This is a genomic window from Bradyrhizobium sp. USDA 10063, assembly GCF_054063735.1.
Map to the genome: position 1 here is coordinate 7,162,656 of NZ_JBSSGP010000002.1, position 57,671 is coordinate 7,220,326.

Genomic DNA, 57,671 nt, shown 5'->3' on the forward strand with positions numbered 1-57,671 from the left:
CAGTGCGACATCGTCGCCGTCCTCGCCGAGCGGAAAGCAATAGCGCGCATCGGCGATCAGGTGGCTCGCAAACCCGCCATCGCGCGTGTAGCCGGTGAAGCGCGGATGATCGCAGAGATTCTCCTTGCCTTCGCGGCAATAGGGGCAGGTGCCGCAGGTGAAGCCGAGCCAGGGCACGCCGACGCGCATGCCGGGCGCGAGGCCGTGGGCACCTTCGCCGAGCGCATCGACGCGGCCAACGACCTCGTGACCGGGAATGATGGGATAGCGGATGTCGGGCAATTCGCCGTCGACGACATGCAGGTCGGTGCGGCAGACGCCGCAGGCGGAGACCTTGACCCGCACCTCGCCCGGTCCGGGCAATGGATCGGGACGCTGCTCACGCAGGAGTGGCGCGTTGGGCGCCTGCAGGACCATGGCATACATCAGGAATACCTCTCTGCGGCCACAATGGAAACTTGCTGATCTTTCTTGCGTTGGTTCCAGTCTGCCGGGCATGCGCCGGGCCCCGTTTGATTTTGCTCAACCTCCGTCCTTCGGCCGGGCCGTAAAGTTCCGGTGCCAGCTTGGCTTACATAGGAGGCAATCATGATCAAGCCTACGGTCCCCGTCACAACTGATCGCAATGTCGCCCGTCGCGAGGCCAATCCCTTCGCATTCCTGCAGCAGGAAATCGATCGCCTGTTCGACGGCTTCTCCCGCAACTTCCCGGCGTTCAGCGCGGCCGGCAGAAGCCTGCCGAGCATGGATGTGAGCGAGACCGACAAGACGATCGAGATCACGGCGGAACTGCCCGGTCTCGAGCAGAAAGACGTCGAACTCAATCTTGCCGACAACCTTCTCACCATTCGCGGCGAAAAGAAGAACGAGCGCGAGGAGAAGAACAAGGACTACCACCTGGTCGAGCGCAGCTTCGGTTCGTTCGCGCGCTCCGTCGAATTGCCGGTGGCGCGTAAAAGCAGAAGATATCTCTGCCGAGATTTCCAAGGGCGTCCTCAAGGTGATCGTGCGCAAGCCGGAGCCCAAGCAAAGCAAGCAGATCGAGATCAAGACGGGGGCGTGACGCGGAAGGTGAGGGCGACGGAGGTGATTGCGCGTCGTCAAATCACCTCCGTCAGTCAGGGGCGATGCGCAGCATCGAACCCGGAATGACAAGTTGCTGGAACTGCTGAACACTGCACGGTATCTTGCGGCGCGATGATCGATGGTGCAGGCGAAGTCACTATCCTTACCGGTCCGCCAGGATCGGGGAAGACGACCACGGCAAGAATCCTTGCCCGCGAGCCGGGGACGGCCAAGGTGCATCTTCACGCCGACGATTTCTGGCATTTCATCAAGAACGGCGCGGTCCCGCCCTATCTGCCGGAGGCGCACGAGCAGAATCGGAGCGTGGTTCGTATCCTCGCAAACGTGGCGGAGGGATACGCCGAGAGCGGCTATTTTGTTCTCCTGGATGGCATTGTCGGGCCGTGGTTCCTGGAGCACTTCCGCTCACTCAGGGTCGCTCTGCACTACATCGTTCTTAGGCCGCCGCTCGAGATCGCCATCCAACGCTGCCGCGCACGCGGAGGCGACACGCTGACTGATGCAGAGCAGATCGCGGCGATGCATCAACAATTCTGCTCGTTAGGAGATCTCGAACGGCATGTACTCCAAACCGAGGGTTATGACCCGGAGCTGACCGCGCGTGAGGTGAGCAGGCCGTGCAGAGCGGCGCGTTCCGATTGCCGAGATGATGGGACGGCGCGCGGAACTGGAATAATGAATGGCGGCCCCGCGGCACTCTTCAGCGTCCTTGGGCGTTGTACAGTCAGGGCTTGAGCAGCCCGACAAGAGCAGCGCGGAGGAAGGATGGCTGTCGAGACGGAACTGAAATTCCGCGTCGCCACGCGCAACCTCAGATATCTGACCGGCTGGCGCCTTCCCGGTGGAAAAATGGGTGAGCGATCGGACAGCGATCTTGTCTCGACCTATTTCGATACCGGGAAACACAAGCTGAGGCGCCACGGCCTGACGCTTCGCGTGCGGCAAAACGGCGACACGAACATCCAGACGATCAAGGCGGCGAACGGCGCGCAGCTTGGCCGAGGCGAATGGGAAGCCAAGATCAAGAACCGCACGCCGGACCTTCGTGAAGCCGATGGCAGTCCGCTCGAGCCGCTCGCCTCAAGGAAGCTGCGCCGCAAGCTCAAGCCCGTCTTCAAGACATCGGTTCACCGCACCACCGTTCCGGTCCGAACCAGAAGGAGCGAGATCGAACTCGCCGTCGATCGGGGCAGCATCGTCGCGGGACACCGCGCCAGCCCCATCGAGGAACTCGAACTCGAGCTGAAAAGCGGCAGGCTGGCCGATCTGTTCCGCGTTGCCAGAGTGGTCGAGCAACGGTCCGGAGCCGAGCTCGACTTGCGGTCAAAAGCGGAGCGTGGCTACGGCCTCGCGTGCGGTAGCGAGGAGCAGGTCGTTTTCGCCGAGCCGATCGAGTTGGAGGCCGGCATGACGGCGAGCGAGGCGTTCCGGGTCGTCGCCCGCGGGACGGTTCGTCATTTCTCCGGAAATGCGGATGCGGTCCGCAATCTTGACCCGGAAGGCGTTCACCAGATGCGAGTGGGACTTCGCCGGCTCCGCGCGGCGATCTCGCTGTTTTCGAAGGTGCTGCCGCACGCCGGGACCGGAGCCGTCGAGCGTGAGCTGAAGTGGCTCACGGGTGAGCTTGCGCCTGCGCGCGAAATCGACGTGTTTATCACGGAGCAGGTCGAGCCGATTACGCACGACCGCGCGCTGAGCCGCGGCGGCAAGGCGATCAAGGACGAGATCGATGGCAAGCGCGTCCGCGCCTTCGCGCGGGCGAGGAGGGCGGTGAACTCGGAGCGGTTCCGCGGGCTGCTGGTCGATACGCTGGAGTGGATCGAGTCGAAGCCGTCCCCGCTAACCGGGCACATGGACGTTCCGATCGAAAAATTTGCGGCCAATGTCTTGCACCGCCGTACCAGGAAGGCGCGCAAGCAAGGCCAGCATCTTGATCGCCTGTCTCCGCGGGCACGGCACAAGCTCCGGATCAGGATCAAGAAGATCAGGTATGCTGTGGATTTCTTCGAGGGGCTCTTTCCGGCCAGGCGCGAGCAAAAGAGGCTTAAGCGCCTGTCCAGCCATCTCAAGAAGATCCAGGATGCGCTCGGCGCGCTCAACGATTTTGTTGCGCACCGGAAGATGGCGCTCGCGGCGGCGCTGCAGGCGCCGCGCCGGAACGGGCGGGCCCGTGCACTCGCGGCCGGCGTAGTGGTTGGCCGGGAAGACAAGGCGGTCAGGCCGCTGATGAAGACCGCTCTCAAGGAGGCGCGACGGCTGCAAGTGGTGTGAAGCCGGCGGCGTCTACTTCGATTTGCCGACCATCACGCGAGCGCCGCCGGCAACATCCGCTTCCCATCCGAACACGGAGCGCCCGCCGAGCGCAGGCGATCGGTTGCGCTCTTGCGCGACGAACGCATCGAACGAGGGGCCGGTTGCGGTTCGCTCCAGCAGGCGCGCCTGATTGTCGAGGCGCTTCAACGCCTGCATCTCCTCGTCGCGGCCGAGGCTCGCCTGCTGCACGGCCGATTTCAACACGCGGATGGTCTCATCATAGACCTTGATCGGCACCGGATAGGGATGGCGGTCCTTGCCGCCATGGGCGAGCGAAAACCGCGCGGGATCCTTGAACCGGTAGGGCGCGCCGTGGACGACCTCGGCGACCATCGCGAGCGACTGCACGGTGCGCGCGCCGACGCCCGGCGTCAGCAGCAATTCCGGAAAATCGCGCGGGCCGCATTCGGCGGCCGCCGCCAGTGTGCCATGCAGGCGGCGCGTGAACACGTCGCTGGCGCGCACGTCGTGATGCGCGGGCATGATCAGGTGTGGCAGCTCCGGTTGCGGGTCCGGCTGCTTCGACAGCGCGGCATACTCGCGCGCGATGCCGTCGGGTCCGAGTGCGCAGAGGAGATCGAGCTGCGCCGAGCGCGACCGTTCGGCGCGGTGGTCGGTCAGGTTGATGATCTCGCCCTGCGCGGGACCATCGATGGCGCTGTGCGGCTCGTCGACGAAGCTCTTCAGGTTTTCGGAATGCCAGTGATAGCGGCGCGCCTGGCGCTTGTCGCCGTTAATGCCCTGCTGCACGACGGTCCACTTTCCGTCCTCGGTGACGAAGAAGCCATGCAAATAAAGCTCAAAACCGTCCTGGACGGCGGCGCTGTCGACCTTGGCCACCAGCCGACTGGCGCGCGTCAGCGCCGCGCCATCGAAGCCGGTGCGTTCGCCGAGCGCGGTCAATTCGTCTGGCGTGCGACGCGAATTGCTGCCACGGCCGCCGCAGACATAGATGCCGAGCTCGCCCTGCAGCGGCGCGAGCCCGCGCTTCAATGCGCCGATCACGGACGTGGTGATGCCCGAGGAATGCCAGTCCATCCCCATGACGGCACCGAAGGATTGGAACCAGAACGGATGGGCGAGCCGCTGCAGGAATTCCTCGCGGCCGTAATGGTGGACAATCGCCTGCGTGATGATCGAACCCAGCGTGGACATGCGCTGGCCCAGCCACGCGGGCACGCGCCCGCTATGGAGCGGAAGGTCGGCGCTGCCGGTTCGTCGTGCCATGGGGCTCCCGATGCTGAATCAGGCAGAGTGTAGCAGCTTACTTCACCTCTCCCATAGGGAGAGGTTGCGCCCAACGGGTCGCGCCAAAGGCGCGCCCGATGACAGGCTCCGGCGCGGGTGAGGGGATCTGCTCTATCGAGGGACCGGGACCCCTCACCCGGCGCCGCGCGCCGACCTCTCCCTATGGGAGAGGTAAAGTGCCGCTCAGTCGCGCATCGTGCGCAAGGTGATGGAGTAGCGCGGCGCTTCGACGGCTGGGATGCTGTGCTCCCAGACCTGCCGTGCGGCGCCGGAGAGCAGGTAGATCGAGCGAGGCTGCGCCTCCAACGTGAAACGCTCCCACTTGTCGCCGGCCGGGCGGCGGAAGCGGAACTTGCATGGTGATCCCAGCGACAGCCCGAAGATCCGGTCGAACTGCGGCTTGTCGCGGTGCCAGCCGATGCCGACGCCGGTGTCGTATTCGGTGCAGAGCACCTGGGCGACTTCGGTCTGTGGCCCGCCGAAGGCCTCGACCCGCTCGATCACGGGGCCAAGCCAGTCCGGGATGACATTGGCTTCGCGCAGCCGACGCTCCGTGTAATCATAGCGGAAGCCGAACGAGGCTACGCGCCGCTTGCCCTGATATTGCCCGAACTGGAACGGTTGCAGCGGAAGCGCCGCGATGCGCGCGATCAGTTCCTGCTCGACTTCAGGCAAAATGAAATCGGCGGCATAGCGCAATCCCTCCGGTGCGGCGGGCACGGAGGAATTGTCGGCAAACAAAGCAAGCTGCTCGGTCAAGCCGGCGGTCCTTATCTCGGCATAGCAGGGTCGGTCCTTGATATAGGGCGGAACAGCGCGGCGTGAAGGGGCCGCCGATCGCATCGCCGGACCAGGTGCGGCGGCCCTTCACGCGGGCGCGCGTCACTCCGCAGCCATTTCCTGCGCACCGCCGAGCAATTTGACATTGAGCCGGCCGCCGGCAAACAGCATGTCGTCGAGCGCCTCGTCGATGTCGGCTGATATCAGCGACATGCCGCCGTCGCGCGCGATGCTGGCCTGCGCGAGGCGCCGCATCAGCTCCTTGATGAAGGCGGCGCTGACGCCCTCCGTGCGTCGCACCGCTTCATCGACGATGCTTTCATCAAGCGGCAGGTTCCTGCCATAGAGCCGCACGAGCTTGCCGCGGCCGATCGCATCCGGCAGCGGCACCTCGATCGCCTGGTCGATGCGGCCGGGACGGCCGGCCAGCGCGCTTTCGAGCTCTTCCGGCCGGTTGGTGGTGAGCACGAACAGGATGTCGGCGTCCTCCTTCAACCCGTCCATCTCGTTGAGCAGCTTGTTGAGCAGCGATTCCTCGCACGGGCCCATCAGCTCGCGGTCGCTGGCGATCAGGTCGACGTCTTCGATCACGACCATCGTCGGCTGCAGCAGGCGTGCCAGATTCATATAGGATTCGAGCAGCCCGATCTGCTCGGCGGTGATGATCAGTGTCGTATGTCCCGGCAGGTTGGTGGCGAGATAGCGGATGGTGTGAGTCTTGCCGGTGCCCGGCGGCCCATAGAGCAAGATGCCCTTGCGCGTCGACTGGCCAAGCCGGCGCAGCGCGTCGCGGTTGCCAACAAAGTTCAGAACGTTGCGTTCAAGCAGTCTTAGCGTCGGTTCGGGCAGGATAACGGCCTCGCGATCGACCGGCGGTAACCGGTGCACCGTTACTCCCCTTGAACGTCCGCGATACTCGGCTCCGCCGTCGAGCGAAAGAATCTTGCCGCGATAGGACCGCGCTGCCTGCACCGCTTGCTCGAGCTCCGAAAAGCAGCTCTGGACGAAGGCGTCGCCGGCTGCGCCGGTCGGCACCGCGATCTCGATGCGGATCGCGTCCTCGTTACGGGACTCGCGATAAATGGACAGCAGCACCGCGTAGCGAAGCTCGCCGGCGCGGCACAGCCACAATCCGTTGTTAAGACATTTCACCGCCGCCGGCTCGCCGACATCGACTTCATAATATTGCGGCGGCGCGATCACCGGCGCATTGCGCCCGTCGTTCATCAATCCTGCAAAAGTCAGCGTCTCGTAGCGATATTCTTCGTGAACGCCGAAGAAGTGGATCGGTGAGGAGAGCAATCGATCCAGCGCGGCCTGAACGTCCGCACGCATATGACCTGGAAAGCCGCGCGCCCGCGTCACGAGCTGGTTGCGGGGAATGCCGGCAAAATGCCAATCAACGGCGACGTATGTGTATCTGAATTCCTCGCCCTGCAATTTTTCGGATGCATCCCTTGCCGCGAGCAGGCAGTCGCTGCAGAGACAGGCGATCTTGTCGTCGAGCTGCACTTCCTGCACCGGCGGGGGCGCGCCGCACAAATCGCAGGGTCCGGTGGTCCTCACCGCTTCGCTGGTAATCTGAAGACGATGACCGGCCGCATTGATGCGCTGTTGCGCGGTTTTCCATAGCGCGGCCGCGACGCGGGACGGATAGGGGCCGCAGGTAGCGCTACCCTGCTGGTCGATCTCGGCCGCGAACACGATCGCCTCCCGTTCCGACTTGCCGAACACGGCGCGCAAGAGTTCTCTGACGAACTCCCGGGGCGTCTCATCATCATTGTGGAAGACAAATTGAAACGATTCGGCGCCAGTATACCCGTCGTCCATGAAATGCCTCATTCGCGCAACTTAAGATCGAAAGAACAAAGAAAGAACATCATGAAACCAGATGCGCGTCAAGCCGGCCAAATCAAAAAATGCCGAGAGGCTTCGCCACGGACGTCAACAGGAAGTGCCGCGCAACGCTTTGCATTCGACACATCTTCGGCAGATTGACGGCGCACAGACTGCGGACACCGATTCGCTCGCGCGACTGTGCTTGTGAACTGCCTCTCGCCGCGGCTTGATCAGATCGGCGGGCATGGTCCATAAGCGGCGTCCTCGCGACCGGCGGTTCGGTTGCTTCGGAAGTGGTTCAGGGGAATTGCGTGGCAAAGATTCATCAGCAGATTGCGCAGGAGCTTGGCGTGCGCGAGCAGCAGGTCGAGGCGGCCGTCACGTTGCTCGACGGCGGCGCCACGGTGCCGTTCATTGCCCGCTACCGCAAGGAATTGACCGGCGCGCTCGATGACGCGCAGTTGCGCACGTTGGAAGAACGGCTGACCTATCTGCGCGAGCTGGAGGAGCGCCGCACCGCGATCCTCAATTCGATCCGCGAGCAGGGCAAGCTCGACGCCGCGCTCGAAGCGCAGATCATGGCCGCCGACAACAAGGCGCGCCTGGAGGACATCTATCTTCCCTACAAGCCGAAGCGCCGCACCAAGGCCGAAATCGCCAAGGAGGCCGGGCTCGAACCTCTGTCCGAGCTGTTGCTGACGCAGCCGCAGCATGATCCGAAGACCCAGGCGAAGACCTTCGTCGACGCCGAGAAGGGCGTGGTCGACACCGCCGCAGCGCTCGAAGGCGCGCGCGCGATCCTGGTCGAGCGCTTCGACGAGGATGCCGATCTGATCGGCGCGCTGCGCGAGGAGGTGTGGGCGAACGCGCGCATGGTCTCGGCCGTGCGCAAGGGCAAGAAGACCGAAGGCGAGAAGTTCAAGGACTATTTCGACTTCAGCGAGCCGCTGCACAAGCTGCCGTCGCACCGCATCCTGGCCCTGTTCCGCGGCGAGAAGGAGGAGATTCTCGACCTGCAGATGCAGCCGGAGGCGGAGCCGCCGGCGGCCGGCGTGCCCAGCGCCTATGAATTGAAGATCATGAAGCGTTTCGGCATTTCGGATCTCGGCCGCGCTGGCGACAAATGGCTGATCGAAACCGTGCGCTGGGCGTGGCGCACCAAGATCCAGGTGCATCTCAACATCGATCTGCGCATGCGGCTATGGACCGCGGCGGAGACCGAAGGCGTGCGGGTGTTCGCCTCCAACCTGCGCGATCTCTTGCTCGCGGCGCCGGCCGGCGCGCGTGTGACGATGGGGCTCGATCCCGGCTATCGCACCGGCGTCAAGGTCGCCGTCGTCGATGCGACTGGCAAGGTGCTGGCGACCACCGCGGTCTATCCGCACGAGCCGCAGCGGCAGTGGGACGAGGCGCTGGCGATCCTCGGCAAGCTCGCGATCCAGCATCGCGTCGACCTGATCGCGATCGGCAACGGCACCGCCTCGCGCGAGACCGATAAGCTCGCGACCGAACTGGTGAAGCGCCTGCCGGATCTGAAGATGACGAAGATCGTCGTCTCCGAGGCCGGCGCTTCCGTTTATTCGGCCTCGGCCTATGCGTCCGAGGAACTGCCCGGGCTAGACGTCACCATGCGCGGCGCGGTGTCGATCGCGCGGCGCCTGCAGGATCCGCTTGCCGAGCTCGTGAAGATCGATCCCAAGGCGATCGGCGTCGGCCAGTATCAGCACGATCTCGGCGAGAGCAAGCTCGCACGCTCGCTCGATGCCGTGGTCGAAGACTGCGTCAATGCCGTCGGCGTCGATGTCAACACCGCCTCCGTCCCGCTGTTGTCGCGGGTGTCGGGCATCGGGCCGGGGCTCGCGCAAAGCATCGTGCAGCATCGCGACTCGAACGGCCTGTTCAAGTCGCGCAAGGCGCTGAAGGAGGTGCCGCGGCTGGGGCCGAAGGCGTTCGAGCAATGCGCCGGCTTCCTGCGCATCAATGACGGCGAGGATCCGCTCGATGCCTCGGGCGTGCACCCGGAGGCCTATCCGGTGGTGCGCCGGATTCTCGCGGCGAGCAAGAGCGACATCAAGGCGCTGATCGGCAACAGCGAGATCGTGCGCCAGTTGAAGCCGCAGTCGTTCGTCGATGAGACCTTCGGTCTTCCGACGGTCACTGACATTCTGCGCGAACTGGAGAAGCCCGGCCGCGATCCCCGTCCGGCGTTCAAGGCCGCGGTGTTCAAGGAGGGCGTCGAGGAGATCAAGCACCTCAAGGTGGGCATGATCCTCGAGGGCACAGTCACCAATGTTGCCGCCTTCGGCGCCTTCGTCGATATCGGCGTGCACCAGGACGGGCTGGTGCATATCTCGGCGATGTCCAAGAACTTCATCAAGGATCCGCGCGAGGTCGTCAAACCCGGCGACATCGTCAAGGTCAAGGTGATGGAGGTCGAAGTCGCCCGCAAGCGCATCGGGCTGACGCTGCGGCTCGACGACGAGACCGGCAAGAAGGACTCGAAAGGCTCATCTCGTGACAGTTCTCGCGGGCCGATGACGTCGTCCGCTCCCCGCAAGCCCGGGGCGCAATCCGGCGGCGCCTTTGCCGACGCCTTCCGCCGCGCCAGCGAGAAGAACGGCAAGCCATTGCGGTAGTGCTTGATCCGGCTCCCGCGAGAGCGGGAGAGATTCCGTCGCTCGCCTTTATCAGGATCAGGCACGGAAACTAACTTCCGTGTCAGAATCTGTCACCTTTGTCAGTTGAAGTCGAAGGAGCGTTTAGCTCTCCTGATCCTCATCTTGTTGCGACGTGATGCGTCGCTGCAATTCAACCATGGAGGAATCGGATGAAGAGCAAGCTCGTCAATGGCCTCATCGCAGGTGCGCTCACGACCGCGCTTGCGCTGGCATCGCCGGCCTTCGCTCGCAGTGGCTTCGGGGGCGGTGGCTTTCACGGCGGCGGCGGCGGCATGGGCGGAGGCTTCCGCGGCGGTGGCTTCGGAGGCGGGATGCATGCCGTGGGTGGAGGAGCGCGTGTCGGCGGCATGGGCGGAGGGATGCGTGTCGGCGGCATGGGCGGAGGAGCGCGCTTCGGCGGGATGGGCGGGGGTCCGCGCTTCGGCGGGATGGGCGGGGGTCCGCGTTTCGGCGGAGTGGCCGCGGGTCCGCGTTTCGCCGCCATCGGCGGAGGTCCGCGTTTTGTGGGCGGGCGGTTTGCCGGTACACGGTTCGCGCATGCTGCATTCTCGCCGCGCTTCTCGGGCGCTGCCTTTCGAGGCGCCGCCTTTCGGCATGGCTTCCATCATCGCTTCGTCCGTCACCGCTTCAATCGCTTTGCGTTCATCGGCGTGCCCTTCGCCTACGCTTCCTACGGCGGCTACTACGACGACTGCTGGCGCCGGGTGTGGACGGGATATGGGCTGCAGTGGGTCAATGTCTGCGGTTACGACTACTAGCTGCCGAACTTCGGTGTGATGGTCGCGGCACGGCACCTTCCGGCGAAGCCACGCCGGGTCGGCCTTGGGCGACCGTCACATTCATGTGAGCCGCCCTGCGCAACCATCGGCGTACGATAGGCGTCTCTGACAAAGCCAGCTCCGCGACGTCCTGTTCCGCGGAACGTCGCGCGCTCTTGGCCAGTCATTCGGAAGAACACCATGACGGCAGGTCATCGCCGCATTCTGGTCGTCGAGGACGACCCGGAAACCGCCGGCCAGCTCGCCGAGCAGCTCACGAGCAGCGGCTATGAGGTGGATCTGGCCGCGAGCGGCGGCGAGGCCTTGCGCCGCGGCGCGTCTTGCGACCATGCCGTGATCACGATCGACCGCATGCTTCCCGACATCGACGGCATCACGGTCATGCGTCAGTTGCGCGACGGTGGCGTCGCTGCCCCCTTCCTGATCATCAGCGCGCTCGGCGAGGTCGATGACCGCGTGCGCGGCCTGCGCGCCGGCGGCGACGATTACCTGGTCAAGCCTTTCTCCTTTGTCGAATTGCTGGCGCGGCTGGAAGCGCTCGGCCGGCGTAGCGAGACCATCGCCAAGGACACCATCCTGCGGGTCGGCGATCTCGCGATCGACCTGATCTCGCGCACCGCCAACCGCCGCGGCAAGGACCTTCCGCTGCTTCCCAAGGAATTCCAGCTTCTGGAGTATCTGGTCCGCAACGAGGGCCGTGTCGTCTCCCGCGCGATGCTGCTGCAGCATGTGTGGGATCTTCACTTCGATCCCTCGACCAATATCATCGACGTCTATGTCGGACGCGTGCGTCGCAAGGTCGACGATCAGCAGGCCTATCCGCTGATCCATACGGTCCGCGGCATGGGATACTGTCTCCGTGCTCCTGGCTGATACACTGAGGTCAACGACCTTCAGGCTGGCGCTGATCGCGATCGCGACCTTTGGCGTGATCGCCTCCGCTATCTTCATCTATGTCTATCTGTCTACCGCCTCTTTCGTGCGCGGCCGATCGGATCAGGCCATCAGGGACGAATATTCCGATTTGCGCGGCGCCTACGAGCGATCGGGACGCGAGGGGCTGATCGAGCTGATCCGAAATCGGATAGCCGACAGCAGTTCTGCAGACGATGTCTATCTTCTCGTGGATTCTGCCTCGGCCGTTCTTGCCGGCAATCTCGACAAATGGCCTTCGGCGGCCACAGCCGCGCGCGAATGGACGGAATTTCGTGCGCCTCATCGGCCAGATGCGGCAAGCCAGTCCCTGTTTCGTGCCATGTCTTCAACCTTGCCGACCGGCGATCGTCTGCTGGTCGGCACTGACATCAGCGACCTCGACAGCTTTGCCGCAAAGATCAAGGCGGCCGTGATCGCGATCATCTTCCTGATGTTTGTGGTTGCGGTGGTGGCGAGCATCCTGGTCACGCAGCGGACGGTCGGGCGGATAGAATCGATCAACGCGATCAGCCGGGCCATCATGCAGAGCGGTCTCGACAAGCGCATCCCGCTGCGCGGCAGCCATGACGAATGGGATCGCGTGGCGGAGAACCTGAACTTGATGCTCGACCGCATCGAAGCCTTGATGGGAGACGTCAAGCAGGTGAGCGACAATGTCGCCCATGATCTGCGGACGCCGCTCACCCGGATGCGCGGGCGGCTGGAGAAGGCCTATCACGGCGAGCGTATCGGCGGGAACGATCAAGCGCTGATCGGCGACACGATCGCAGACCTCGATGCTGTCCTGGGGATGTTTGCGTCGATCACGCGGATTGCGCACATCGAGACCCAGGCGCGCAAGGGCGCGTTTCGCACCGTGAACCTGGTCGAGATCGCAAGCGAGGTCGTCGAGCTCTATGACGCTGCGGCGGAGCGCGACGGCACCGATCTCTCCATAACCGGCGAACGCGAGGTGCTGGTGACCGGCGACCGCGATCTGCTGTTCGATGCCATCGCCAACCTCGTGGACAACGCCATCAAGCACGGTCGCGCCGGCGGCAGGATCGTCGTTGCCTGCGAAAACGTCGATGACGGGGCCGCCATTGCGATCACCGATGACGGGCCCGGAATTCCTCCTTCCGAGCGCGACCATGTCTTCAAGCGGTTCTACCGGCTCGAGCAGAGCCGCTACACGCCTGGAAACGGCCTTGGACTGAGCCTCGTCGCCGCCGTGGCCCACCTTCATGGCGCCCGGATCGAGCTGCGCGATCATTCACCGGGTCTTCAGTTCAAGCTCTGGTTCTCGGCGCCGGCGCGTTAGAGCATGAGCCGATCAGATTGAGGTCAAGCCGCGATGAAGCTGCGCTCCCTCTCCCGCTTGCGGGAGAGGGTTGGGGTAGGGTTGGGGTGAGGGTGTTTCCACGATGGGACTATCCGTGCAGAGAGAGCCCCCACCCGGCGCTTCGCGCCGACCTCCCCCGCAAGCGGGAGAGGTGAAGCGAGGTCGCGGACAGGCCGATTCAACCAAGTGGCATCATGCGCTAACGGGGGGCCGAGCTCTCAGTCGACAACAGGCCCGTGAAGAGGGGACGCACGTAGAGCCGAACCGCGGTCTCCGAGGTGATGCCAGGCGCCCACCGCTCCAGCTCGGATGCTGCATTGACCATCGTCGAGACGAGCTGCGCGGCAATGGAGGCGTCGAGCAGGCGGACCTGGCCCTGCTCCATTCCTTCGACGATAAACCTGCCGAAACGTTCGGTGAGGCGGTTGAGCCCGGCCTGGGCATCCTTTCTCTGGCCGAGGGGTAGGGCGCCCCCAGGCGGTAATGCGCAGCAGGGGGCCCTGATCGGAAAGCTGAAAGCGGACCAGCTCGCGCGCGCTCGTGCAGAGGCGAGCCCAGCCGGAGGGGCTGCGCTCGATGGCGAGCGACTGCATCCTCCGGACCACGTCAAAGGTCCGCTCGAAACAGGCGATGATCAATTCGTCCTTGCTCGCGTAGTGATGATAGAACGATCCCTTGGTCAGGTTGAGGCTGCTCGCGATCCTTTCCAGCGATGCGCCGCGATAGCCCTGTTCGTTCACCATCATGGTGGCCGCGCGCAAAAACGCCTTCGGGACGACGTCCCGTGCGGTCGCAGCCCGCGGCCAGCCGAGCTCGGGCGCTCCGCCTTCCCGCCAGGATTTGGGGGACCGGGCCAGGCCGTCGATCAGGATCGCAGACATCCTTTCGGCCGCAGGGCGATAGTCGGACGGCTCATAGCGCGAGATCCACGCCCGCATCATGTTGACGAGCGACAGCAGGAGGTGGGTCCGGGCATTTCGCGACATGCGATCTTCCGCGGACTCGGTGGATGGAAGCAGCGAGCGCACGCTGCGGAACAGATCGTTGTAGGCGTCGAACACGCGACGCGCATGAGAGCCGGTCAATGCGCGGATATCGTTGAAGAACACCAGCTCGTCCCGCGCGCCGGTGGCGATTTCCGCCAGGAGATCGGCGTAGCCGCAGACGCAGCTGCGAATTCTGTCTTCCGGTCGGCTCTCCCGGGCCGCGTCGAGGACCACGTTCCTGGTTGTTTCTATCGCCGCGAGCAGGCATGCGGCCGCGAGGTCTTCCTTGCGGCGATAGTAGTAGGTGATGCTGTGGGTCAGCAGCCCGACATCCCCGGCGATCTCGGCCAAGGTCGCGCCCTTCAGGCCGTCGCGGTTGAACAGGCGCGCCGAGGTTCCGATGATCGCCTCGCGCCGCTTCAGGTATTTCTGCGTGTACGGAGCCGGATCGCTGCGCCGCGTCGACTTGCTGGGCGGCATTATGAAGCGGCCATGTCGTGGAGGTGGCAGGCGACGGCCCGGCCGGCACCGAGGTCGCGCAACGTCGGATCCTCGTGCCGACAGCGATCCATCGCAAGCGGACAGCGCGTGTGGAAGCGACAGCCGGACGGAGGATTCATCGCGCTCGGCACCTCGCCCGAGACCGGAACACGCTTGCGGGCGGCCTCGACGACGGGATCGGCGACCGGTACGGCCGCAAGCAGCGCCTGGGTGTAAGGATGGAGCGGCCTCCGATAGATCTCGTCCCGCGCCGCGATTTCGACGATCCGCCCGAGGTACATCACCGCGATGCGGTCACTGACGTGGCGGACCACGGCAAGGTCATGGGCGATGAACAGATAGGCTATTCCAAGCCGTTGCTGCAGCTCGACGAAGACGTTCACGACCTGCGCCTGGATCGAGACATCGAGCGCGGAGACCGGCTCATCGCAGATGATGAGCGCAGGCTCGAGGGCCAGCGCGCGCGCAATGCCGATCCGCTGTCGTTGGCCGCCGGAGAATTCGTGCGGGAAGCGGTCGGCCATGTCAGGCAGCAGGCCGACCGTCCGCATCAACTGGGCGATCCGTTGATCGAAGGCCTTCCTGTCACTGGCCAGGCCGTGAACCTCGAGCGGTTCGCCGATGATATCGCGAACCTTCATGCGCGGATTGAGCGATCCGAACGGATCCTGATAGACCATCTGCATGCGCCGGCGCAGCGGACGCAGACTGGACTTGTCAAAGTGGGTAATGTCCCGGCCTTCGAACTCGATGCGCCCCCCGGACGGCTCCAGCATCCGCAGGATCGCCAGGCCCGTCGTCGATTTTCCGCAGCCGCTCTCGCCGACAAGGCCAAGCGTTTCGCCGCGCTTCAACTGGAAGGAGACGCCGTCGACGGCCTTCACCGTCGCCACCTGCTTGCGGAACACCGCGCCCTTGTGCACGGGAAAGTGCACCTGCAGATCATCGACGCGGAGGAGGACATCGGCCTCAGACATGTGCAGGTGTCTCCAGCCAGCAGGCGGTTTGGTGTTGCGGTCCGATCTCGGCCAAAGCGGGCCGCTCACGATGGCAAAGCTCCGTGGCCTGCCTGCAGCGCGGCGCAAACGCGCACCCTGTTGGAAGCTTCGCGAGATTGGGCGGCTGTCCGTCGATCGGCACCAGACGCTTGCTGGTGTCGCCGTCGAGCCGCGGCACCGATGCCATCAGACCGCGCGTATAGGGGTGGCGGGGATTGGCGTAAAGCTCGCGCGCTGGCGCCTGTTCCACCACGCGCCCGGCATACATCACGACGACGCGGTCCGCATATCGCGCGACCACTCCGAGATCGTGCGTGATCAGGATCAGCGAGCAACGAGAACCTTGCGCGAGATCCTTCAACAGATCGAGGATCTGCGCCTGAACCGTTACGTCGAGCGCAGTCGTCGGTTCGTCCGCGATGATGAGCCGTGGCTCGCACGCCAGCGCCATCGCGATCATGGCGCGCTGGCGCATGCCACCCGAGAACTGGTGCGGATAGGCGCGCAGCCGCGATTCCGTATCCGACATCCGCACACGGCCGAGCAGTTGCTTCGCCGTGCCAAGCGCCGCATCCCAGGGCTTGCGCCGATGGACATTGATCGGCTCGGCAACCTGCAACCCCACCGTAAGCACCGGGTTAAGCGAGCTCATCGGCTCCTGGAAGATCATGGCAATGCGGTCGCCGCGTATCTCCATGATCTCGCGCTCGGAAAGCTTGGTGAGATCGGTGCCTTCGAAGAGGATCTCGCCGCTTTCGATCCGGCCCGGCGGCGAGGGAATCAGGCGGAGGATCGACAGCGCGGTCACGCTCTTGCCGGAGCCCGACTCGCCGACGATCGCCACCGTCTCTCCCACGCCGACATCGAACGAGACATCGTCGACGGCAGTCACCGCCCCCCGCCCGCGGCCGAACCGGGTCACGAGATTGCGCACGCTGAGGAGCGGTTTACCTGCCGTCGTCATTGCTGGGCTCTCTGCTCTAATAGCCAAGCTTCTTCTTCAAGTCCTGATCAATCCAGAGTCGAGCATGGATAGGGCCGGGTCGTTCGGAGCCGACACGCAGTTCGCCGCCATAGTTCTTCACCCACGGCCACCATGCCGTATAGAAGTAGCTGACCGGCAGCCAGATATACGGTGCCTTGTCCACGATCTCGCGCGTCAACCCCTTGATCATCTCCTGGCGCTTGGACTCGTCCCGCTCCAGGTAGACAGCATTCATCTTCTTGTCGAACTCGGGATCGGAGTACTGTGACGGATTCCAGGTCTGCTTGGTGACGAAGCTCTTGCGGATCGACGTCGTGGGATTGGTGTGGCCGTTGAGCATGAAATAGCCGGCGGCGTTGGTCTTGGTGGTCATGGCGGAGAGGAAGGCGCCGTATTCCATCGGCTGGATCTCCAGCTTGACGCCGACCTTCTCCAGATAGGCCGCAACCAGCGGCAGCAGATCCATGTGATCCGGCGAGCAGGAGCAGACCTGGACCTTGAACGAGAAGCCGTTGGGGTATCCGGCTTCCTTCAGCAAGGCCTTCGCCTTGTCCGGATTGTACGTGAAGAGCTCCTTCACGCTGTCGGGCATGCTTTCCAGCGGCTCGTAATAGCCGATGTAGTCCGGGTGCATGGGATAGGCGAACAATTCGGCATTGCCGTTATAGAAGGAAGTCACGATCTCCTTCTTGTTGACCGCCATGTTCAGCGCTCGCCGCACACGAATGTCATCGAACGGCTTGGTGTCGACGCGCATGGCGAGGAAGGTGCCGCCGGTGCCGAGCGAACGTGACCACTGCAATTGCGGTGCGCTCTTCTTCAATTCGTCGACGGCGCTCCACCTGATCGCTTCGAGAAGGTCGAGCTTGGCGGTACGGAGCGCGGTGAGGTAGGTGGCCTCGTCCTTGATGGTGCGATAGACGATCTTGTCGACGAATGGCAGCTTGTACTGCTGGCCGCCGATCTTTTCCTTGTCCCAGTAGACCGGATTCTTCGAAAACGTGACGGCGCTGCCCTGGACATAGTCGGTCAGCATGAACGGACCGGTGCCGTTGGCGTTCTTCCAGTTGCCGGCGCCGGCGTCGACCACCTCCTTCGGCACGATGCCGGAGTAGTAGCCCCAGCCGAAGCGGTAATCCCACTCGGCGTGATAGTTGTTGAAGGTAAAGACGACGGTGTGCGGGTCGGTCGCCTCGACCTTCTGCACATGGTCGAAATAGGTCGGGACTTTCTTCGGGCTCTTGTCCAGGCGGTAGTAGCTTTGCACGACGTCGTCGGCCACGAGCTCGCGCGAGGCCATCACGCCCGGCTTTTCCGGAAACATCACGCCCTTGCGGAGCTTGACCTCGACGCGGAGCGGATTTTCCTTCCACTCCCAGCTTTCCGCGAGTTCACCCCTGATGGCGTCGCTCGGCAGCCAGGCATCGGGCACGAAGCTGTATTTGCCGCCGTTGCGCTTTGCCTTGGAAAGATCGCCGGCAAAGAGCTGTTCATACATCAGCCCGGTGTCCTGCTGGAATTTCCAGGTCCAGTCGGCGGGATCCCACGACAGCGGCGACAGGGTCACGTAGACCATGCCGATGTTGAGCGTGCCGCCTACTTGCGGCTTTTCGTCCGCCAGGGCAGGTGCCTGCGACAGGCCAAGCGTGGTCGCGATTGCCAGGCTTCGCGCGAGCTTACCGAATCTTGTCTCCCGATCCATGTTTCACTCCCTCCTCTTTGTTTGTTCTTGTGTCGCCGCCGCGCTATCGCGATCCGCGCATACGCGGGTCGAGCAGATCGCGCAATGCATCGCCAAAGACGTTGGTGGCGTAAACCACGATGGTCAGGCAGAGGCCCGGCGCCAGCGCCAGCCATGGACCCTGGAACATGTAGGTTCGCCCGCTGCCCGACAGCAGTCCGCCCCAGGTCGGCGCCGGCGGCGGAACGCCAAGACCCAGGAACGACAGTCCGGACTCGACCAGGATCACGGCGCCGACGCGGGTCGTGAACAGCACGATGATGGGCGGCATGATGTTGGGCAGGATATGCCGCCAGAGGATGCGGCTGGTGGAGGCGCCGATCGACTGGCTGGCGTGCACATACATGTGCTCGCGCACGGAAACGACGGCGCCACGGATGATGCGCGAACCGGCGATGCCGAAGGCGAGGCTCAGGACGCCGATGATCTGCGGCATGCCCGGACCGACCACGGAGACGACGGCGATCAGGATCACCAGTTCGGGAAACGACATATAGGCATCGACGAACCGCTGCGTGACAAGATCGAAGCGGCCGCCGAGATAGCCCGTCAACGCGCCGATCAGCACCGAAATGACGGTGGCGAGAAACGCGGCCGAAAAGCCGATGATCACCGAAAGGCGGGCGCCATACAGACAGCGCGAGAACAAGTCCCGCCCGAGATTGTCGGTGCCGAACAGGTGCGCCCACGACGGCGGCTTCAGCCGCTGTATGGGGTTGATCTCGTTGAAGCCATAGGGCGCCAGCACATCCGCAAACACGCCGGCAAAGACGAAGATCAGAAAGAGGATTCCGGCCGCTGCGCCGAACGGCTTCTCTCGGAACAGGCGGCCCAGGAACTGCAGGGCCGGGTTGCGCCTGCTCTCCTGGGCGAGGGAGGGATTGGCCTGCTCGATCGTCGTCATCGGGTCCTCACGCGGGGATCGAGCAGGCCATAGCTGAGATCGACCATGAGGTTGATGAGCATCACCGCAAGTCCCACCGTCAGAAATACGCCGGTGATGATCGGGTAGTCGCGCTGATTCACCGCCTCAAGCAGGAGAAGTCCCATGCCGGGGATGACGAAGATCTGCTCGATGACGATGGCTCCGCCGATCAGCAGGGGGGCCTGGAGACCAACCAGCGTGATCACCGGAATGAGGGCGTTTCGCAACGCGTGGCGCATGATGACGAGCCCTTGATTGAGACCCTTGGCCCGCGCGGTGCGGATGTAGTCCTGGCGCAGGACCTCCAGCATCATGGTGCGCGTCATGCGCATCGTGACAGCCGACAGGCTCGCGCCAAGGACCATGGCCGGTATGATCATCTGCTTGAGGTTCTGGATCGGGTCGTCGCCGAACTTCACGTAGTTCACTTCGGGCGACCAGCCCCACCAGATCGATGGGAACACCATCACCATGGTGCCCATCCAGAAGCTCGGCACGGCCAGCAGGAGGATCGAAAAAGAGCGCGCCACGAAATCTCCCACGGTGTCCTGCCGGACGGCGGAGTAGACGCCGATCGGAAGCGCGATCACGAGACCCACCGCCAGCGCAATGACGCCGAGCTCAAAGGTGACAGGCAGGCGCTGCAGGACGAGCTCGAGGACGGGCGTCGATTGCCAGAGCGACCGGCCGAAATCGCCTTTCAAAATGCCGGCGATCCAGATCAGGTATTGTTCGGCCATCGGCTTGTCGAGACCGAGTGCATGAACGAGCTGTTCGCGGCTCAGTCTGTCGGCCGCCAGATCGTTCTGGCTCAGCATCATGTCGATCACATCGCCCGGAATCATCCGTACCGTGGCAAACACGATCAGACTTGCAAACAGGAGCGTTGGGATCAGCGCCAGCAGCCGGCGCACAATGTACCCGTACAAGGGCCTACCCGCTGACGGTAGCAGCCATCGAGCATGCCGGAAGTTCGAAACGAGCGTTCGTGGGCTTCACCTTGTAGTCCTCCCTCTTGCAATCGGTCTGTTGCCGATTTTTCGTGACGAGAAATTCGCCGCTCATCTTGCGTTGCAATGCGACAATTTCGGGCGTTTCCCTATTGTTGTTTGGATCGTAGCACCGGCGAGCGAGCTTGCAACAGCTTCGTAGATGAAGGCGACCGCTCCCAAGTTCATTGGCAGCTACCATACTCGCTTTTTGAAAATCGTGATGCGGCCCGTGGCCGCAGTGGCACATGATCCGTCACCCACGCGAGAGCCCGGCGGATGCGCCATTGGCGAGCGCGATGAGCGCGACCTCTCGCAGAGGTGGGACAGGTGCGTACTGAGACTTGAGCATCAGCCGATCAGGTTGAATCTTCACCTCTCCCGCTTGCGGGAGAGGTCGGCGCGAAGCGCCGGGTGAGGGCTCTCTCCACTCGGGGAGTCCCAATGCGGAGACACCCTCACCCCAACCCTCTCCCGCAAGCGGGAGAGGGAGCGCAGCCGCGGCTACTCCGCGGCTTCGGCGCCGCGTGGCTCGTCCTTCCGCTCGAGCGGCGACTGCAGCACGAGCATCGTCTGCGGCGGCCGGGCGATCTGGATGTTGAGCTCGTGGAAGCGCTTCTTCATGCGCCGGTAGAATTCGCGCTGCACCGGCCAGCGTCCGGAGTCCGTGCATTGGATCTGGCCGACGATGGTCGTCATGGTGGCATCGACCTTGTCGACGCCCCAGAGATCGAGGTCGCCGCGGATCATGTGCTGGAACGCCGGATCCTTGCGCAGGTCGGCGGCGATCTCCTTCAGCACGGCGCCGACTCGATCCGGATCTTCCTTGTAGTCCACGTTGACGCTGACCGAGGCATTACCGATGCCACGGTTGGTGTTGGTGACTGATGTCACCGAGCTGAAGGGTACGATGTGCACGGAGCCGTCACCGGCCCTGAGTCTGATGGTGCGGATCGAGAGATTCTCGACGACGCCGGACAGGCCCGACACCGTAACGGAGTCGCCGACCTGCATCGCGTTCTCGAGCAGCAGGAACAGCCCGGTGATGACGTCCTGCACCAGCTTCTGCGAGCCGAAGCCGATGGCGATACCGACGATGCCGGCGCCGGCGAGTAGCGGCGCGATGTTGACGCCGAGCTGGCTCAGCGCCGTCAGCGCGACGACGGTGAGGATGATCGACAGCAACGTCGTGCGCAGCATCGGCAGGAAGGTGCGCAGCCGCGCGGCGCGGGCATAGCGTCCCTCGCGCGAAAGCTGCAACAGATGCTGGTCGACCGCGGCGTTCACCGCTTCCCAGATCGCGAGCGCCACCACGCCGGCGATGGCGACGGTGATCAGGGCCGATAGCAGGCGTCCGCCGATATGGTCGCTGGAGAACCATTCCGCCGCATCCAGGCCCCAGACCTCGAGCAGCGCGATCACGGTGATGACACCGATCACGCCCGAGACGATGCTGCGCAACGCCGGGAAATACCGGTTGGCGCGTGCTTCGAGCCCCGGAAACTGGCGTGTGAATTCCGGGCTGATACGGAACACGCGGTCCAGCGCCGCCATCATCGCGATCGACGCCAGCCGCGCGATCAGGAGCACGGCGATGCTGGCGACGAAATAGCGGAACAGCAGCGCATAGCCGTTCTGCACCCGCAGCGCCCACACCGTCCATAGCGCCAGGTCGAGGACGATCGCGAGAATGTGCCAGACGTCGGCGAACCGGTTGCGCGCGACGACGAGCGGGCCGCGCGCGCCCTCCGGCGCCCGGATCCAGTCGGCGACGCTTCGGCGGCATTGCAGGATGATGACCACCACGAACAGGTGCACCACCAGCATCAACAGCCGCACCACGGCGTGATAGGCCGGCCGGTACAAGCCAAGCAGCAGCGCGATATTGGCAAAGGCGACGCCGAACACGGTGACGGCAACGATGCGCCGCCACCAGATGTCGAGATAGGCGGCGGCCTCATCGCGGATGATGAACAGGCTCGGCTGGCTGGAGGCCGGCGAGATCACCGCCGCGGTGACCGCGAGGATGCTGCGGTAGATCACGTAGGCATTGACCATCGCCAGGATGACGACGCGGGGCGTCGGCGCCCGGCCGATGTCGGTCGCAAGCAAAAGATTGCCGATCGCCGCGAAGCAGATCACGGGCAGCAGGTCCAGGAACAGCCGCGCCAATGCAAAGGGAAGCCGGATTGCGAGCTGCCAGGCATAGCTGAGTGTCGCGTGCCAGCGCCGGACCGGCTGCGTTTCCGTGGCTGCACTCGCATCCCGCGCGGTATCGGCATGCCGCGCGCGCGCCGGGATATAGCGGTCGATGGCGGCGAGCGGACGGCGGATGATGCGCCGGATGATCCATTCCGCCATGAAGGCGCAGGCGATGACGAGCACGAGCCGCCAGGCCGTGTCGAGCAGCATCTGCTGCATGTACGGATTGGTCGTGAGATTGACGCCCCAGCGCCAGATCATCGGGAAGTCGGACACTGTCCGCGCCGCGGTGGCGAGCTGATCCGACACGTCGCCGAACCAGTCCGAGACTTCGGCGAGAAGCTGCACGCCGAGATTGTCGGAGAATGCGGGCGACGAAGCCGAAGCCGCCGGCTGCGCCGGCCCGCCGGAGGGGGATGCTTTGGCGATGGTCTGCAGCGTCTGGATTAGCTGCGCCCGCTTCTGGTCGTCCTGCAGGATATCCAGCGTTGCTTGTGCCTGCGCCGCTGCTGTCGGCGGCGGGGGAGGCGGGGGCGACGTGTTCGGGATCATCATCTGCGATCGCGCAGGCGAAATCAGCAGCAGCAGATAGGTGAGCGCAATCGTGATGAATCGGAGATATTTGCTCGGCATGAAAACGCTGCGATCGTGAGGGGTGGCGGGAATCGCGTGTATTTAACGCCGGTACGGCCATAGTTTGGCATGCCTGTGACAGGCATCACCCTGCCGCCCAACGCATCAGCCGGAAAGACGTCCCAATACCCCTACGAAAATGCCGCCGTCGGAACCCCTGGCGCGTCAGGCTGTCCCGAGCGTGGTTCCGTAGACCACCCCTTTTTCCTTCAGCCAGCGCCGGTAGACCACGGAGGAGGCGTCCGCCCGGGTCGGGATTTCCGCGCGCGGTTCCAGCGGTAACAGCCGCGGGCGCTGGTTTTCCAGGATGATGCGGTCCTGCAGGAAGATCATCTGCTGGAACTGGACGAGGTCGGCGAGTGCGGAAGTGTCGTCGATCAGGAACATCACCGGATGGGCACGGCAATGATCAGGGTCGAGCGGCTGCACGAACAGGCAGATCACATCCCAGCGGTCGGCGGCATTCGGGCAGGTCTTGTAGAGCAGCGTCGCGAAGGGGGCGGCGACCCGGTACATATATTGGGTGACGATGCCGTCCTTGGCCGATAGCGCCGCCTGCGGCTGGAAGAATTCGCAGTCGGTGGCCCAGACCTCATCGACGTCGCGGCGGATCTCGGTCGTGTAATGCCGCACTTCCGTGTGCGGCTCGGCGCCGAGGATGTCGGTATGCACGAACGGAAAGTGCGCCATGTCCAAAAAGTTCTCGACGATGCGCAGGCCTGACGAACGCACCGAGACCGCGCCGCAGACCACATGCCGCCGGTCCGCCTCATCGGCTTCGGGAATCGGCAACACGTCGCGATCAGGTCTTCCCAGCGTGGTCCAGAGATAGCCGTAGCGTTCGCGCACCGGCAGCGGATCGTCGCGGTCTTCCGCCGAGACCACGATCGCGCCATCCGCGTCACGGAACGTGGTCAATTCGACGCCAAGCAGGCGATTGCGCCGAAGCGATGCCGGGATATCGCTGAGCGTATCCAGCACATACCACTGGTTCAGCGTGCCGGGGTCGATGGTCCCATTCATGGTGCAGCTCCGCTTCGTTGCGGTCGGCCTATTGCTGGTAGATTCGTTGCATGATCTTCGCGTGGTCCGCAAGCGACGCCTCGACATCGTGATGGACGAATTCGCCGCGGCGGATGATGTTGCGCCCGTTGATGAAGGAATAATCCACCTTGAACGGGCCGCACATGATCATGGCCGCCAGCGGATCGCGCTGGGTGCCGGAAAGCCCGAGCTGATTCAGTTTGATCGCGATGAAATCGGCGCTCATGCCGGGCGCGAGATAGCCGATATCGTCGCGGCCGAGCAGCTTGGCGCCGCCACGCGTCGCCATGTCCAGCGCCTCGCGCGCCGACAGCGCCCTCGGATTGCCACCGAATCCGCCGCGGCCGCCGGGCGCTTCGGAGAGATAACGGTGCGGCGCCACCCGCTGCAGCATCTGCGCCAGCCGCGCTTCGAGGAACAGGTTCGAGGTGTCGTTTGAGGCGGAGCCGTCGACGCCGAGCCCGCAGGTGACGCCGGCGTCGCGCATCTCGCGGATTTTTGCAATTCCCTGGCCGCAGCGCATATTGGCGGAGGGGCAATGCACCATGCCGGTACCGGTCTCGGCGAAGGTCTTGATCTCGGCGCTATCGAAGAAGATGGCGTGGGCGAACCAGACATCCGGGCCGAGCCAGTCGACGGAGCCGGCGAATTCCACCGGCCGCATGCCGTAGATGTCGCGGCAATAGACCTCTTCGTCGAGGTCTTCGGCGAGATGCGCGTGCAGGTGCACCGCCTCGTGGCTGCGCGCAAGCTGCGCGGCCTCCTTCATCAAGCCCGGTGTCACCGAAAAGGGCGAGCAGGGCGCGAGCACGATCCGGCTCATCGCGTGACGGCCGGGATCATGATACGTCTGGATCAGCCGTTCGGCGTCTTTGAGGATATCCTCTTCCGTCTCGACGCAATTGTCCGGCGGCAACCCGCCCTGGCTCTTGCCGCGGGACATCGCGCCGCGCGCGGCGTGGAAGCGCAGGCCCAGCTCCTGTGCCGCCTGGATCGTGCTGTCGAGCCGGACATTGTTGGGCTGGATATAGAGATGGTCGGAGCTGGTGGTGCATCCGGAGGCGATCAATTCCGCCATCGCGACGCGGGCGGAGACATAGATCGCCTCGTCGTCTAGCTTTGCCCAGATCGGATAGAGCGTGGTCAGCCAGACGAACAATTCGTCGTCCTGCACCATCACCCGCGTCAGGTTCTGGTACATGTGATGGTGCGTGTTGACCATGCCCGGCATCACCAGGTGGCCGGAAAGATCGAGCACGTCGTCGGCGGCAAGATGCGCCAGTTCCGCATCGGTGCCGACTGCCACGATGACATTGTCGCGGACGAACAGCGCGCCGCCTTTGATCTCGCGATTGGCATCGTCGAAGGTTGCGAGATGATCGATGTTCTTTACGAGCAGCGTGGACATGGGCTCACCGCAAGTCGCGATAATAGGGAATGCCGAGCGCGGCCGGCGCGGCCATCGCCTGGCGCATGCGGTGCCAGGCGACGACCGGAACGACGATGAAGGCGATGGTGCCGAGATAGGGCAGCATCGAGAGCACGGGCGCGGCGATCGGCCAGTTGCGCGCCTGTCCGACGAAACCGAGCGAGGTGATGACGCCGAACAGCAGCGCCGCGAGCACCGCATTCAGCGGGCGATAACCGGCGAAGATCACCAGCGCCACCGCGATCCAGCCGCGGCCGGCGACGACCCCTTCCGACCATGACGGCACGAAGGCGAGCGTGAGATAGGCGCCGGCGCCGGCGGCGAGCGCCGCGCCGGCGGTCACATACCAGAAGCGGATTCGCTGCACGGCGATCCCGGCAGCATCCGCCGCGGCAGGGTTCTCGCCGACGGCGCGCAGGTTGAGGCCATGCCGGGTGCGGAACATCAGGACATGCAGCATCACCGGCAGGATGATGTAGATCAGGTAGACCAGCACGTTCTGCGTGAACAGCACCTGGCCGATCAGCGGGATCGAGCTGAGATAGGGAATCTCTACGCCGGTGAACGTCGCCGGCGCCGGGATTCCGGAATAGGCCTTGCCGACGGTTGCGGCGAAGCCCGTGCCCATCAATGTCAATGCAAGTCCGCACAGCACCTGGTTGGCGCGCAGATAGACCGTGATCGCGGCAAACACCATGCCGACCACAAACCCAACCGCGAGCGCCAGCGCGAAACCGGCCGTCGGGCTCTTCGTCGTTACCACAGCGGCGATCCCGGTGATCGCGCCGAGCGCCATCAATCCTTCGACGCCGAGATTGACCACGCCGACACGCTCGGCCAGCACCTCGCCAAGCGCGGCCAGCGCCAGCACGCCGCCGGCGAGCAGCGACGTGTGCAGGATGCCTGCGATCAGGTCCATCTTCAGGCCTCGGCCGGTTTGCTGCTGACGATGCGGAAATGCGCGAGCTCGTCGCCAACGGCGGTGAAGAACAGGATCAATCCGGTGATGGCGAGCACGGTGGACGTATTGACGCCCTGGGTCTGCAGGATGATGCCGGAGTTGAGGATCACGGCCATCAGCGCCGCACCGGCGATCACGCCGATGCAGGAGCCGCGCGCCAACACCGCGACCATGATGCCGAGATAGCCGAAATTGTTGGAGATGCCGCCCTGCAGGCGATGCACGGTGCCGGCGACCTCGAGCATGCCGGCGATGCCTGCGATCGCGCCCGACAGCAGCATCACCACGATCAGGTGGCGGCGGAACGGCATGCCGGCATATTTCGCGGCCTGCGGGTTGGAGCCGGCGATCCTGACCTCATAACCCCAGCGCGTGAAGCTGAAGGCGGCCGCCGTGATCGCGGCCAGCAGAATCGCGATCGGAAAGCCCCAATGCACCATGCCGATGAATTCCGGCATATCGTGCTTCAGCCGCGCGGTGGTCCCGAGCGCATGCCCGCCGGGATCGAGCCACGGACCGGTCGCGACATAATAGACCATCAGCGTGGCGACGAAGTTGAGCAGCAGTGTCGTGATGAGCTCGCTGACATCGGCATAGGCGCGCGCCAGCGTCGGGATCAAAATCCAGATCAGGCCGCCGAGCGCGCCTGCGACAAACATCAGCGGCAGCATCACGATGGTGGGACCGGGGATGAACAGCGCCGCGCCGGTCGCGGCAAAGGCGCCGGCATAGAACTGTCCCTCCGCGCCGATATTCCAGGCGCCGATTCTAAGTGCGACAGCGACTGAAAGCCCGGTGAGGATCAGCGGCGTCACCAGCAGGCCGACGTCCTCGAGGCCGAAGCCGGAGCCGAATGTCGACTTCAGAACCTGCAGCGCCAGCTTCAGCGGCTGCGCGCCGCTGGCCGCGAGCAGGAGGCCGGCGGTGACGAGCGCCAGCAGGATCGCAATTGCGCGCGCCGCAAGCGCGATGGCAGGCGAGGCCGATGGCAGGCGTTGCAGGCGGATCGCCATCGTCAATGCACCATCGCGGCTGCGCGCACTGGTGTGGCCGCGCGCTGGCCGCCCATCATCAACCCGATCTGTTCGATATCGGCGCCCGCGGTATCGACAATGCCCATGATCTCGCCGTGGAACATCACCGCGATGCGGTCGGAGAGGTTGAGCAGTTCCTCGAGCTCTTCCGAGATCACGACGATGCCGACGCCGGCGTCGCGCAGCTCGACGAAATAGCGCATCATGGTGTTGATCGCGCCGACGTCGAGGCCGCGGCTCGGATAGGCGGCGACCAGAAGTCTCGTGGCGATCCGCATCTCGCGCCGCGCCACGAAGCGCTGCTGGTTGCCGCCGGAGAGATTGCGGATCGGCATCGAATAGCTCGGCACCATCACGGCAGCCGCTTCCGCGATTCTGCGCGCCAGCGCCGCCGCCGCGCGCGGCCGGTACCATGGCCCGAGCGAGACCGGCGGGCGGTCATATTCGCGGATCACCGCGTTGTCGGTGACGCTGAGCGCGGGCGCCAGTCCACTGCGCAGCCGGTCCTCCGGGATATGACCCACGCCGATGTCGGCAAAATCTCCGGCGCTTGCGCTGGAAACATCGCGTCCGCCCAGCACGATCTGTCCCGAGTTCGCCGCGCGCATTCCGGTCAGAAGCTCGCTCAACTCTTTCTGCCCATTGCCGGCGACGCCAGCGATGCCGAGAATCTCTCCGCCGGCGATATCGAGCGAAACCTTGTTCAGGACGATATGGCCGGTGCTGTCCCGTGTCGTCACCTCGCGTAGGCGGACGACAGGCTCATTGGATCTGGCGACCGCGTTCGGGCCTCGCGCACGCAGGTCGTCGAGCACGATCTCGTGCCCGACCATCAGTTTCGCCAGCATTGTCTCGCTGCAGGCGCTGGTCGGCTCGGTCGCTACCTTGCGGCCGCCGCGCAGCACGGTGATGCGGTCGGAGATCTCAAGCACCTCGTCCAGCTTGTGGCTGATGAAGATCACCGCGTTGCCGCGCGCGACGAATTCCTTCAGCGCCTTGAACAATTCGCGCGCCTCCGACGGCGTCAGCACCGCGGTCGGCTCGTCCAAAATCAGTACGCGCGCCTTGCGCGCGAGCACGCGCAGGATCTCGACCCGCTGCTGCTCGCCGGTCGAGAGTTCGTCGACCCGTGCGCTTGGGTAGACCGCGAGATTGAGCGAGGCGGAAAGCTGCGCGGTGCGCGCTTCCAGTTCCTGCGGGCTGATCGTGCGCGGCGTTTCCGACCAGCCGAGATGGATGTTCTCGGCGACGGTAAAGGCGCGCACCAGCTTGAAATGCTGGTGCACCATGCCGATGCCGGCCGCGATCGCCTCCACCGGCGAGGCAAAGCTTTTCAGGTAGCCGTCGATGATGATCTCGCCGGCATCGGGCTGGTAGATGCCGGTCAGGATGTTCATCAAGGTGGATTTCCCGGCGCCGTTCTCGCCCAGGAGTGCGTGGATCTCGCCGGGCCATACTTCGAGATCCACGTCCTGATTGGCAACGACGCCGGGAAAATACTTGGCGATGCCCCGAAGCTGCACCAGTGGCGGCGTGCCGGGAGGACGCGCGGTGACATCAGGCATCGCCATCACGACAGCGCTTCAGAGCCCGGAGATGCCGGCGATCGGCCAATCCCAGTTGTAGAGCTCGGTCTCGCTCATGCGCTTGCCACTGGCGACCTTCACATTGCCCTTGGCGTCCTTGATCTCGCCGACGAACGGCGACCAGCCACCGAGGATCTTTTCGCGCACGGCGTCGGCTTGCTTGCGCACATCCTCGGGCACGCTCTCGCCCCAGGCGTCGCGGTCGATGCCGGCGCCCATCGGCAGGATGGTGGTGGAGGGTGTCCAGGTTCCTTCGAGCCGCTTCTTCACCTCGCCGACATAGTATTGCTTGAAGTCGACGATGATCGAGCTGATGTAGGCTTTCGGCCCGTAGCGGCGGATATCGGTATTCCACATCACCGCCTTGGCGCCGCGCTTCTCGGCGACCTGCAGATAGCCTGCCTCGTCCATGATGCCGAACAGCAGGTCGCAGCCATTGTCGAGCAGCGCCGTGCCGGCTTGCGTCGCGGCCTGCGGATCGAACCAGGAATTGATGGTGATGACCTGCATGGTCGCGTTCGGATTGACCGAGCGCGCACCCATCAGGAACGCGTTGGTGCCGGAGAACACCGACGGTACCGGGAAGGATGCGACATAGCCGAGCTTGCCGCTCTTGCTCATCAACCCGGCGGCGACGCCGGTGACATAGGTCGGGTACCAGTGCGCGACATAATAGGTGCCGAGATTGTCGAGCGGGTTGCGGCCGTCGCATTCGAAGAACGCGATCCTCGGCGAGCGTTTTGCGACGTCGTAGAGGAAGTCGCCATAGTTCGAGGTGGCGAACACCATGCAGGCGTTTTCCGAGACGAACTGACGGAACGTGCGCGTCGCATCAGCCGAGTAGGGGATGCTTTCCACGAACACGGTCTTGAGCTGCGGGAACGCCGCCTTCACGGCCTTCATGCCCTGGTCGTGACTCCAGGTCCAGCCTTCGTCCGTCACCGGTCCGGTATGGCCGAAGGCGATGACCGCGTCCTTCTCGGCGACCGCCGGCAGCGGTGCCGCGGCGTGCGCGGAGCGGATCAGGCCCGGCGGCAGCAGGAGCGAGGAACCGGCGGCGGCGCCGAAATTCAGGAAGCGCCGGCGGGACAGATGGCGGAGGTCTGACATGGTTGAGCTAAGCCTCGTGTTGGAGCCCGTGTTCTCTTGCGGATGGTTGCCGTGGCCAAAACCAGCCGGAACTTCCGGGCAAAGCCGATCGCCGACATCGCGTGTCGGCGCTCAGCCGCCGAAGGATTTCCGTAGCAAGGTCCATGCCGCAGCCCGCGCATCGGCGGCATCACCGGCCCATCCCGCACGCTTGCGCATCCTCAGCCTGTCCGTCGCTGCTTGTTTCGCATAGGCGCTTTTTTTCGATTGCGGTGATCGATCCTGCGCAACATCGTTCGGCAACGATGCCTTAAAAAACAAGCAGATCGCTGCTTCTCTGCTCAAACGATATGCATGGGCAATCTTTCCGCTTGCCCTGATCGCGGCACCCTCGAATAAATCGAAGCGCAGGGATAAGAGCGCATGCAGGGAGCAACCGTCATCGTCTTCACCGGACAGTTTCGTGTCGAGAGTTTCGTCGAGTTCGTCAACCACCGCGCGCGGCGCTTGCAGCTCGATGTAATGGTGGAGACGGCGACATCAGAGCGGATCGAGGTGGCAGTCTCGGGACAGCCGGCGCTGGTCGACGCGTTCGAGATGGCGTGCAGCCTCGGGCCGATTGATTGCCTGGTGCGGGACGTCGGGCGGAAAAATGCATCGGCGTAAGTCTTGCACCGCGTTCGCGGGGTCGTGATGGAGATAGGTTGATGGGAACAGGCTGGTATCCGGTCGCGCTGGCGGAGGGGCTGGAGCGCGGCACGTCCACCGGCACGCGGCTGCTCGGCCGCGAGCTCGTGGTCTGGCGCGACAGCGCTGATACCTCGCATGTCTGGGAAGACCGCTGCCCGCATCGCGGCATGCGCCTAAGTTTCGGTTTTGTGCGCGACAACCATATCGCCTGCCTCTACCACGGCTGGCAGTACGACATCTCGGCGCAATGCCGTTACATTCCGGCGCATCCAGATCTTGCCGTCCCCGGCACGATCCGGGTTGCGACCTATCCTTCGATCGAGCGGCTCGGCATCGTCTGGGCCTGGAACGAGCTCGACAGCTCCGCGCCGGAGGAAATCGCGTTTGCTGAGCGCGGCCCGGTGACGCCGGTGCGCAGCCTCTATGTCGATGCTTCCGCAGCCAAGGTCTTCGACGCGCTTGTTCTTGCAGAATGCCCGCTGCTGAAGAATACTGGCGGCGCGACGCAGCGGTCACGCACGGATGCGCTGGTGTCGCTCAAGAACGGCGGCGACGAGATCCTCGTCGCGGTGCAGCCGCTGTCCGACGTGGAAACCGCGCTGCATATCGTCATCGCGGGATCACCCGACGTCTATCGCGGCGACAGCCAGAAGTGCGTCTCCGCCTGGGGCGAGGCTCTGCGGCGTGAAGTCGAAGGAACGCCACGACACGCCGGCGAACTGCGCTACGGGGTGGCGCCGTGAGCGAGATTACCCTCTACGATTTCGAGCTCGACGAGAATTGCTACAAGGTGCGGCTGCTGCTGTCCGTGCTCGGACTGTCGTACCGCAAGGTCGCGGTCAACATGGTGCCGGGCCGCGAACATCTCGCACCCGTCCTGATGGCGCTCAATCCGCGCGGCGGCCTGCCGATCCTCACCGATGGCAAAATCGCGCTGAGCGAAGCGGAAGCGATCATGACCTATCTCGCGCGCGCCTATGACGCCGGCAACACGTGGCTGCCCGCGGAGCCGAAGCCGCACGGCGCGATCGCAATGTGGCTGCAATTTGCGATCCGCGATCTCCACGCCGCCTTCCTCGCGCGCCGGCTGGCGATGTTCGACGAACCGGGCGACGAGGTGGCCTTGGGCGTTGCCGCGCGGCGCGCCTTCCGCCTGATGGAGGATCACATGACGGCACGCGAATTTGATCGCGCCGCCTGGTTCGTCGGCGACAAGCCGTCGCTCGCCGATCTCGCGCTGTTCCCGGCCATCGCGCTGAGCCGCGATTTCGGTGTCGAACATGAGGCTTATCCGGCACTGCGGCGCTGGATGCGACGCGTGCGGACGATTCCGGGGTTCGTGACCATGCCGGGCATTCCCGACTATTATTGACGCCGATCACGCACGCGCAACGTAAGAGGCCGCCATGACCAGGCTTATCCGCTTCGAAGTCCAGCCGCTCCACGCCATGACGCGCCACCTCGCCGACGTTGCCTCAGGGCGTGCAGCGCCCGATCTCGTCATTACCGGCGCGCGCGTGCTTTCGACCTATTCGGAACGGATCATCGATGGCAGGGAGATCTGGATCGCGGGCGGGCGCATCGCCGCGGTGAAGCCGGCCGGCGCACACAAGGCTGCCGGCGGCGATGCCGCGATCAAGGACGTCGCCGGCGGCATCATCGCGCCGGGCCTGGTCGATCCGCACATCCATATCGAATCCTCGATGGTGACGGCCTGCGCCTACGCGGAAGCAGCGCTGCTCAACGGCACCACGACGATCTTCTGCGACAGCCACGAGATCGGCAATGTGATGGACGTCGCCGGCGTCGAGGCGATGCTGGAGGACGCGCGCGAGGCGCCGCTCTCGATCTTCCTGACCGTGCCGAGCACGGTGCCGGCGACCTCGCCAGAACTCGAGACCGCCGGCGGCGATCTCACCGCGGAGAAGATCGCCGGCCTGTTCGACCGCTGGCCGGAGGCGGTGGCGCTCGGCGAAAAGATGGATTTTGTCCCCGTCACGCTCGGCGACGAGCGCAGCCACGCGATCCTTGCGGCGGCGCTGCAGCGCGGACGGCCGGTGTCGGGCCATGTCTATGGCCGCGAATTCGTCGCGGCATACGCGGCGAGTGGCGTCACCGATACCCATGAGGCGATCGACCGCGACATCGCCGACGACTTGCTTGAAGCCGGCATCTGGCTCTTCCTGCGCGGCGGTCCGCCGACCACGCCGTGGCATTCGCTGCCGCAGGCGATCCGCACCATCACCGAGCTCGGAGCGTCGCATAAGCGCGTCGCCGTCTGCACCGACGATCGCGATGCCGACGATCTCCTGCAATTCGGTCTCGACTGGGTGGTGCGGGAAGCGGTCAAGGCCGGCATGTCGCCGGAACAGGCATGGTCGATGGGGTCGCTGCACGGCGCCACGCGCTTTGGCGCAGAAGGCGAGATCGGCGGTCTCGGCGGCGGCCGGCGCGCCGACCTGGTGCTGCTCGACGATTCGCTCAAGCCACACGCCACCTGGTATGGCGGCGAATGCGTGGTTGAGAACGGCAGGATCACGCCATTGCTCGATGCCGCGCTGTCGAAGCGTTACCGCTATCCGCAAGCCGCCTATTCGACGGTGAAATTGCCTGAAGCAGTGAAGCTGACGCCAGCGCTGCCGACCGAGGCCTGCACCGTCAACGCCATCAAGACGGCGCTGCCCGGCATCACCCTGATCCACGATCGCATCGCCATCGAGCCCGCCAATGACTGGCAGCCGCTGTTCGAACGCTACGGCCTCTGCTTCGTCGCGGTGGTGGAACGCCACGGCAAGTCGGCCGGCAACGTCGCCCATGGTCTCCTCAAGGATTTCGGCCTCAAGCACGGCGCCGTGGCATCGAGCGTGGGGCATGACAGCCACAACATCATCATTGCCGGCACGAACGAAGACGACATGCAGGTGGCGCTTGCGGCGATCAGGGATCATCAAGGCGGCGTCTGCGTTGTTGCCGACCGCAAGGTGAAGGCGATGGTGCCGCTGCCGATCGCGGGCCTGCTCTCCGACAGGCGGGTGACCGAGGTCGCAGAAGAAGTGCAGAAATTGAAGGTGGCATGGCGGGAGGCCGGCTGCACCATTCCATACATGGGCTTCAACCTGATCCCGCTGTCGGTGATCCCCGAAATCCGCCTCACCGACAAGGGGTTGGTGCTGGTGCCGGAAATGCGGCTCGCGCCGCTGTTCGAGTAACCGATGGATCCGCACCGGCTCGGCCTGATCTCGACGCGCCTGCATTATTTCCAGCTCGTCGCCCAGCTCGGCTCGATCCGGCAGGCCGCGCGCGTGCTCAATGTCGCGCCGTCCTCGATCAGCCGCGTGATCGGCCAGCTCGAGGACGAACTGCAGACACCATTGTTCGAGCGCATCCGCCAGCGGCTGAAGCTCACCAGCGCCGGCGAAATCCTGCTCTACCGCACGCGCGCCAGCCAGGGCGAGATGACGCGCGCCTACACCGAGATCAACGACCTCCAGGGTCTTCGGCGCGGCACTGTGACCGTGGCTGTCGTCGAGAGCATTGCGCGCGGGCTGCTGCTCGACGTGATGTCGTCGTTCTGGGAGAGCTATCCGGCGATCACCGTCGATATCAAGGTGATGGGATCGGAGCACGCGTTCGACGCGGTGGCCGACGGCGAATGCGACATCGGGATTGCCTTCGACATCAAGACGCCGCGGAATGCGCAGCGGCTCGCCGGCACGGTGCTGAATATGGGCGCGCTGATGCATCCCGCGCATCGTCTCGCCGGCCGTAGTGAGCTCAGATTGTTCGATCTCGCCGGCGAGCGCGTGGTGCTATCGGATGCCAGCCTTTCACTTGGGGCTTCGATCGAAGAGGCGTTGAACGGCTCCTCGATCGATTTCGGGCGGCGGGCGCTGACCAACTCGATCACCGTGATGGCCGACCTCGCGATGCGCGGCAACGGCGTTGCGCTGCAGACGCGGATCGGCGTGCAGCGCGAGATCAGGAGCGGAGCCTTGGTGTTTGTGCCCTTGCGCGATCCCAAATTGCGGCCGCGCAAGCTGGTGCTGCTGTCGCGCGCCAAATCCGGCATGTCGGAAGCGGCCTCGAGCCTCGCCACCATGCTGACGCGGGCGATCGAGGGTCTTTCCGGCGCCTGAGACATGTTGCGCTGGATGCATCAGGCTGGTGAGAAATCAGGGCCTATTCAGAACACCTCATGCTTTGCGAATTTGACCAAAAAGGAATTCGCATGAAGCCATCCGCCGTCGACGCCGTGATCCGCGGCCTGAAGAAAGCAGGCGTCAGCATCGTCTGCTATCTGCCGGACTCTTTGTTCAAGGAACTCTATCCGGCGCTCGATGCCGATCCTGATATCCGCACCATCCGCGTCACCAATGAAGGCGAGGGTGCGGCGATCTGCGGCGGCGTGTTCCTGTCGGGCAAGCGCGCGGCGCTGGTGATGGAGAATTCGGGCCTGCGCGCCTCGGTCGAGCCGCTCGCGCGGATGGGGCTTGGCGCAGGCATTCCCGTGGTGATGCTGATGAGCTATCGCGGCGAGCTCGGCGAGAACAATTGGTGGGCTATCCCGCATGGCATCACCATGGAGCCGGTGCTGAACGCGCTGCGGATTCCCTATCGCATCGTGACGGAAGAGGAGAAGATCGAGCGCGCCATCACTGATGCGTTCAGTTGGTCGTACTCCGCCTATTATCACTCGGCGGTGGCGCTGGGCGGGAGCGTGGTGCGATGAAGCGGTTCGACTGCATGAAGGCGCTGGCGCGCCGGCTCTCCGACGAACTCGTGATCCTCTCGCTCGGCGCCAGCGTCGACGAATGGTACAACGCCGCCCCGCATATGCGCGAGGCGAGCCTGTTCCAGCAGCAGCTCGGCTGTGTCAGCGCGCAGGCTTTTGGCTTGGCCGCTGGCCTGCCGCACCGGCGCATCGTTTCGCTCGATACCGACGGCGGCATGATGTTCAACCTCGGCATTCTCGCCACCATCGGCAACGAGCAGCCGGACAACCTGTTCATCGTGGTCTGGGACAATGAATGCTACCAGTCGATCGGCGGCCCGCCGACGCATACGGCGAGCGGCCGCGTCGATATCGCCGCGATCGCCCGCGGCGCGGGGCTGACGCGCGCCTACATGGCGCGCACGATCGACGAATTCGACGCGCATTGCGCCGAGGGCCTGGCGGCCCAGGAGCCCTATCTGGTCGTCGCAAAAGTCTCCGGCACCGTGCAGCCCGACATCAAGCGCAAGCATAGCGACGGTCGCGAGGACAAATACATCTTCGTCCGCCACGTCGAGCGCACCGAGAACATCGTCATCATGGGCCCGAGCGAGCACAATTAGCGATGACTAGGGTGGACCGACTAGCGCCACGACGACGCTGCGCTCCCTCTCCCGCTTGCGGGGGAGGGCCGGGGTGGGGGTCTCTCCACGATTCAGGCTCTCGCGAGCGGATAGAGCCCTCACCCGGCGCGTGCGCGCCGACCTCTCCCGCAAGCGGGAGAGGTGAAACGAGAGCGCGCAAGCTGAGCCAACCAAATAGCATCGCGGTATCGCCATGACCGCGCCGCGTCCCGCCTATGATTACATCGTGGTCGGCGGCGGATCCGGCGGCGCGGTGGTGGCGCGGCGGCTGGCCGAGCGCTGTGATGCCAGCGTGCTGCTGCTCGAAGCCGGCCCTTCGGATGTCGGCATTGCCGAGATCGAAGACGCCGCGAACTGGACCGCGCTGTTCGGCGGTCCCTACGATTGGGGCTATCGCTACGCGCCGCAGCCGGAATTGAACGGCCGCAGCATCGCGATCCCGCGCGGCCGCGTGCTCGGAGGATCGTCGAGCCTCAACGCGATGCTGTGGTACCGCGGCCATCCCTCCGACTACGACGCCTGGGAAGCCGCGGGCGCGACGGGATGGGATTTCCGTTCCGTGCTGCCCTACTTCAAGCGTGCTGAGGATTGGGAAGGCGGCGCCTCCGACTATCGCGGCGCCGGCGGTCCGCTGCGTATCGAGCGTCCGCGCGATCCGCATCCGATCGCACTCGCAATGCTCGCGGGCGCCGCCGAGCTTGGCATCCCCGTGATCGGCGATCCGAACGGCGCGACCAACGAGGGCGCCAGCCTTGCCAATCTCAACATCTGCGGCGGCAAACGCTGGAACACGGCGCGCGGCTATCTCCGCCCGGTGGCGGATCGGAACAATCTCACCATCCGCACCAATGCGCTCGCGATTGGCCTCACCTTCGAGGGCCGCCGCGCCCGCGCGGTCCGCTCGATCATCGACGGTGCCGTCGTGGAGACGCGCGCGGAATCCGAGATCATCCTGGCACTCGGCGCGATCGACACGCCGCGTCTGCTCTTGATGAGCGGCATCGGGCCCGCGGAGGAATTGGCGCGGCTTGGGGTGCCAGTCGTCGCCGCGCTCGCAGGCGTCGGCGAGAACTTGCAGGACCATCCGCTGCTGATGGGCATGAATTTTCGCGCGAAGGCGCCGCTCGGGCCGGTGCGCGACAATGGCGGCGGCAGCATGATGAACTGGAAGAGTGATGCCGCGCTCGCCGCGCCCGATCTCCATGCTTTCGTGGTGCAAGGCCGCCACGCCGGCGACGAAGTCGCCACGGCTTACGATCTCTCCGGCGATATCTTCGCGATGTCGCCGGGATTGATGCGCTCGGCCAGCGTCGGCCGTCTGCGGCTCGAGAGTGCCGAGCCGGGCGCCGCCATCGATCTGCAGCCGAATTTCCTCGCCGAGCCCGCTGACCTCGAGGCCCTGATCGCCGGCATCGATGCCATCATGGAGCTATCCGCCGCCAACGCCTTCGCCGGCCTCATCGCAGCGCCGGCCGCGCCCGACCGCCTGATGTCGCGCAGCGAAAAGATCGCGTTCATCCGCATGAGCTGCTCGACCTTCTTCCACACCTGCGGCACCTGCGCGATGGGCACAGGCGAGCGCGCCGTGGTCGATCCACAGTTGCGGGTGCGCGGCGTCGAGGGCCTGCGCATCGCGGATGCCTCGGTGATCCCGATCATCCCGTCCTGCAATACCCATGCGCCCGTGACGATGATCGGTGAGCGTGCCGCGGATTTCATCACCGGCATGAAACCTGCAGAGTTGTCGGTATGAGCGCAACCGAGAAAGACAGGATCATCGCCTCCGACTTCGTCCTGACTATGGACGAAGCCAACCGCGTCATCACCAATGGCGCGGTACTGGTGCGGGACGGCCGCATCGCTGCGGTCGGCAAGAGCGATGCGCTCTGTGCCGCCGAGCCCGCGGCCGAGGTGACCTATCTCAGGAATTGCCTGGTCATGCCGGGGCTGGTGAACTGCCACATGCATTCCGGCTTCCTGCGCGGCACGGCCGAGCACCTGCCGGTGTGGGACTGGCTGCGGCTGCACATCAACCCGATGCATCGCGTGCTGCGGCCGCACGAGGCGGAGGCGGCGTCCCATCTCTGCTACGCCGAGAGCGTGCTCTCCGGCACCACCACGACCGTCGACATGTGGCGCTTCATGGATGGCAGCGCGCGGGCGGCGCGCACTATCGGCAACCGTCTCGTTGCGGTGCCCTATGTCGGCGAGCATCCGGACTACAATTATTTCGACACGCTCGACGACAATGAGCGGATGATCGAGAGCTGGCACGGCAAGGATGACGGCCGCATCTCCGTCTGGGTCGGGCTCGAGCATCTCTTCTATTCCGACGAGGCCGCGCAACGCCGCGCGGTCGAGATGGCCAAGCGTCATCGCACCGGTTTCCATACCCATTGCAGCGAGGCTGCCATCGAGGTCGCCGAATTCGAGAAGCGCTACGGCAAGCGGCCGATGTTCGTGCTCGACGAGCTCGGCTTGTTCGAGCCGCGGGCGATGATCGCACATGCGGTCTGGCTCGACGAGTCCGAGATCGCGCTGCTCGCCCGCCGCGGCGTCTCGGTGGCGCACAACCCCGTCAGCAACATGAAGCTCGCCAGCGGCATCGCACCGGTCGAGGCGATGCTGCAGGCCGGTCTCGCCGTCGGCCTCGGCACCGACGGCGAGAAGGAGAACAACAATCTCGACATGTTCGAGGAGATGAAGGCGGCTTCGCTGCTCGGCAAGCTGAAATCGCTCAATGCGGCTGCGCTGGATTCCTGGACCGCGCTGAGGATGGGCACGATCCTTGGTGCCCGCGCCATCGGCCTCGACCATGAGATCGGCTCGCTCGAGATCGGCAAGAGGGCCGACCTGATCGCGGTGCGCACCGACACGCCGCGGATGACGCCGCTGTTCGGCGAAGGCCCCTATTTCAACCTGCAGCACAATCTGGTGCATGCGGTGCGCGGCGGCGATGTCGCGCTGACCATGGTGGATGGCCGGATCGTCGTCGAAGACGGCCGATTGAAGACCGCCGATTTGCGCGCGCTGATCGATCATGTTCACGAGGTGGCGCCGGGATTGTTCGTGCGCCGGGCCGCCTGGCTCGCCGAGCACGTTCACGGTTCGGTGCAGTGGACCGGCGCGGTTGGGGGAGGCGATGGCCAAAACCACTGATCCCGTCGCGCTGAACGAATGGTACGCGATCGAGACGCTGTCCGAGGTGACGGCAGCGCCGCGTCTCACGCGCCTGCTCGGCCAGGATCTGATCGTCGACCGCGACGCCGATGGCGCGCCGCGGGTGCGCGAGGTCGTCGCGGGGATACCGGCCGCGCCGCTGCCGGTCCGCGAGCGCTATGGCTGCCTCTGGACCACGCTCGGCGAGCCGCTGCGCGAGATTTTCGACATCGCTGAGGCCGCGGAGGAAGACCGCCGTTTCGTGATTTGCGGCTGGGTCAAGATCCGCACCTCGGCGCCGCGCGTGATCGAGAATTTCCTCGACATGGCGCATTTCCCTTACGTCCACAACGATATCCTCGGCGCCGAGCCGCACACGGAAGTGCCGGCCTATGAGAGCGAGATCCGCCGCGATGTCGACGAGGTCTGGGCGACCAATTGCCGCTTCTTCCAGCCGCGGATCGCGGTGACGGAATCCTCGGGCGATTTCGTGCAGCTCACCTACCGCGTGCCGTCGCCGTTCACGGTGATGCTCTACCGGGTGTGCCCGTCCGCCCCTTTGCGGCTCGATGCGATCGCGCTGTTCATCCAGCCGATCGAGGAGGAGCTGTGCCGCGCCCAGCCGGTGATGTTCCTGGTCGACGCGCAGTCGGCCTACAACGACATCCTGAAGTTCGAGCAGGTGATCTTTTCGCAGGACCGCATCATCGTCGAGAACCAGCGTCCCCTGCGGCTGCCGCTCGAGCCGCGCGCGGAAATCCCGACCCGCGCCGATGGCTCCTCCGTCGCCTATCGCCGCTGGCTCAAGGAAAAGGGCCTGCGCTACGGCACCATCGCCGGCTCGCGATGAAATTTCGCTCGCAGCCCCGTCGCCCCGGGCGGAGCGAACGCGAAACCCGGGACGTCTGCATTAACCGTGTCCGGTGATCCCGGGCTGGGCTGACGCTCCGCCCGGGCTACGCCACTGATTCGCCGTCCGCCCGCGTCATGCCGTTGCCTTCCGGCCCCGTGACCGGCCTCTTATGCCCTTTTCCGTGAAAATGTACGGGCGTTAACGGATGATTAACCATGGCTACCGATCTTTAACCAATTGAAAAGGAGCTGAGTCGGCCGCGATGGACGCACCTGTGCAGTCAAACCGTCAACTGGTCCGCATGCGGGGCCGATCCTACGTTGCGTTCGTGTTTACCCCTGTCGTTCCGATCATGAACTGGCTTGGGGAAATCGACGCGACGCTCTCCCGTTCGCCCGGATTTTTCGTCGGCAAGCCGGTGGTGCTCGACCTCTCGGCGCTGGACCTCAGCCAGAGCGCCATCGCCCATCTCGTCGCAAACCTCGAGCAGCGCAATATCCGCGTGCTCGGCATCGAGGGCGTCAGCCCCGACCATCTCACCAAGAGCCTGCCGCCGCTGCTCACGGGCGGCCGGCCCTGCGGGCTCCCGCAGTCCGAGCCGCCAAAGCCTCAAGCCAAGCCGGCCAAGCCGAAACAGACATCGCTGCTGCTCGACCAGCCGGTGCGTTCCGGCCAGTCGATCGTCTTCGCCGATGGCGACGTCACCGTGCTGGGTTCGGTCGGCTCGGGCGCCGAAATCGTCGCCGGCGGTTCCATCCACATCTACGGAACGCTGCGCGGCCGGGCGATGGCCGGCATCAACGGCAATTCATCGGCACGTATTTTCTGCCAGAGGATCGAGGCCGAGCTATTGGCCATCGATGGCTACTACCAGACCGCAGAGGACATCGGCGAAAGCCTGCGCAGTCGGCCGGCCCAGGCGTGGCTCGAAGACGATGCCCTCAAAATCACAGCGCTGAATTGATCGCCCAAAGGAGGAGAGAATGGCCAAGGTTTTGGTCGTAACGTCTGGGAAGGGAGGCGTCGGCAAGACGACGTCCACGGCTGCGCTCGGTGCGGCTCTCGCGCAAGCCGGACAAAGCGTCGTCGTGATCGATTTCGATGTCGGCTTGCGCAACCTCGACCTGGTGATGGGCGCGGAACGGCGGGTCGTGTTCGATCTCATCAACGTGGTGCAGGGTGTCGCCAAGCTCTCGCAGGCGCTCATCCGCGACAAGCGCCTGGAGAATCTGTGGCTGATTCCGGCATCGCAGACCCGCGACAAGGACGCGCTGACGGATGAGGGCGTGCGGCGGGTCATCAACGAGCTCAGGACCAAGTTCGACTGGATCCTCTGCGACAGCCCGGCCGGCATCGAGCGCGGCGCGACGCTGGCGATGCGCTATGCGGACGAGGCGGTCATCGTCACCAATCCCGAAGTCTCCTCGGTGCGCGATTCCGACCGCATCATCGGCATGCTGGATTCCAAGACCGCCAAGGCGGAGCGGGGCGAGCGGGTCGAGAAGCACCTCCTGGTCACCCGATACGACGCCTCGCGCGCCTCGCGCGGCGAGATGCTCTCGATCGACGACATCCTGGAAATCCTCGCGACGCCGCTGCTCGGCATCATCCCCGAGAGCCAGGACGTGCTGCGCGCATCCAACGTCGGTTGCCCGGTGACGCTGAACAACACCACCAGCGCGCCGTCCCGCGCCTATATGGACGCGGTGCGCCGCCTGATGGGCGAGACGGTGCCGATGACGGTGCCGGTTGAACGCAAGGGACTGATGAACAGGCTGTTACGACGGAGGGCGGCATGATGAATCTCCTGCGGCTTATCGGCGGCCGCTCCGGCTCCGCGCCGGTCGCGCGGGAACGGCTGCAGATCCTGCTCGCGCATGAACGCGGGGTAGGCGGCAGCGGCGCCCCCGAACTGTTGGAACTGCTGCGGTCCGAAATCCTCGCCGTGGTTTCCAAGCATGTCGATCTCGATCCGGAGAAAGTCGTGGTCAAGATGGATCGGGGCAAATTCGTCTCGATGCTCGAGGTCGACATCGAAGTGCCCAATGCTCTGCAACGATCCAAGCTGGTGGCTGCGACATGACGGCAGACAGTGATAGCCATATCGCCTGGCAACGGGCGCAGGTCCGCAAGAATCGCGCTGCGCTCAAGGAATTGGAAATCGCCCGGTTCGGAGGCGCGCCTATCCCGACCTTCAACCGGAAAACCGAGCAAGCGATCAGCGAGCTGAAGCGGAAGATCATGGAAGCGGAGCGCTGCATCGCCGATCACGAGCGGCGAACCAAGCGGCCGCTGGCCACCGACCAGCGAAGCCTCGCCAGCGTCTCTTGGAGCCACTGGGACGCCAACGTCGAGGGCGCCCCGCCGCAGCGCCGCCGCGCCTGACCGAAATTAGGTTTGCATTCTATCCACGCTGAAGCTGCGCCCCCTCTCCCGCTTGCGGGAGAGGTTGGGGTGAGGGTGCTTCCACGATCGGATTGCCTCGAGTGGAGAGAGCCCCCACCCGGCGCTGACGCGCCGACCTCCCCCGCAAGCGGGAGAGGTGAAATGAACTCGCCACTCCAGCATGCGGCGTGATGCCGCGCGACGCCCACACGCGTGTGTGAACTCCCCGCGAACCGCTATGACAGGGCCAAGCCTTTGTCGTAGGCTGCCGCTACTCTGACGTGATCGGCAGAGAGAAGAGAATGGCAGAGAAGAAAATGTGCGTGCGCGATCCGGAATCGCCATCGCACAGGTTCTGGAGGTCGCATGCGGCTCATCGTCAACGGCAGGACGCATGAGGTTGACGTCGAAGACGAGATGCCCCTGCTGTGGGTCTTGCGCGACGTGCTCGGCGTCACCGGTCCCAAATATGGCTGCGGCATCGCCTCGTGTGGCGCCTGCACGGTGCATGTCGGTGGCGAGCCGGTGCGTTCCTGCTCGGTGCCGGTCGGCGATGTCAAAGCCGATGTCACCACGATCGAAGGATTGGGCACGCCGACGGCGCTGCACGCGGTGCAGCGGGCCTGGGTCGAGCACCAGGTCGCGCAATGCGGCTATTGCCAGTCCGGCCAGATCATGTCGGCCGCCGCGCTGCTCGGCGCCAACGGCAATCCGAGCGAAGACGATATCGATGAGGCGATGTCCGGCAACCTGTGCCGCTGCGGCACCTATCCGCGCATCCGCGCCGCGATCAGGGCTGCGGCGCGTGAGCTCAAGGGCCGCCCGACATGAGCAAGCTCGGCACCATCGCGCGGCGCACCTTCCTGATCGGCGCGGCTGCGATCGCAGGTGGCGTCGCGTTCGGCGTCTATGCCTATAAGCGCGAGCCGATCAATCCGCTGTTGAAGGACCTCGGCGATGGGCAGGCGGCGCTGACGCCTTACGTGCGCATCGACCAGACCGGCGTCACCATCATCACGCCGCGCGCCGATCTCGGACAGGGTGTCGCCTCGATGCTTGCGGCGCTGGTGGCCGAGGAGCTCGATATCGCCTGGAATGACATCAGGATCGATTTCGGGCCGCCGAGCAGCGCTTACTATAATGGCATCGCGGCCGCCGAAGGCCTTCCCGTTCCGGCAACCGATACCAGCTTCAAGGCGCGCTCGGCGCGCGTCGTGGGCGATGCGGTGAGCAAGTTTTTGGGGCTGCAGATCACCGGCGGATCGTCCTCGGTCGCCGATGCCTATGAGAAGATGCGCATTGCCGGCGCGGCGGCCCGCGAAGTCCTGTTGCAGGCTGCGGCGAGGCGGACCGGAATTCCAAAGCATCAGTTGAAGACCAGGGACGGCAACGTGATCACGCCACGCGGCGAGGCGCTGAGCTACGCGTCGCTGGCGACGGATGCCGCCAAGATCGAACCGCCGCAAAAGGTGCGGCTCAAGCCGGAGACGGAATGGCGCTATCTCGGCAAGCCGATGCAGCGCATCGACATCCTCGCAAAGTCCACGGGCACTGCGACCTTCGGCATCGATATCAGAATGCCCGGCATGGTCTATGCGACGGTCCGCGCCAATCCCGCCACCGGCGGCGGCATCAAGGGATACGAGGCGAGCGCTGCAGAAAAGGCGCGGGGTGTCATCGCCGTCGTGCCGATCACCGGCGGGGTCGGCGTGATCGCCGACAACACCTGGCGCGCCTTCAAGGCGGCGGAGCTGATCAAATGCGATTGGGGCCCGGCGCCTTATCCGCCATCCAGTGCGGCGATGTTCGAAACGGTGGCGGCCTCCTTCACTGGCGAGCGGCAGGATAGTCGCCTCAAGGATGAGGGCGATATCGAGACGGCGCTGCAGGGCGCTGGCGTGATCGAGGCCGAATACAAGGTGCCGTATCTCGCGCATGCGCCGCTCGAGCCGATGAACGCCGTGGTCCAGCTCAAGGACGGACGGCTCGATATCTGGACTGCCACGCAGATTCCGCTGTTCGTGGTGGCGACGGCGGCCGAGGTCAGCGGGTTTAAGCCGGAGAACGTCCACCTCCATTCGCTGATGTCAGGCGGCAGCTTCGGCCGGCGCCTCGAGGATGACTATGTCCGTCAGGCGGTTGAGCTCGCAAAGGCGCATCCCGGGCATCCGATCAAGATGACCTGGACGCGCGAAGAGGACATGACCCACGACTTCCCGCGTCCGCTCGGCATGGCGCGCATGCGCGGCGCGGTGAGGGATGGGAAGGTCGAAGCCTATGACCTGAAGGTCGCCTGTCCTTCGGTGACAGCCTCGCAGATCGGCCGGCTGCATATGCCGACCTTCGGGCCGGATATCGCGATCGTGGCGGGCGCCTGGGATCAGCCGTTCCGGATTCCACACTATCGCGTCACCGGCTATCGCGTGCCGGAACTGGTGCCGGTGAGCTCCTGGCGCTCGGTCGGCGCGTCGGCAAACGGTTTCCTGCACGATGGCTTCCTCGATGAGTTGATCCACGCGGCGGGCGCCGATCCGCTGCAGGAATTGATCCGGCTGTGCTGGCACGAGCCGTCGCGCAAGGTGCTGGAAACTGTCGGCGAGATGTCGAAATGGGGCAGCGATCCCGGCAAGGATCGCGGCCGCGGCATCGCGTTCACGCTGTCATTCGGCGTGCCGGTGGCCGAGGTCGTGGAGGTCTCGAACACGCCGCGCGGCATCAGGATCGACAAGGTGTTCGTCGCCGCCGATGTCGGCAAGGTGCTCGATCCCCTGAATTTCGAGAACCAGGTTCAGGGCGCCGTGATCTGGGGTTTGGGCCACGCCGTCAATTGCGAACTGACCTTCAAGGACGGCGTTGCCGAGCAGACCAACTTCCACGCCTATCAAGGCTTGCGTCTCAATCAGGCGCCGGCGATCGAAGTGCGCGCCGTCGACAACGGCAGCCCGATCCGCGGCATCGGCGAGCCCCCGGTTCCTCCCGCCGCGCCAGCACTTGCCAACGCCATCTTCGCCACCACCGGCAAGCGCATCCGCGAGTTGCCGCTGAACAAGCACATCGATTTTGTTTAGGCGCCCCTCCCGTCGTTCGGGAGCGCGACCAAGTCACCACTTTCTCCGTCATTCCGGGGCGTGACGAAGTCGCGAGCCCGAAATCCATCGGGCCGCAGGCGCAGGTGGTGCAGGCGCGCCCCGAGAGAGCGCGGCCTGCATGTCCATCAATCGGCCTTGGCCTTCTCTCGCATCGCCGCCTGCAGGGTCTTGATGTCTGCGGGCGAGAGTTGGGGGCGGTCGACCTTGATCGTCAGCTTGTTGAGCTTGGCCGTCAGCGGGAACGGCGGCTTGTAGTCGGCATCGTTCACGCCGGTGAGCGTGTCGGATCCGATGTCGAAGCTCTCGTCCCACTGCAGAATCATCGGCAACGTCTTCGCCATCCGCTTCGTCGCGACCTCCTTGCCATCGACCTTCAGCGTGCCGGTGCCCGACTGTGCAAGACCGCTGAAGTTGTTGTACGCGAGTGTGCCGATGCCGACGCCATCATACTTGAAGTCGAACTCGACCGTATGCCGGCCCGGCGACAGCGCATCCGGCCCTTCCCACTTGATGCGTTCCAGGTCGACCAGGTTCCACAGGAACACGGGCTTGCCCTGCAGCAGGTAGAAGCCGTAGCCGGCGAAGCGCCCGCCAGAGGTCAGCATCGTGCCCTCGGCGCCGCCCTGCGGCACGTCGATGTCGGCGGTGATCGTGTAGGACGTGTTGAGCAGCAGCGGCGAATCTCCCTGCGGCAATCCCGTCATCGGCCGCGTGTACACGAACTCCTTGCGGCCGGCGGTGATGTTCGGGCGCGGTGCGATGATGCGCGCCGCGACCGATGCGTCCAGCGGGAAGACCTGGTGCTTCCTGGCCTCGGCGATGAACATCTCCTTCATCTCCTTGACCTTCTGCGGGTTCGTGGCCGCGATGTCGTCGGACTGGCTGAAGTCCTTGCTCAGGTCATAGAGCTGCAGGACCTGGTTGTTCAACGGATCCGGGTTGGCCGGGCCGTACGCCTGCCAGGGCGCGCGGTTGACTTTGGTGCTCATTATCCAGCCGTCGTGGTAGAGCGCCCACTGGCCCATCATCTCGAAGTACTGCGTCTGGTGGCGCGACGGCACCTTGGCGTTCGGCCCATCGAACGTATAGGCGAAACTCGTGCCCTCGATCGGCGCCTGCTTGATGCCATCCACATAGTCCGGGGCCTGAATGCCGGCGGCCTCGAGGATCGTCGGCACGACGTCGATGATGTGCACGAACTGCTCGCGCAATGCGCCTTTTTCCTTGATGCGGGCCGGCCACGACACCACCATGTTCTGGTTGGTGCCGCCGAGCCTCGATGCGTTCTGCTTGAACCAGTCGAACGGCGTGTCGAACGCCCATGACCAACCCGCCGACATGTGGTTGTACGTCTGCTCGGTGCCCCAGACGTCGTAGAACTTCATCTGCACGTCGACGGGCACACTGATGCCGTTGAAGAACGCGACCTCGTTCGGCGTACCCAGCGGCCCGCCTTCCGCGCTGGTGCCGTTGTCGCCGTTGATGTAGATGATCAGCGTGTTGTCGAGCTTGCCCAGGTCCTCGAACGCCTGAATCACGCGGCCGATCTCGTGGTCGCTGTAGGCGGCGTAGGCGGCAAAGACCTCGACCTGCCTGATGAATAGTTTCTTCTCCTCCGCGCTGAGCTGGTCCCACGGCTTCAGCACCTCGTTGGGCCACGGTGTCAGCTTCGTGTCCGTCGGGATCACGCCAAGTCGCTTCTGGTTCTCGAAGATGCGCTCACGCAGCTTGTTGTAACCGTCGTCGAACAGGTGCATCGCGCTGATCTTGTCCACCCACTCCTTGGTCGGGTGATGAGGCGCATGCGTGGCGCCAGGCGCGTATTTGATGAAGATCGGCTTCGACGGATCGGTCTGGTGCATCCGCGTCATCCAGTCGATGGCGTCGTCAGCCATGGCGGTGATGAGGTTCCAGGTGCCCGGCGGCTTGCCCAGGAACGGATAGATCTGCGTCGTATTGCGGAAGAGATTGGGCTCCCACTGGTTCGCGTCGCCGCCGACGAAGCCGTAGAAGTACTCGAAGCCCATCCCGGTCGGCCACTGGTCGAACGGGCCGACCTGGCTCGCGGCGAAGGCCGGCGTGTTATGGTCCTTGCCGAACCATGACGTCGCGTAGCCGTTGTCGAGCAGGATTCGGCCGATCGTCGCCTTGTCCTTGTTGATGATGCTGTTATAGCCCGGGAAGCCGGTCGACTGCTCCGAGATCACGCCGAAGCCGGCCGAATGGTGATTGCGCCCGGTGATCAGCGCGGCGCGGGTCGGCGAGCACAGCGCGGTGGAGAAGACGCGATTGTAGCGCAGGCCCTCATTGGCAATGCGGTCCATCGTCGGGGTCGGGATGACACCGCCGAAGGTGCTCGGCACGCCGAAGCCGGCGTCATCCGTGATGATCAGCAATACGTTCGGCGCGCCGTGCGGCGGGACAATGCGCGGCGCCCACCACGGCTTCGATTGCAGCGCGTCGTCCTTGATCACGCCACCGAACTTCGGGTCGGGCGGCGGAAGTTGCTTGCCGTCGATCGTGGTCGTGGCGCTGGGCGAACCCACGGCGCCAGTCGTCTGCTGCGCCATTGAGGGCGCAATCGTGAGCACGGTCAACGTAATAGCGGAGAACAACAGTGCCGACATTTTCATGACTGATCCTCCCCTGGGTGTCTGCCATGGGCCAAAGCACACATTGGGCGCATGGAAATGGGCTCCGGACAGCTTGATATTGACGTAAATCAAGGGCGGTGAGCGCCAGTAGCGGACTCGTGCAGCGCAGCAAATGGTGACGCATGATCCTGAGAGAAAACTCCACATGATCCCGACAACCAGGATGAAATCCTGGCAACCGGATGAACGGGATGCGTGGAACCTATCGGAGCGACGGACGTTTCTTGTCCACAAATGAGCAGCGCCGGGCCCGGCGCAGCAAGCGCCGAGGCGCTGAGCTGCGCGCGTGGGAGAAATGCTCATGAGAGTCACTCTTTCAGTCATCAAAGCTGACGTTGGCTCCGTTGGCGGGCATACGAAACCGTCTTCACGCATGATGGCAACTGTCGAGGGCGAGGTCGCGAAGGCGATCTGCAATGGCCTGCTGATCGACGGTTTCATCTGCCACACCGGCGACGACATCGCGATCGTCATGACCCACACGCGGGGCGAAGGCAGCTCCGAGGTCCATCAGTTCGCCTGGAAGACGTTTCTCGCGGCCACTTCAGTCGCGAAAATCTCCGGGCTCTATGGCGCCGGCCAGGATCTTCTTGTCGACGCGCCTTCCGGAAACGTCCGCGGCGCCGGCCCGGCCGTCGCCGAGCTCAGCTTCGAACACAGTCTTTCGGGCGTGAGGCCCGCGGAGTCCTTCATGGTGTTCGCCGCCGACAAATGCGGTCCGGGCGCCTACAACCTGCCGCTCTATCTCGCCTTTGCCGATCCCATGTATTGCGCCGGGCTGATGCTGCCCCCGATGATCAAGGGATTCCGTTTCCATATCATCGACATGGACAATACGGCTGGCGACAGCGTGATCGAGCTCGACGCACCCGCGGACGGCTACCACATTGCCGCGCTGCTCCGCGACAACGAGCGCTTCGGCATTGATCGCATCGTTTCTCGAACACATGGCGAGGTCGCCGTCGCTATTTCGGCGCAGCGCCTTCACTCGATCGCAGGCAAATACACCGGCAAGGATGATCCGGTCGCGATCGTCAGGAACCAGGGGATTTTCCCGGCGCCAGAAGAAATCGTCTCGCCGTTCGCCAAGGCACACTTCGTCGGCGGCGATGCGCGCGGCTCGCACGTGATGCCGCTCATGCCCGTGCCACTTAACACACCGGTGACAGGCATGTACTGTCTGCCGATCGTTTCTTGCGTCGGCTTTTCGATCGACAGAGACGGCCGGTTCTCGGAGTCCTATACCGATTTCTTCGACAACCCGGCGTGGGACGAGGTCCGCCGCCGCGCTCAGAGCAAGGCGATCGATATGCGCAGCCAGGGTTGGTCTGGTGCCGCGATGCTGCCCTATTCCGAGCTGGAGTACGGCGGCTTCCGCGACACCGTGTCCGCGCTGCTGCAGCGTTTTCGGCTGCGTGAGGAGTGCAAGCCGAAAGCGGCCGAGTAGTGACCGTCTGCAATCAGAAGCCGGAGTTGCTTCGCCCCTGCATTTGATCGACAGATGCAGACGCTGCGACGTGCCAATCCCAGGGAGGTGGTATGGCAAAAAAACGCATCGGCATTCTCACGGGTGGTGGCGACGTTCCCGGTCTCAACGCAGTCATCAAAAGCGTGACATATCGCGGCAGTGAGGACGACATCGAGGTCGTCGGTCTCCGCCGCGGTTGGGAAGCTCTCACGCACGTGAACCTCGACGACCTCTCCAGCAGGTCCCACTACATCATCCCGCTGAACCGTGAAAACACGCGCATCATCGACCGGCGTGGCGGCACGGTGCTGCACTCAAGTCGCACCAATCCGTCCAAGATGAAAAAGCTGCCTGATCATCTCCTCGGCGAGGACCTTCCGGTCTCCCTGAACAGCAAGGACGGCACAGCAACCAGGACGTGGGACCTCACTAGCCACGTGCTGGCGAACCTCGCGGGGCTCGGCATCGAACACCTGATTGCCATCGGCGGCGACGACACGCTCAGTTACGCGGCCAGGCTCAATGACCTCGGCGTCAAGATCATCGCGATCCCGAAGACGATGGACAACGACGTTCGCAACACCGAGTACTGCATCGGCTTCTCGACCGCGATCACCCGCGCCAGCGACGCCATCCAGCGGCAGCGCACCACGGTCGGCTCGCACGAGCGAATCGGCATTTTCCGTGTCTTTGGCCGCGATGCCGGATTTACGGCGCTCTTCACCGCGTACGCCACTTCGATACGGTGCGTGATACCGGAGTACAAGGTCGATCTCGACAAGCTGATCCAGTTGCTCCTTGAGGAGAAGCGCGCCAACCCAAGCAACTATGCGCTGGTCGTCCTCAGCGAGGGCGCCGCTTGGCAGGGCTATCAGGTGCAGGAATACGGCGAGCCTGACGCCTACGGCCATCGCAAGAAGGCGAGCGTGGCCGAATCGCTTGCCGACGAGATCAAGCGGCGTGTCGGCGAGGAGACGATCACTTCCGACCTTACCTACGACCTGCGATCGGGCGATCCGGACTTCATGGACAAGCTTGTGGCGCTGACTTTCGGTAACATGGCCTACGATGCCATTCTGGAAGGCAAGTCCGGCCTCATGTCGGCGCTGGTGGAGGGGCGCTACGACCTGGTGCCCATCCCCGACGCCAAGCTCGGTCCGCGCAAGCTGGACGTCGCCAGCACGTACAACACGGAGCGCTATCGTCCCATCTACGCCAACAAGCGCGGGCTGCCGATCTTTCTCAACCGTGCGTCATAGGTGGCAGGTGGAAACCCAGTCGCAAGCATGGTTGGCTGCTAAAAGTGCATCACCGTGGCACCATCGCGAAACTTGATAAGTCTCTCGTCGAAGCAGCTTGCTTTGAGAGCCTGAGGCCACACCGCGGCGCTATTTTCAGAACTGGGCCGGTTGAGCGGGTGGACTGGGCCAATCCGATCGCAGGTTGTTCGGGTTATTCCTATCGAATAAGTCCTGCCCTATAAGGCCGCTCGGGCGGGCATCAATTGATGGGGGCATTCTGCGAGCGTCACGACTTGGCGCGACGATGACGCCGGGCCGAACGACACAATTGGCGGGATAGCCAACGTATTGGCAGTAAGTTACGGCACTCGCGCTTCCATTGCATCCAGCCAAGAACCCAATAATGAGCGACGCCAACAAGGCGATTGATCGCGTCATTTCTTGCCTCCCGTAGCTGATCCACGAAAAAGAAGATCATAGATGAAGCCGTAGTGGTAGTCGAAGCCCCTGATGGGTCCGGTTGACCTGTGGTCCTACCCCCGTGCTTTTTTGTTGCACGGGGCCCATGGGTGCAACCGGCACCCGGCTTTCCCTGCGCCCTCTATTCAATGAGAGGGCGAGACGAGCGCAAACCTCGGGCCATCCATGCCGCGAGAACGCGAACTCACATCCCGTCCGCTGTTTGAAATTTGAATCGCGATCTTTCCCCCACGTCGTCCCGGGCTTGCGCGCCGCGGCGAAGCCCCTTGGCGTAGCCGGGACCCGGGACCCATAACCACAGGGTTCAGTGATGTGCTCTGCTGCAACCGCTTGCTCGCGCCACAACAACTCCCAGTGGTTATAGGTCCCGTCTTTCGACGGGACGACGCCGTGACATCCGCCTTTGCCTTTTCGCTCGCATCACGCGAACTGCATCGCGCACGTGAGCGAAGATGTGTTAGCGGGCTACTACTGTTGCCGCTGTCGCCTGCATCCGCATCGCACACGTTTCTTGGCGCGCCGCACAAATTCAGCAGCGTCCAACCTGATCCGCAAAATCATCATGACGCTGCGGCGCTCGCGCGTGATGTGATGAGAGTTTGAGCATCGCGGCTGTTGCCAACAACGAACGGCAAGAGAAGAATGACTCGCTTCGATGGAGTCGTTGATTGCCTTCTTTTCGGCAGAGTTCCGGCGCTCATTTGCACCGGGTCTGAATTCAAGCTCGGTGTTACACCTCAACCGAAGATGGAACTCGAGATGCATCATCCAGACCAAACACGTCGTTCGCTTCTGAAGGTTCTCGCCTCTGGCGCCTGCGTTGCGGCCACCGGGCCTGCTGCGGCGCAAGAGGATCAACCCGGCAGCAGCGATCGGCCGAAGAAGGGGGATCTGCTGGTTCTCTCCGAAGGAGAACGCGCCGGCGAAGTCATCAAGTCCGATGACCTCAAGCTTGACGGACCGCCGGTTCGCGCCTGGCCGAAGGATCCCGGAACGTCTGTGGTCCGCAAAGGTTCGCGTTTGAATGAAGTTCTCGTCATCAAGCTAAGTCCCGATGAACTCGATGACGACACGCGCGCGCGTTCGGCCGACGGCATCGTTGCCTATTCGGTGATCTGCGCGCATGCCGGATGTCCTACCACCGGATGGGTGAAGTCGGCCGAAGGCGATCAGAAGGTCCTCAAATGCTTTTGCCACAATTCCGAATATGACCCGCGGCACGGCGCGGAAGTCGTGTTCGGGCCGGCGACCCGTCGCCTGGCGGCGCTTCCGTTGGCTCTCACTGACGGTTCGCTCACCGTGTCTGCGGCGTTCGTAGGAAAGGTAGGTGCCTGAGGCAAAGGACAAAGCAACATGGTCAAATTGGGTAAATGCAACTAAAAGTTGTGATAAGAACAAAGCAGGGAGGTAGCATCTAATGACCACGAAACAATGGCTTTTATCGAGTGCAGCGGCGTTGGCGTGCCTTGTCTCAACCGCCGCGGTCGCCGGTCCGATCGAGAATTACAGCCCGGTGACGTCGCAGCGTCTGGAAAATCCGGAACCGAGCAACTGGATGCTGTATCGGCGGACCTATGACGGGCAGGGCTATAGCCCGCTGGAGCAGATCAACACCTCGAACGTCAAGAACCTGACGCCGGTATGGACCTTCTCCACCGGCGTGATCGAAGGCCACGAGGCGCCGCCGATCGTCAACAACGGCGTGATGTTCGTTGCGACCCCGATGGGACAGGTGATCGCGCTCAACGCCAAGACCGGCGACGAATATTGGCGCTACAAGCGGCAGCTTCCCGAGGACCTGTTCCAGTTGCATCCGACCAGCCGCGGCGTCGGCCTGTGGCAGGACAAGCTCTATCTTGCGACGACGGATGACCATGTGGTCGCGCTCGACGCCAAGACCGGCAAGGTGGTCTGGGATACGAAGGTGCAGGACTACAAGAAGGGCCAGTACATGACGCTGATGCCGCTGGTCGTCGACGGCAAGGTCATCGTCGGCGGTTCCGGTGGCGAATTCGGCGTGCGCGGCTACGTCGCTGCGTATGACGCCAACAGCGGCAAGGAGCTGTGGCGCACCTTCACCATTCCAGCGCCCGGCGAGCCCGGCGCCGAGACATGGAGTGGCGACGACTGGAAGACCGGCGGTGGATCGGCCTGGATGACCGGCAATTACGACAAGGAAACCAAGACGGTCTATTGGGGCGTCGGCAACGCCGCGCCATGGCCCGGCTCGGCGCATCCCGGCGACAATCTCTACACCAGCTCGGTGCTGGCGCTCGATCCGGACACCGGCAAGATCAAGACGCACTTCCAGTATCACCAGAACGATTCCTGGGACTGGGACGAGGTCGAGGCGCCGATCCTGGTCAACCTGGAACGGGAAGGCCGTCCGTTCAAGGCGCTGATGCATCCCGGACGCGATGCGATCTTCTGGATCCTGGAAGCCAAGCCTGACCGGATCAACTACGTCACCGGCTGGCCGTTCGTGTACACCAATGTCTGGAAGGGCATCGAGAAGGAGACCGGCAGGCCGATCGTCGATCCCGAGCACAAGCCGGTGCTCGGCAAGCGGATCGAATTCTGTCCGTCGCTGTGGGGCGGCAAGGATTGGCCGTCGGCTGCCTATAGCCAGAAGACCAAGCTCGTCTACGTTCCCGCCAACGAGAATTTCTGCGGCGGCTTCTCCGGCGAGAAAACACCGCTGGTTCCCGGCCAGCTCTGGCTCGGCACCAAGCCTGAGGATATCGGCCTGACGGTGCGCCCGGGCGCCACTCACATGGGCGAGTTGCAGGCCTGGGATCCGGCCACCGGCAAGAAGGTCTGGTCGCACAACTTCCCGAAGTCGCAACTGTTCGGTTCGGTGCTCGCGACCGCGGGCGATCTGGTCTTTGTCGGCGGCACCAACGATCGCAACTTCCGCGCCTTCGATGCCAAGAGCGGCCAACTGTTGTGGGAGCAGAAGACCAATTCCGGCATCATGGGCATGCCGGTCTCCTTATGAGATCGACGGCACGCAATATATCGCGATCCAGTCGGGTTGGGGCGTCGATGCGCAACGCATCCAGGACGGCCTGGTCACCCAGAATGTCGGCGTGGAGAACAACGTGCCCCAGGGCGGCGTCGTCTGGGTGTTCGCGGTCAAGAAATAGCGGCCTCGCGCAAGACGGCCGACAAAAAAGCGGCGGACCGAAAGGTCCGCCGCTCTTCGTTAGGGATTACTTGATCGATGCGTTCTGCCTCACGCCTCCAGTTGCTTGCCGATAGGCATCGCGCGGATGCGTTTGCCGGTCGCGGCGAAGATCGCGTTGATCAGGGCCGGCGCGAACGGCGGCACGCCGGGTTCGCCGACGCCGCTGGGCGGCGTATCTGGGCTGGCGGGCGGCACGATGTAGACGTTGGTGACCGCAGGAGATTCGTCGATCCGGATCACCGGGTAATCGTCGAAATTGCCCTGCTGCACCTTGCCGTCCTTGAAGGTGATCTCGCCATATTTGGCGAGGCTCAGCCCCATGATCGCCGCGCCTTCGATCTGCGACTGGATGCGCTCGGGGTTGACATAGGTGCCGCAGTCGATGGCGGTGTCGACCCGCGGCACCGTCAGCTTGCCCTTGTCGTCGACAGCCACCTCGACGATGGTCGCAATGTAGCTGACGAAGCTCCTATGCACCGCGATGCCAAGGCCATGGCCTTTCGGCACCGAGCGTCCCCAGCCGCCCTTGTCGGCGACCAGTTCGACCACCTTGCGCAGCCGAGCGGTGTCGATCGGGTAGCTGTCATAGGGCTCGCCATAGTTCCAGGGATCCTTCACCGAGGAAAGGTTGACGATCCGCGGCGAGCCGATCAACTGCAGCAGCATGTCCTTCGGGTCGCGGTTAGTGGCATGGGCGATCTCGGCGACCATGGACTGCACCGCGAAGGCGCGCGGGATGTTCGACACCGAACGGAACCAGCCGATGCGGGTATGCGCGGCCGCTTCCGGATTCTCGCACTGCAGGTTGGCGATTTCGAACGGATTGTCGATCAGCCCCATGCCGAGCTCGAACGGCGCCTGGTGGACGGTCCCGGCGGCGAAAGTCGAAGCGATGGACGGAGCCACGCTGCGATGCCGCCAGGCGATCACCTTGCCGTTCTTGTCGAGGCCCGCCTCGATTCGCTCGACGGACACCGTGTGGATGAAGTCGTGGCGCACGTCGTCTTCGCGTGTCCACTGCACCTTCACGGGCACACCGAGCTCTTTCGAGAGCAGCACGGCCTCAAGCGCGAAGTCGCATTTCGACTTGCGTCCGAAACCGCCGCCGAGCAGCGTGACGTTGACGGTCACGTTCTCCTCGGGGATGCCGAGCGTCTTGGCGACGTCCTCGCGCGTTCCGCCCGGGCTTTGCACGGGCGCCCAGACTTCCGCCTTGTCGCCCTTGACGCTGGCGACCGCAACCGGCGGTTCCATGCTGGCATGGGCGAAATGGGGCAGGTAGTACTCGCCGACAATGACCTTGTCGGCGCTCTTCAACGCCGACTCGACATCGCCTTCCTTGCGCACGACGAGGCCTGGCTTGCGCGCGGCCGCCTCGAGTTCGGCGCGATAGGCGACCGAGTCGTATTTGGCATTGGCGCCATCGTCCCAGGTCACTTTCAGCGCGTTGCAGCCCTTGATCGCCGCGCCGGTGTTGCGCGCGATCACGGCCACTCCGCCGAGCGGCTGGAATTTCGACGGCCACGGCCAGCCCTTCACTTCCATCACCTTCTCAACGCCGGAGACCTTCATCGCGTCGGTGCCGTCGAAGGAGACGAGCTTGCCGCCGGTCACCGGCGGGCGTGCGATGACGGCATATTTCATGCCGGGCAGCCGCACGTCGGCGCCATAATGGGCCTTGCCCGTCGTGATGTCGTGGAGGTCGACGATGCTGATCTCGCCCTTGCCGAGGTAGCGGAAGTCCTTGGGGTTCTTCAGCTTCAGGCCTTCGATGCTCGGTACCGATTCCTTTGCGGCATCGGCCGCGAGTTCGCCGAAGCCAAGCTTGCGCCCGCTCGCGCTGTGGATCACCTCATGGTGGACGGCCTTCACCTCGCTGGCCGGCACCCCCCAGCGTTTCGCTGCGGCCTGCTCCAGCATGCTGCGGGCCGAGGCGCCGATCTGGCGCATCGGGATCAGATAGTGGCGCGTGCTGCGCGAGCCATCGGTGTCCTGGTTGCCGAACTTGACCTCATCGCCATGCGCCTGCTGGATACGGACCCGCGACCAGTCGGCCTCCAACTCCTCGGCCACGATCAGGGGCAGGCTGGTGCGCACACCGGTCCCCATTTCGGAGCGATGCGCCACGATCGTGACGATACCGTCAGGCGCGATCGAGACGAAGACGCGCGGGTCGACCACGACGCCGTGCGGCATCTTCCCCGCGCCGGTCTCGTAGGCGAAGCTCGGCCGCATCATCACCGGTGCGGCGAGCACGAACCCGCCGGCCAGCCCTAGAGTCTTCAGGATGCTGCGCCGCGAGACGTTCTCGATCTTGATGTGCTTCTCGAAACCGCGAAGCTTGTTGGGATTGGTGGGGATATTCATGTCACACCCCCGTCGATGCGAGATGGACGGCGTTCTCGATCCGCTGGTAGCAGCCGCAGCGGCAGATATTGCCGGACATCGATTCTCGGATCTGGTCGTGCGACGGTTTTGGATTGTCCATCAGCAGCGCGGCGGCCTGCATGATCTGGCCGGCCTGGCAATAGCCGCATTGCGGCACGTTGACCTGGCGCCAGGCTTTCTGCACCGGATGATCGCCGGTCGGGTGCAGGCCCTCGATGGTGGTAACCTCGCGTCCGGCCGCGTCCGACACCGAGGTGATGCAGGCGCGCACCGCCTGCTTGTCCATGATCACGGTGCAGGAGCCGCACAGCGCCTGACCACAACCGAATTTGGTGCCGGTGAGCCCCACTTCGTCACGGATGAACCAGAGTAGCGGAAGATCGGGATCGCCATCCCAATTCTGTTCCTGACCATTAATCTTCAACTTGACCATGATCGTCCCTCGCTCTTCTTAAGCTGTTGATGTTTGCAGGCCACGAGCGAGAACACATTTCTCCCTGCGCTCGCGACCGCTCTTGGGTCTCGTGCCGCGGGCCGGTCCTTTTGCGATGCTGAAGGGGAGCCCGTTGCACGATTGGTCCGGTAGTCCGTGTCCGGCTGCTCCTTTGCCATGTTCAAATGAAATGCGCCGCCCGCGCG

44 protein-coding genes and 3 pseudogenes (1 of these 47 only partly in view) are annotated in these 57,671 nt (G+C 64.2%); 27 read left to right on the plus strand and 20 right to left on the minus strand.

Annotated features, from left to right (window positions below):
* Window positions 1–426 carry the beginning of a zinc-dependent alcohol dehydrogenase family protein gene (locus tag ACVJGD_RS35785; protein ID WP_456638610.1) on the minus strand. It extends 558 nt beyond the left edge of the window, so the window shows 426 of its 984 coding nt (coding positions 1–426); its start codon is at window positions 424–426; its stop codon lies off the left edge, out of view.
* Window positions 427–588: 162 nt separating this feature from the next.
* Here ACVJGD_RS35785 and ACVJGD_RS35790 point away from each other — a divergent pair, with 162 nt between their 5' ends.
* The 3 genes and pseudogenes from ACVJGD_RS35790 (at window position 589) to ACVJGD_RS35800 (ending at window position 3,357) form a co-directional block, all read left to right on the plus strand.
* Complete coding sequence (locus ACVJGD_RS35790) at window positions 589–1,152, plus strand: Hsp20/alpha crystallin family protein (RefSeq protein WP_456638611.1); 564 nt, start codon at window positions 589–591, stop codon at window positions 1,150–1,152.
* Window positions 1,153–1,197: 45 nt separating this feature from the next.
* A pseudogene (locus tag ACVJGD_RS35795) lies at window positions 1,198–1,736 on the plus strand (AAA family ATPase).
* Between the two features lie 115 nt (window positions 1,737–1,851).
* Window positions 1,852–3,357: a CYTH and CHAD domain-containing protein gene (locus ACVJGD_RS35800; protein ID WP_456638612.1), complete on the plus strand. Its 1,506-nt coding sequence runs from the start codon at window positions 1,852–1,854 to the stop codon at window positions 3,355–3,357.
* Window positions 3,358–3,369: 12 nt separating this feature from the next.
* Here ACVJGD_RS35800 and ACVJGD_RS35805 read toward each other — a convergent pair whose 3' ends face one another.
* The 3 genes from ACVJGD_RS35805 to ACVJGD_RS35815 all read right to left on the minus strand — a co-directional run bounded on the left by ACVJGD_RS35805 (window position 3,370) and on the right by ACVJGD_RS35815 (window position 7,257).
* The gene (locus ACVJGD_RS35805; protein WP_456638613.1) at window positions 3,370–4,626 is read right to left on the minus strand and encodes a DUF763 domain-containing protein; all 1,257 of its coding nucleotides are present in this window, start codon (window positions 4,624–4,626) and stop codon (window positions 3,370–3,372) included.
* Between the two features lie 204 nt (window positions 4,627–4,830).
* Complete coding sequence (locus tag ACVJGD_RS35810; protein WP_456638614.1) at window positions 4,831–5,406, minus strand: alpha-ketoglutarate-dependent dioxygenase AlkB; 576 nt, start codon at window positions 5,404–5,406, stop codon at window positions 4,831–4,833.
* Between the two features lie 123 nt (window positions 5,407–5,529).
* Window positions 5,530–7,257, minus strand: a complete 1,728-nt coding sequence (locus ACVJGD_RS35815; protein ID WP_456638615.1) for an ATP-dependent Clp protease adaptor ClpS — start codon at window positions 7,255–7,257, stop codon at window positions 5,530–5,532.
* Window positions 7,258–7,577: 320 nt separating this feature from the next.
* Here ACVJGD_RS35815 and ACVJGD_RS35820 point away from each other — a divergent pair, with 320 nt between their 5' ends.
* From ACVJGD_RS35820 to ACVJGD_RS35835, 4 genes and pseudogenes are all read left to right on the plus strand, one after another.
* Complete coding sequence (locus ACVJGD_RS35820; RefSeq protein ID WP_456638616.1) at window positions 7,578–9,902, plus strand: Tex family protein; 2,325 nt, start codon at window positions 7,578–7,580, stop codon at window positions 9,900–9,902.
* Window positions 9,903–10,093: 191 nt separating this feature from the next.
* Window positions 10,094–10,702 carry a hypothetical protein gene (locus ACVJGD_RS35825; RefSeq protein WP_456638617.1) on the plus strand — a complete coding sequence of 203 codons (609 nt, stop codon included), beginning with the start codon at window positions 10,094–10,096 and terminating at the stop codon, window positions 10,700–10,702.
* 201 nt (window positions 10,703–10,903) lie between these two features.
* Window positions 10,904–11,596, plus strand: a complete 693-nt coding sequence (locus ACVJGD_RS35830; RefSeq protein ID WP_456638618.1) for a response regulator transcription factor — start codon at window positions 10,904–10,906, stop codon at window positions 11,594–11,596.
* A gap of 427 nt (window positions 11,597–12,023) precedes the next feature.
* Window positions 12,024–12,959 (plus strand): annotated as a pseudogene (locus tag ACVJGD_RS35835) (sensor histidine kinase); the annotation flags it as partial.
* Between the two features lie 239 nt (window positions 12,960–13,198).
* Here the strand turns inward: ACVJGD_RS35835 and ACVJGD_RS35840 are convergent.
* From ACVJGD_RS35840 to ACVJGD_RS35900, 13 genes are all read right to left on the minus strand, one after another.
* Complete coding sequence (locus tag ACVJGD_RS35840) at window positions 13,199–14,446, minus strand: TetR/AcrR family transcriptional regulator (protein ID WP_456638619.1); 1,248 nt, start codon at window positions 14,444–14,446, stop codon at window positions 13,199–13,201.
* Window positions 14,446–15,444: an ABC transporter ATP-binding protein gene (locus ACVJGD_RS35845; protein WP_456638620.1), complete on the minus strand. Its 999-nt coding sequence runs from the start codon at window positions 15,442–15,444 to the stop codon at window positions 14,446–14,448. The genes ACVJGD_RS35840 and ACVJGD_RS35845 overlap by 1 nt, the downstream gene beginning before the upstream one ends.
* Window positions 15,437–16,429 (minus strand): ABC transporter ATP-binding protein, encoded by a 993-nt coding sequence (locus ACVJGD_RS35850; protein ID WP_456638621.1) that lies wholly within the window; start codon window positions 16,427–16,429, stop codon window positions 15,437–15,439. The genes ACVJGD_RS35845 and ACVJGD_RS35850 overlap by 8 nt, the downstream gene beginning before the upstream one ends.
* A 16-nt stretch (window positions 16,430–16,445) precedes the next feature.
* The gene (locus ACVJGD_RS35855) at window positions 16,446–18,152 is read right to left on the minus strand and encodes an ABC transporter substrate-binding protein (RefSeq protein ID WP_456638622.1); all 1,707 of its coding nucleotides are present in this window, start codon (window positions 18,150–18,152) and stop codon (window positions 16,446–16,448) included.
* 43 nt (window positions 18,153–18,195) lie between these two features.
* Entirely contained in the window at window positions 18,196–19,095 is a 900-nt protein-coding gene (locus ACVJGD_RS35860; RefSeq protein WP_456638623.1) for an ABC transporter permease, read from the minus strand.
* Window positions 19,092–20,045, minus strand: a complete 954-nt coding sequence (locus ACVJGD_RS35865; protein ID WP_456638624.1) for an ABC transporter permease — start codon at window positions 20,043–20,045, stop codon at window positions 19,092–19,094. Before ACVJGD_RS35865 ends, ACVJGD_RS35860 begins: the two co-directional genes overlap by 4 nt.
* 564 nt (window positions 20,046–20,609) lie before the next feature.
* Entirely contained in the window at window positions 20,610–22,940 is a 2,331-nt protein-coding gene (locus tag ACVJGD_RS35870; protein ID WP_456638625.1) for a mechanosensitive ion channel domain-containing protein, read from the minus strand.
* Between the two features lie 165 nt (window positions 22,941–23,105).
* Window positions 23,106–23,963, minus strand: a complete 858-nt coding sequence (locus ACVJGD_RS35875; protein ID WP_456638626.1) for an aromatic ring-hydroxylating dioxygenase subunit alpha — start codon at window positions 23,961–23,963, stop codon at window positions 23,106–23,108.
* Window positions 23,964–23,991: 28 nt separating this feature from the next.
* Entirely contained in the window at window positions 23,992–25,392 is a 1,401-nt protein-coding gene (locus tag ACVJGD_RS35880; protein ID WP_456638627.1) for an 8-oxoguanine deaminase, read from the minus strand.
* A 4-nt stretch (window positions 25,393–25,396) separates the two neighbouring features.
* Window positions 25,397–26,332: an ABC transporter permease gene (locus ACVJGD_RS35885; protein ID WP_456638628.1), complete on the minus strand. Its 936-nt coding sequence runs from the start codon at window positions 26,330–26,332 to the stop codon at window positions 25,397–25,399.
* A 2-nt stretch (window positions 26,333–26,334) separates the two neighbouring features.
* Window positions 26,335–27,387: an ABC transporter permease gene (locus tag ACVJGD_RS35890; RefSeq protein ID WP_456638629.1), complete on the minus strand. Its 1,053-nt coding sequence runs from the start codon at window positions 27,385–27,387 to the stop codon at window positions 26,335–26,337.
* A 2-nt stretch (window positions 27,388–27,389) separates the two neighbouring features.
* A complete protein-coding gene (locus ACVJGD_RS35895) occupies window positions 27,390–28,973 on the minus strand; it encodes an ABC transporter ATP-binding protein (protein WP_456638630.1) in 1,584 nt (527 codons plus the stop codon).
* A gap of 18 nt (window positions 28,974–28,991) precedes the next feature.
* On the minus strand, window positions 28,992–30,104 hold the full coding sequence (locus ACVJGD_RS35900) for a BMP family ABC transporter substrate-binding protein (RefSeq protein ID WP_456638631.1): 1,113 nt from the start codon (window positions 30,102–30,104) through the stop codon (window positions 28,992–28,994).
* A gap of 402 nt (window positions 30,105–30,506) precedes the next feature.
* Between ACVJGD_RS35900 and ACVJGD_RS35905 the strand changes: the two genes are divergently transcribed.
* From ACVJGD_RS35905 to ACVJGD_RS35980, 16 genes are all read left to right on the plus strand, one after another.
* Window positions 30,507–30,749, plus strand: a complete 243-nt coding sequence (locus ACVJGD_RS35905) for a hypothetical protein (protein WP_456638632.1) — start codon at window positions 30,507–30,509, stop codon at window positions 30,747–30,749.
* A gap of 41 nt (window positions 30,750–30,790) precedes the next feature.
* On the plus strand, window positions 30,791–31,516 hold the full coding sequence (locus ACVJGD_RS35910; protein WP_456638633.1) for a Rieske 2Fe-2S domain-containing protein: 726 nt from the start codon (window positions 30,791–30,793) through the stop codon (window positions 31,514–31,516).
* A complete protein-coding gene (locus ACVJGD_RS35915; RefSeq protein ID WP_456638634.1) occupies window positions 31,513–32,145 on the plus strand; it encodes a glutathione S-transferase family protein in 633 nt (210 codons plus the stop codon). Before ACVJGD_RS35910 ends, ACVJGD_RS35915 begins: the two co-directional genes overlap by 4 nt.
* 34 nt (window positions 32,146–32,179) lie before the next feature.
* Window positions 32,180–33,982 (plus strand): adenine deaminase, encoded by a 1,803-nt coding sequence (locus ACVJGD_RS35920; protein WP_456638635.1) that lies wholly within the window; start codon window positions 32,180–32,182, stop codon window positions 33,980–33,982.
* A gap of 3 nt (window positions 33,983–33,985) precedes the next feature.
* Entirely contained in the window at window positions 33,986–34,909 is a 924-nt protein-coding gene (locus ACVJGD_RS35925; protein ID WP_456638636.1) for a LysR family transcriptional regulator, read from the plus strand.
* A gap of 92 nt (window positions 34,910–35,001) precedes the next feature.
* The gene (locus ACVJGD_RS35930) at window positions 35,002–35,502 is read left to right on the plus strand and encodes a thiamine pyrophosphate-binding protein (protein WP_208821197.1); all 501 of its coding nucleotides are present in this window, start codon (window positions 35,002–35,004) and stop codon (window positions 35,500–35,502) included.
* Window positions 35,499–36,107: a thiamine pyrophosphate-dependent enzyme gene (locus ACVJGD_RS35935; protein ID WP_456638637.1), complete on the plus strand. Its 609-nt coding sequence runs from the start codon at window positions 35,499–35,501 to the stop codon at window positions 36,105–36,107. The genes ACVJGD_RS35930 and ACVJGD_RS35935 overlap by 4 nt, the downstream gene beginning before the upstream one ends.
* A gap of 214 nt (window positions 36,108–36,321) precedes the next feature.
* A complete protein-coding gene (locus ACVJGD_RS35940; RefSeq protein WP_456638638.1) occupies window positions 36,322–37,881 on the plus strand; it encodes a GMC family oxidoreductase in 1,560 nt (519 codons plus the stop codon).
* Window positions 37,878–39,287 (plus strand): amidohydrolase family protein, encoded by a 1,410-nt coding sequence (locus ACVJGD_RS35945; protein WP_456638639.1) that lies wholly within the window; start codon window positions 37,878–37,880, stop codon window positions 39,285–39,287. The genes ACVJGD_RS35940 and ACVJGD_RS35945 overlap by 4 nt, the downstream gene beginning before the upstream one ends.
* On the plus strand, window positions 39,271–40,137 hold the full coding sequence (locus ACVJGD_RS35950; protein ID WP_456638640.1) for an aromatic ring-hydroxylating dioxygenase subunit alpha: 867 nt from the start codon (window positions 39,271–39,273) through the stop codon (window positions 40,135–40,137). Before ACVJGD_RS35945 ends, ACVJGD_RS35950 begins: the two co-directional genes overlap by 17 nt.
* 265 nt (window positions 40,138–40,402) lie before the next feature.
* Window positions 40,403–41,104, plus strand: coding sequence for a septum site-determining protein MinC (gene minC, locus ACVJGD_RS35955; protein ID WP_456638641.1), 702 nt, complete (start codon window positions 40,403–40,405; stop codon window positions 41,102–41,104).
* 19 nt (window positions 41,105–41,123) lie between these two features.
* Entirely contained in the window at window positions 41,124–41,939 is an 816-nt protein-coding gene (gene minD / locus ACVJGD_RS35960) for a septum site-determining protein MinD (protein ID WP_454617144.1), read from the plus strand.
* Window positions 41,939–42,223: a cell division topological specificity factor MinE gene (minE, locus tag ACVJGD_RS35965; protein WP_456640483.1), complete on the plus strand. Its 285-nt coding sequence runs from the start codon at window positions 41,939–41,941 to the stop codon at window positions 42,221–42,223. The genes minD and minE overlap by 1 nt, the downstream gene beginning before the upstream one ends.
* Window positions 42,220–42,525 (plus strand): hypothetical protein, encoded by a 306-nt coding sequence (locus ACVJGD_RS35970; RefSeq protein ID WP_456638642.1) that lies wholly within the window; start codon window positions 42,220–42,222, stop codon window positions 42,523–42,525. Before minE ends, ACVJGD_RS35970 begins: the two co-directional genes overlap by 4 nt.
* A 366-nt stretch (window positions 42,526–42,891) precedes the next feature.
* A complete protein-coding gene (locus ACVJGD_RS35975) occupies window positions 42,892–43,356 on the plus strand; it encodes a (2Fe-2S)-binding protein (RefSeq protein ID WP_456638643.1) in 465 nt (154 codons plus the stop codon).
* Window positions 43,353–45,593, plus strand: coding sequence for a molybdopterin cofactor-binding domain-containing protein (locus ACVJGD_RS35980; protein ID WP_456638644.1), 2,241 nt, complete (start codon window positions 43,353–43,355; stop codon window positions 45,591–45,593). The genes ACVJGD_RS35975 and ACVJGD_RS35980 overlap by 4 nt, the downstream gene beginning before the upstream one ends.
* Window positions 45,594–45,739: 146 nt before the next feature.
* Here ACVJGD_RS35980 and ACVJGD_RS35985 read toward each other — a convergent pair whose 3' ends face one another.
* The gene (locus tag ACVJGD_RS35985; protein WP_456638645.1) at window positions 45,740–48,247 is read right to left on the minus strand and encodes an arylsulfatase; all 2,508 of its coding nucleotides are present in this window, start codon (window positions 48,245–48,247) and stop codon (window positions 45,740–45,742) included.
* A 322-nt stretch (window positions 48,248–48,569) separates the two neighbouring features.
* On the opposite strand from ACVJGD_RS35985, the gene ACVJGD_RS35990 reads away from it, so the two are divergent.
* The 4 genes and pseudogenes from ACVJGD_RS35990 (at window position 48,570) to ACVJGD_RS36005 (ending at window position 54,603) form a co-directional block, all read left to right on the plus strand.
* Window positions 48,570–49,715 (plus strand): fructose 1,6-bisphosphatase, encoded by a 1,146-nt coding sequence (locus tag ACVJGD_RS35990; protein WP_456638646.1) that lies wholly within the window; start codon window positions 48,570–48,572, stop codon window positions 49,713–49,715.
* Window positions 49,716–49,807: 92 nt separating this feature from the next.
* Window positions 49,808–50,995, plus strand: coding sequence for a 6-phosphofructokinase (locus tag ACVJGD_RS35995; RefSeq protein ID WP_456638647.1), 1,188 nt, complete (start codon window positions 49,808–49,810; stop codon window positions 50,993–50,995).
* Window positions 50,996–52,216: 1,221 nt separating this feature from the next.
* Window positions 52,217–52,792: a QcrA and Rieske domain-containing protein gene (locus ACVJGD_RS36000; protein ID WP_456638648.1), complete on the plus strand. Its 576-nt coding sequence runs from the start codon at window positions 52,217–52,219 to the stop codon at window positions 52,790–52,792.
* A gap of 82 nt (window positions 52,793–52,874) precedes the next feature.
* Window positions 52,875–54,603, plus strand: a pseudogene (locus tag ACVJGD_RS36005) (methanol/ethanol family PQQ-dependent dehydrogenase).
* Window positions 54,604–54,692: 89 nt separating this feature from the next.
* On the opposite strand, the gene ACVJGD_RS36010 reads toward ACVJGD_RS36005, so the two are convergent.
* Both ACVJGD_RS36010 and ACVJGD_RS36015 read right to left on the minus strand, forming a co-directional pair.
* Window positions 54,693–57,011, minus strand: coding sequence for a molybdopterin cofactor-binding domain-containing protein (locus ACVJGD_RS36010; protein WP_456638649.1), 2,319 nt, complete (start codon window positions 57,009–57,011; stop codon window positions 54,693–54,695).
* A gap of 1 nt (window position 57,012) precedes the next feature.
* Entirely contained in the window at window positions 57,013–57,465 is a 453-nt protein-coding gene (locus ACVJGD_RS36015) for a (2Fe-2S)-binding protein (protein WP_456638650.1), read from the minus strand.
* Between the last annotated feature and the right edge of the window lie 206 nt (window positions 57,466–57,671).

Excerpts from the sequence above, each read along its gene's own strand:
- ACVJGD_RS35790 (WP_456638611.1), top strand. The coding sequence starts at position 589 with ATGATCAAGCCTACGGTCCCCGTCACAACTGATCGCAATGTCGCCCGT.
- ACVJGD_RS35800 (WP_456638612.1), top strand. The coding sequence starts at position 1,852 with ATGGCTGTCGAGACGGAACTGAAATTCCGCGTCGCCACGCGCAACCTC.
- ACVJGD_RS35805 (WP_456638613.1), bottom strand. The coding sequence starts at position 4,626 with ATGGCACGACGAACCGGCAGCGCCGACCTTCCGCTCCATAGCGGGCGC.
- ACVJGD_RS35815 (WP_456638615.1), bottom strand. The coding sequence starts at position 7,257 with ATGGACGACGGGTATACTGGCGCCGAATCGTTTCAATTTGTCTTCCAC.
- ACVJGD_RS35825 (WP_456638617.1), top strand. The coding sequence starts at position 10,094 with ATGAAGAGCAAGCTCGTCAATGGCCTCATCGCAGGTGCGCTCACGACC.
- ACVJGD_RS35830 (WP_456638618.1), top strand. The coding sequence starts at position 10,904 with ATGACGGCAGGTCATCGCCGCATTCTGGTCGTCGAGGACGACCCGGAA.
- ACVJGD_RS35840 (WP_456638619.1), bottom strand. The coding sequence starts at position 14,446 with ATGCCGCCCAGCAAGTCGACGCGGCGCAGCGATCCGGCTCCGTACACG.
- ACVJGD_RS35845 (WP_456638620.1), bottom strand. The coding sequence starts at position 15,444 with ATGTCTGAGGCCGATGTCCTCCTCCGCGTCGATGATCTGCAGGTGCAC.
- ACVJGD_RS35850 (WP_456638621.1), bottom strand. The coding sequence starts at position 16,429 with ATGACGACGGCAGGTAAACCGCTCCTCAGCGTGCGCAATCTCGTGACC.
- ACVJGD_RS35855 (WP_456638622.1), bottom strand. The coding sequence starts at position 18,152 with ATGGATCGGGAGACAAGATTCGGTAAGCTCGCGCGAAGCCTGGCAATC.
- ACVJGD_RS35860 (WP_456638623.1), bottom strand. The coding sequence starts at position 19,095 with ATGACGACGATCGAGCAGGCCAATCCCTCCCTCGCCCAGGAGAGCAGG.
- ACVJGD_RS35870 (WP_456638625.1), bottom strand. The coding sequence starts at position 22,940 with ATGCCGAGCAAATATCTCCGATTCATCACGATTGCGCTCACCTATCTG.
- ACVJGD_RS35875 (WP_456638626.1), bottom strand. The coding sequence starts at position 23,963 with ATGAATGGGACCATCGACCCCGGCACGCTGAACCAGTGGTATGTGCTG.
- ACVJGD_RS35880 (WP_456638627.1), bottom strand. The coding sequence starts at position 25,392 with ATGTCCACGCTGCTCGTAAAGAACATCGATCATCTCGCAACCTTCGAC.
- ACVJGD_RS35885 (WP_456638628.1), bottom strand. The coding sequence starts at position 26,332 with ATGGACCTGATCGCAGGCATCCTGCACACGTCGCTGCTCGCCGGCGGC.
- ACVJGD_RS35890 (WP_456638629.1), bottom strand. The coding sequence starts at position 27,387 with ATGGCGATCCGCCTGCAACGCCTGCCATCGGCCTCGCCTGCCATCGCG.
- ACVJGD_RS35895 (WP_456638630.1), bottom strand. The coding sequence starts at position 28,973 with ATGCCTGATGTCACCGCGCGTCCTCCCGGCACGCCGCCACTGGTGCAG.
- ACVJGD_RS35900 (WP_456638631.1), bottom strand. The coding sequence starts at position 30,104 with ATGTCAGACCTCCGCCATCTGTCCCGCCGGCGCTTCCTGAATTTCGGC.
- ACVJGD_RS35905 (WP_456638632.1), top strand. The coding sequence starts at position 30,507 with ATGCAGGGAGCAACCGTCATCGTCTTCACCGGACAGTTTCGTGTCGAG.
- ACVJGD_RS35910 (WP_456638633.1), top strand. The coding sequence starts at position 30,791 with ATGGGAACAGGCTGGTATCCGGTCGCGCTGGCGGAGGGGCTGGAGCGC.
- ACVJGD_RS35920 (WP_456638635.1), top strand. The coding sequence starts at position 32,180 with ATGACCAGGCTTATCCGCTTCGAAGTCCAGCCGCTCCACGCCATGACG.
- ACVJGD_RS35925 (WP_456638636.1), top strand. The coding sequence starts at position 33,986 with ATGGATCCGCACCGGCTCGGCCTGATCTCGACGCGCCTGCATTATTTC.
- ACVJGD_RS35930 (WP_208821197.1), top strand. The coding sequence starts at position 35,002 with ATGAAGCCATCCGCCGTCGACGCCGTGATCCGCGGCCTGAAGAAAGCA.
- ACVJGD_RS35935 (WP_456638637.1), top strand. The coding sequence starts at position 35,499 with ATGAAGCGGTTCGACTGCATGAAGGCGCTGGCGCGCCGGCTCTCCGAC.
- ACVJGD_RS35940 (WP_456638638.1), top strand. The coding sequence starts at position 36,322 with ATGACCGCGCCGCGTCCCGCCTATGATTACATCGTGGTCGGCGGCGGA.
- ACVJGD_RS35945 (WP_456638639.1), top strand. The coding sequence starts at position 37,878 with ATGAGCGCAACCGAGAAAGACAGGATCATCGCCTCCGACTTCGTCCTG.
- ACVJGD_RS35950 (WP_456638640.1), top strand. The coding sequence starts at position 39,271 with ATGGCCAAAACCACTGATCCCGTCGCGCTGAACGAATGGTACGCGATC.
- minC (WP_456638641.1), top strand. The coding sequence starts at position 40,403 with ATGGACGCACCTGTGCAGTCAAACCGTCAACTGGTCCGCATGCGGGGC.
- minD (WP_454617144.1), top strand. The coding sequence starts at position 41,124 with ATGGCCAAGGTTTTGGTCGTAACGTCTGGGAAGGGAGGCGTCGGCAAG.
- minE (WP_456640483.1), top strand. The coding sequence starts at position 41,939 with ATGAATCTCCTGCGGCTTATCGGCGGCCGCTCCGGCTCCGCGCCGGTC.
- ACVJGD_RS35970 (WP_456638642.1), top strand. The coding sequence starts at position 42,220 with ATGACGGCAGACAGTGATAGCCATATCGCCTGGCAACGGGCGCAGGTC.
- ACVJGD_RS35975 (WP_456638643.1), top strand. The coding sequence starts at position 42,892 with ATGCGGCTCATCGTCAACGGCAGGACGCATGAGGTTGACGTCGAAGAC.
- ACVJGD_RS35980 (WP_456638644.1), top strand. The coding sequence starts at position 43,353 with ATGAGCAAGCTCGGCACCATCGCGCGGCGCACCTTCCTGATCGGCGCG.
- ACVJGD_RS35985 (WP_456638645.1), bottom strand. The coding sequence starts at position 48,247 with ATGAAAATGTCGGCACTGTTGTTCTCCGCTATTACGTTGACCGTGCTC.
- ACVJGD_RS35990 (WP_456638646.1), top strand. The coding sequence starts at position 48,570 with ATGAGAGTCACTCTTTCAGTCATCAAAGCTGACGTTGGCTCCGTTGGC.
- ACVJGD_RS35995 (WP_456638647.1), top strand. The coding sequence starts at position 49,808 with ATGGCAAAAAAACGCATCGGCATTCTCACGGGTGGTGGCGACGTTCCC.
- ACVJGD_RS36000 (WP_456638648.1), top strand. The coding sequence starts at position 52,217 with ATGCATCATCCAGACCAAACACGTCGTTCGCTTCTGAAGGTTCTCGCC.
- ACVJGD_RS36010 (WP_456638649.1), bottom strand. The coding sequence starts at position 57,011 with ATGAATATCCCCACCAATCCCAACAAGCTTCGCGGTTTCGAGAAGCAC.
- ACVJGD_RS36015 (WP_456638650.1), bottom strand. The coding sequence starts at position 57,465 with ATGGTCAAGTTGAAGATTAATGGTCAGGAACAGAATTGGGATGGCGAT.